The organism is Polaribacter sp. IC066 (genome assembly GCF_007997085.1).
Classification (GTDB): Bacteria; Bacteroidota; Bacteroidia; order Flavobacteriales; family Flavobacteriaceae; genus Polaribacter.
The window spans coordinates 1-51506 of record NZ_VORR01000032.1 but is presented as its reverse complement, the minus strand read 5'-3'; the positions used below and the strand labels follow the sequence as shown (position 1 = coordinate 51506).

General features: G+C 32.3%; 43 protein-coding genes, 1 tRNA gene and 1 pseudogene. 36 read left to right on the top strand and 9 right to left on the bottom strand.

Annotated features, from left to right (window positions below):
* Positions 1-74: 74 nt before the first annotated feature.
* A complete protein-coding gene (locus ES044_RS11775; protein WP_147187176.1) occupies positions 75-629 on the bottom strand; it encodes a hypothetical protein in 555 nt (184 codons plus the stop codon).
* A 429-nt stretch (positions 630-1058) separates the two neighbouring features.
* Here ES044_RS11775 and hflK point away from each other — a divergent pair, with 429 nt between their 5' ends.
* From hflK to nhaA, 18 genes and pseudogenes are all read left to right on the top strand, one after another.
* Positions 1059-2039: an FtsH protease activity modulator HflK gene (hflK, locus tag ES044_RS11770; protein WP_147119148.1), complete on the top strand. Its 981-nt coding sequence runs from the start codon at positions 1059-1061 to the stop codon at positions 2037-2039.
* A complete protein-coding gene (gene hflC, locus ES044_RS11765) occupies positions 2039-2974 on the top strand; it encodes a protease modulator HflC (RefSeq protein ID WP_018944008.1) in 936 nt (311 codons plus the stop codon). The genes hflK and hflC overlap by 1 nt, the downstream gene beginning before the upstream one ends.
* 952 nt (positions 2975-3926) lie before the next feature.
* Positions 3927-4313 (top strand): DUF302 domain-containing protein, encoded by a 387-nt coding sequence (locus tag ES044_RS11760; protein WP_147119162.1) that lies wholly within the window; start codon positions 3927-3929, stop codon positions 4311-4313.
* Between the two features lie 245 nt (positions 4314-4558).
* Entirely contained in the window at positions 4559-4828 is a 270-nt protein-coding gene (locus ES044_RS11755) for a hypothetical protein (protein WP_147119161.1), read from the top strand.
* A 179-nt stretch (positions 4829-5007) separates the two neighbouring features.
* The gene (locus ES044_RS11750; RefSeq protein WP_147119147.1) at positions 5008-5433 is read left to right on the top strand and encodes a DoxX family membrane protein; all 426 of its coding nucleotides are present in this window, start codon (positions 5008-5010) and stop codon (positions 5431-5433) included.
* Positions 5434-5463: 30 nt separating this feature from the next.
* Complete coding sequence (locus tag ES044_RS11745; protein ID WP_147119146.1) at positions 5464-6447, top strand: NADP-dependent oxidoreductase; 984 nt, start codon at positions 5464-5466, stop codon at positions 6445-6447.
* A 50-nt stretch (positions 6448-6497) separates the two neighbouring features.
* Complete coding sequence (locus ES044_RS11740; RefSeq protein ID WP_147119145.1) at positions 6498-7136, top strand: SDR family oxidoreductase; 639 nt, start codon at positions 6498-6500, stop codon at positions 7134-7136.
* A gap of 33 nt (positions 7137-7169) precedes the next feature.
* Positions 7170-7592 (top strand): organic hydroperoxide resistance protein, encoded by a 423-nt coding sequence (locus ES044_RS11735; RefSeq protein WP_147119160.1) that lies wholly within the window; start codon positions 7170-7172, stop codon positions 7590-7592.
* Positions 7593-7672: 80 nt separating this feature from the next.
* Positions 7673-9619: an aconitate hydratase gene (locus ES044_RS11730; protein WP_147119144.1), complete on the top strand. Its 1947-nt coding sequence runs from the start codon at positions 7673-7675 to the stop codon at positions 9617-9619.
* A 336-nt stretch (positions 9620-9955) separates the two neighbouring features.
* Positions 9956-11695, top strand: a complete 1740-nt coding sequence (locus ES044_RS11725) for a thiamine pyrophosphate-dependent enzyme (RefSeq protein ID WP_147119143.1) — start codon at positions 9956-9958, stop codon at positions 11693-11695.
* Positions 11696-12274: 579 nt separating this feature from the next.
* Positions 12275-13000, top strand: a complete 726-nt coding sequence (locus ES044_RS11720) for a flavodoxin family protein (protein WP_147119142.1) — start codon at positions 12275-12277, stop codon at positions 12998-13000.
* A 111-nt stretch (positions 13001-13111) separates the two neighbouring features.
* Positions 13112-14551: an ergothioneine biosynthesis protein EgtB gene (gene egtB, locus ES044_RS11715; RefSeq protein ID WP_147119141.1), complete on the top strand. Its 1440-nt coding sequence runs from the start codon at positions 13112-13114 to the stop codon at positions 14549-14551.
* Complete coding sequence (locus ES044_RS11710) at positions 14548-15495, top strand: L-histidine N(alpha)-methyltransferase (protein WP_147119140.1); 948 nt, start codon at positions 14548-14550, stop codon at positions 15493-15495. Before egtB ends, ES044_RS11710 begins: the two co-directional genes overlap by 4 nt.
* A gap of 765 nt (positions 15496-16260) precedes the next feature.
* Positions 16261-16929, top strand: coding sequence for an FAD-binding oxidoreductase (locus ES044_RS11705; RefSeq protein ID WP_147119139.1), 669 nt, complete (start codon positions 16261-16263; stop codon positions 16927-16929).
* Between the two features lie 217 nt (positions 16930-17146).
* Complete coding sequence (locus ES044_RS11700) at positions 17147-17518, top strand: arsenate reductase family protein (protein ID WP_147119138.1); 372 nt, start codon at positions 17147-17149, stop codon at positions 17516-17518.
* A 293-nt stretch (positions 17519-17811) separates the two neighbouring features.
* Positions 17812-18324, top strand: coding sequence for a dihydrofolate reductase (locus tag ES044_RS11695; RefSeq protein ID WP_147119137.1), 513 nt, complete (start codon positions 17812-17814; stop codon positions 18322-18324).
* A 113-nt stretch (positions 18325-18437) separates the two neighbouring features.
* Positions 18438-18536 (top strand): annotated as a pseudogene (locus ES044_RS19515) (hypothetical protein); the annotation flags it as partial.
* A gap of 240 nt (positions 18537-18776) precedes the next feature.
* On the top strand, positions 18777-20549 hold the full coding sequence (gene nhaA / locus ES044_RS11690; protein ID WP_147119136.1) for a Na+/H+ antiporter NhaA: 1773 nt from the start codon (positions 18777-18779) through the stop codon (positions 20547-20549).
* Positions 20550-21527: 978 nt separating this feature from the next.
* Here nhaA and ES044_RS11685 read toward each other — a convergent pair.
* The 3 genes from ES044_RS11685 to ES044_RS11675 form a co-directional block, all read right to left on the bottom strand.
* Positions 21528-22013, bottom strand: coding sequence for a hypothetical protein (locus ES044_RS11685; protein WP_189663260.1), 486 nt, complete (start codon positions 22011-22013; stop codon positions 21528-21530).
* A gap of 88 nt (positions 22014-22101) precedes the next feature.
* Positions 22102-23172, bottom strand: a complete 1071-nt coding sequence (locus tag ES044_RS11680) for a response regulator (RefSeq protein WP_147119134.1) — start codon at positions 23170-23172, stop codon at positions 22102-22104.
* An 8-nt stretch (positions 23173-23180) separates the two neighbouring features.
* Positions 23181-25691, bottom strand: a complete 2511-nt coding sequence (locus tag ES044_RS11675) for a PAS domain S-box protein (protein ID WP_147119133.1) — start codon at positions 25689-25691, stop codon at positions 23181-23183.
* A gap of 475 nt (positions 25692-26166) precedes the next feature.
* Here ES044_RS11675 and ES044_RS11670 point away from each other — a divergent pair, with 475 nt between their 5' ends.
* The 6 genes from ES044_RS11670 (at position 26167) to trhA (ending at position 29657) form a co-directional block, all read left to right on the top strand.
* Positions 26167-26382: a hypothetical protein gene (locus ES044_RS11670; RefSeq protein ID WP_147119132.1), complete on the top strand. Its 216-nt coding sequence runs from the start codon at positions 26167-26169 to the stop codon at positions 26380-26382.
* A 361-nt stretch (positions 26383-26743) separates the two neighbouring features.
* Positions 26744-27058, top strand: coding sequence for an HPF/RaiA family ribosome-associated protein (locus ES044_RS11665; RefSeq protein WP_147119131.1), 315 nt, complete (start codon positions 26744-26746; stop codon positions 27056-27058).
* A 22-nt stretch (positions 27059-27080) separates the two neighbouring features.
* Complete coding sequence (locus ES044_RS11660) at positions 27081-27455, top strand: hypothetical protein (RefSeq protein WP_147119130.1); 375 nt, start codon at positions 27081-27083, stop codon at positions 27453-27455.
* Positions 27456-27553: 98 nt separating this feature from the next.
* Positions 27554-27799 carry a lipopolysaccharide assembly protein LapA domain-containing protein gene (locus ES044_RS11655; RefSeq protein ID WP_223813554.1) on the top strand — a complete coding sequence of 82 codons (246 nt, stop codon included), beginning with the start codon at positions 27554-27556 and terminating at the stop codon, positions 27797-27799.
* A 174-nt stretch (positions 27800-27973) separates the two neighbouring features.
* Entirely contained in the window at positions 27974-28780 is an 807-nt protein-coding gene (locus tag ES044_RS11650; RefSeq protein ID WP_147119128.1) for a formate/nitrite transporter family protein, read from the top strand.
* Between the two features lie 229 nt (positions 28781-29009).
* The gene (gene trhA / locus ES044_RS11645; RefSeq protein WP_147119127.1) at positions 29010-29657 is read left to right on the top strand and encodes a PAQR family membrane homeostasis protein TrhA; all 648 of its coding nucleotides are present in this window, start codon (positions 29010-29012) and stop codon (positions 29655-29657) included.
* 193 nt (positions 29658-29850) lie between these two features.
* Here the strand turns inward: trhA and ES044_RS11640 are convergent, their stop codons facing one another.
* Complete coding sequence (locus ES044_RS11640; protein ID WP_147119126.1) at positions 29851-30606, bottom strand: patatin-like phospholipase family protein; 756 nt, start codon at positions 30604-30606, stop codon at positions 29851-29853.
* Between the two features lie 455 nt (positions 30607-31061).
* On the opposite strand from ES044_RS11640, the gene ES044_RS11635 reads away from it, so the two are divergent.
* The 4 genes from ES044_RS11635 (at position 31062) to ES044_RS11620 (ending at position 34291) form a co-directional block, all read left to right on the top strand.
* Entirely contained in the window at positions 31062-31907 is an 846-nt protein-coding gene (locus ES044_RS11635; RefSeq protein WP_147119125.1) for a universal stress protein, read from the top strand.
* 25 nt (positions 31908-31932) lie between these two features.
* Positions 31933-32781, top strand: a complete 849-nt coding sequence (locus tag ES044_RS11630) for a universal stress protein (RefSeq protein ID WP_147119124.1) — start codon at positions 31933-31935, stop codon at positions 32779-32781.
* A gap of 67 nt (positions 32782-32848) precedes the next feature.
* The gene (locus ES044_RS11625) at positions 32849-33700 is read left to right on the top strand and encodes a universal stress protein (RefSeq protein WP_147119123.1); all 852 of its coding nucleotides are present in this window, start codon (positions 32849-32851) and stop codon (positions 33698-33700) included.
* Positions 33701-33892: 192 nt separating this feature from the next.
* A complete protein-coding gene (locus ES044_RS11620; RefSeq protein WP_147187174.1) occupies positions 33893-34291 on the top strand; it encodes a hypothetical protein in 399 nt (132 codons plus the stop codon).
* 813 nt (positions 34292-35104) lie between these two features.
* Here the strand turns inward: ES044_RS11620 and ES044_RS11615 are convergent.
* Positions 35105-35178: transfer RNA gene (locus ES044_RS11615), tRNA-Asn, on the bottom strand.
* A 186-nt stretch (positions 35179-35364) separates the two neighbouring features.
* On the opposite strand from ES044_RS11615, the gene ES044_RS11610 reads away from it, so the two are divergent.
* The 7 genes from ES044_RS11610 to ES044_RS11580 all read left to right on the top strand — a co-directional run bounded on the left by ES044_RS11610 (position 35365) and on the right by ES044_RS11580 (position 46221).
* Positions 35365-38097: a 2-oxoglutarate dehydrogenase E1 component gene (locus ES044_RS11610; RefSeq protein WP_147119121.1), complete on the top strand. Its 2733-nt coding sequence runs from the start codon at positions 35365-35367 to the stop codon at positions 38095-38097.
* Between the two features lie 218 nt (positions 38098-38315).
* Entirely contained in the window at positions 38316-39542 is a 1227-nt protein-coding gene (odhB, locus tag ES044_RS11605) for a 2-oxoglutarate dehydrogenase complex dihydrolipoyllysine-residue succinyltransferase (protein ID WP_147119120.1), read from the top strand.
* 249 nt (positions 39543-39791) lie between these two features.
* Complete coding sequence (locus ES044_RS11600) at positions 39792-40370, top strand: Crp/Fnr family transcriptional regulator (protein ID WP_147119119.1); 579 nt, start codon at positions 39792-39794, stop codon at positions 40368-40370.
* Between the two features lie 79 nt (positions 40371-40449).
* Positions 40450-41256, top strand: a complete 807-nt coding sequence (locus tag ES044_RS11595) for an SDR family oxidoreductase (protein ID WP_147119118.1) — start codon at positions 40450-40452, stop codon at positions 41254-41256.
* Between the two features lie 11 nt (positions 41257-41267).
* On the top strand, positions 41268-42644 hold the full coding sequence (locus ES044_RS11590; RefSeq protein WP_147119117.1) for an aldehyde dehydrogenase: 1377 nt from the start codon (positions 41268-41270) through the stop codon (positions 42642-42644).
* 20 nt (positions 42645-42664) lie between these two features.
* Positions 42665-43525 (top strand): alpha/beta hydrolase, encoded by an 861-nt coding sequence (locus tag ES044_RS11585; protein ID WP_223269174.1) that lies wholly within the window; start codon positions 42665-42667, stop codon positions 43523-43525.
* A gap of 290 nt (positions 43526-43815) precedes the next feature.
* Positions 43816-46221 carry a helix-turn-helix domain-containing protein gene (locus ES044_RS11580; protein WP_147119116.1) on the top strand — a complete coding sequence of 802 codons (2406 nt, stop codon included), beginning with the start codon at positions 43816-43818 and terminating at the stop codon, positions 46219-46221.
* Positions 46222-46440: 219 nt separating this feature from the next.
* Here the strand turns inward: ES044_RS11580 and ES044_RS11575 are convergent, their stop codons facing one another.
* From ES044_RS11575 to ES044_RS11565, 3 genes are read right to left on the bottom strand one after another with little or no spacing between them, the layout of a single operon-like run.
* On the bottom strand, positions 46441-47106 hold the full coding sequence (locus ES044_RS11575; RefSeq protein WP_147119115.1) for an alpha/beta hydrolase: 666 nt from the start codon (positions 47104-47106) through the stop codon (positions 46441-46443).
* A gap of 13 nt (positions 47107-47119) precedes the next feature.
* Complete coding sequence (gene recJ, locus ES044_RS11570) at positions 47120-48805, bottom strand: single-stranded-DNA-specific exonuclease RecJ (protein ID WP_147119114.1); 1686 nt, start codon at positions 48803-48805, stop codon at positions 47120-47122.
* Between the two features lie 59 nt (positions 48806-48864).
* A complete protein-coding gene (locus ES044_RS11565) occupies positions 48865-49296 on the bottom strand; it encodes an OsmC family protein (RefSeq protein WP_147119113.1) in 432 nt (143 codons plus the stop codon).
* Between the two features lie 82 nt (positions 49297-49378).
* Here ES044_RS11565 and ES044_RS11560 point away from each other — a divergent pair, with 82 nt between their 5' ends.
* Positions 49379-51409, top strand: coding sequence for a lectin-like protein (locus ES044_RS11560; RefSeq protein ID WP_189663259.1), 2031 nt, complete (start codon positions 49379-49381; stop codon positions 51407-51409).
* The last annotated feature ends 97 nt before the right edge of the window (positions 51410-51506 follow it).

The following is a 51506-nucleotide window of genomic DNA, read 5'->3' as shown; positions in this document are numbered from 1 at the left end:
GCACAATATTTTGCTAGAATTAGAGGATATATTACAACGCTCAAAAAAAATAAACAAAAAGTACTAGAAAATATTCAGCTTGCTTTTAGCAAAAATCCGTTCCTACCGGAAATGGCTGAATAGTTACCTTGATTGTAAGATTGATGCTCTATTTTCTTAAGCATCAGTAAATTTCCGGCTTCGTCTGCATTATAAATTTTATGCATTTTATCCTGTTCAGAATCAGACAAATCATCTTTTTTTTGAAAGGTGAGGGCATCAAGCTCTTTTTCAATAATAATTTTCTCTAATAGTTGGTCTGTTTTTTTATAAAGCCATATACAGAATTCTTTTTCGTCATATAAATTTTCAATATGATCGTAGGTTTCAATAAATAACTGATCTATAATATCATTGGGATCGTATTTGTTATTTGGTAGGGAACCTTTCTGAATAGAAGTTATGATTTTTTTAATGGTGTATTTCCTTATATTAGGTATAACCTCTGCGAGTAAATTATAAAAGAGAGCGTCATTGTCTTCTTTTTTCAGCTTCACAAGTTTTTTGAGCTTCGTAAGATTTGGTGATTTTTGTATTGCAGCGCCGTGAAGGTCTTTAGAAGTTGTATACTGAATTGCTTGGTTTTGCATTTTTACTTTTTTGGTTTTGATTATAGTCGTAAAGATGCAATTAGGTGAGGCCTCATAAAATGACGAGGGTCAGTACATAAAAATGAAATCACTGATGTACGTTATTTGAAAAATAAGAAGACATTATCAAAGAAAATAAGATGCAAACTGACCCAGGTCAGCTTCTGACTGCAAAAGTTAGCCTATTATTGGGGTAGTATTATTTTAAAGATTTTCATTAAGAAATAGCTTATAAATGTATCGGCTTTGTGCTCATAAAAACGAAAGAATGAAAAAATATCAGTCGGGAAAAGCAGTTTTGAAAAACATATCGAATGATATGAAATTAGAAGAAAATGAAATTAGAAAATATTTAAAGTAGAATCTACCATCAAATTTATGATTTGGTTAAAGATTTTACATGTATTAATGATAGTAAGATAAAAATAAATGGATAAACAAAAATTAAATTTACCTGTTCAAGTAACAAAAATATTGAAGTATTGGAAACTTCTTGTTGCTTTGCTCTTTTTAGTGCTCATTTTGTGGTCATCAATTTTTCAGATTAGCACTGAAGAAGTTGGTGTAATTACTCGATTTGGGAAGTATGTGCGACAAGTAGAACCTGGATTAAATTTTAAAATACCTGTAGCAGAAGATGTTTATAAAGTTCCGGTAGAAAGACAACAAAAACTAGAGTTTGGTTTCCGGACATCACAAGCCGGAGTAAATACTCGATATAATAGACAATCATCAAATACAAAAGATGAATCACTAATGCTTACTGGAGATCTTAACCTCGCAGAGGTGCAATGGGTTGTGCAATACAGGGTAGACAACGCTTACAATAACTTGTTCGAAGTTAGAAATCCTCAAAACACGCTGCGTACACTTTCTGAAGCTGCAATGCGACAGATTGTTGGTGACCGAACTGTAAATGAAGTACTGACGGTTGGGCGTACAGAAATAGGAAGTAAGTCTCAAGAACTTATTCAGCAAATATGCAGAGAGTATTTATTGGGTATCAAAATAGAACAAGTGGTACTGCAAGATGTGAATCCGCCAGAACCCGTAAAAGCAGCTTTTAATGCTGTAAATGAAGCGCAGCAAGAAAAGGAAACGCTTATTAACCAAGCAAAATCAGAATACAATAAAGTAATACCTAAAGCAAGAGGTCAAGCAGAAGAAACCATTCAGCAAGCCGAGGGATATGCATCCGAGCGTGTAAATAACGCAGACGGAGAAGCTGCTAGATTTACAGCGTTGTATAATGAATTTGTGAAGGCGCCCGAGGTAACAAAAAGAAGGGTTTATTTAGAAACAATGTCAAGCGTGATGCCTAAAATAGGTAATGTGGTCATCACAGATGATAAAGGCAACAATGTATTACCATTGTTACAAATGGAGATGAACAAAAAAAATATAAAATAATGAAAACTAAATCAATTTTAATTACAGCAATAGTCATTATTGCTTTGATAGGCTTAAATAGTAGTGTTTTTACTGTACAAGAAAAAGATCAGGTAATCATCACACAGTTCGGAAAGCCAGTTGGTGAAGCTATTACTACTCCTGGGATACATTACAAGGTACCTTTAATACAAGATGCTAATTATTTCGAAAAGCGTGTTATGGAGTGGAATGGTGATCCAAACCAAGTGCCAACCAAAGATAAAAAGTTCATTTTTGTAGATACGTATGCAAGATGGCAAATTACAGATCCACTTCAATTTTTTAAACGACTAACAAACGAACGGGGTGCACAATCACGTATCGATGATATTCTAGATGGAGACACAAGAGATTTTATAGCAAATAATGACATTGAAGAGGCGGTGCGATCCAGTAACAGAGTTCCTGAATCATCGGATACTGGTATTATTGGCGATTCTCTGGAAAAAATTAATGTAGGTCGAGATAAGATTCAGCAAATGATACTAGAATCAGCAAATGAACAAACAGCAGATTTAGGAATAGAGATATTAGATTTTCGTTTTAAACGGATTAATTATGTGCAAGAGGTGCAAGATCAGGTGTATGAGCGAATGAAAAGTGAGCGTTTTAGAATTGCTGATAAATTCAGATCAGAAGGTCAGGGAGAGGCTTCACGTATTAACGGTGAAAAGGAACGAGAGTTAAAAAATATACAATCTATAGCTTTTAGAGATGCTGAAATGATTAAAGGTGAGGCAGATGCCACTGCAGCCTCAATTTATGCAGAAGCCTATAATAGATCTAATCAATCGAGAAAATTGTATGGATTCCTAAAATCTATGGAGACGTTTGAAAAAACCTTTGACGAAAAAACATCCATCTTCATTTCAACAGATAGTGAGTTGTATAAATACTTGAAAAGTATGGATTAATGTTTTGTGAAAAAATAGATAAAAAATCATTGGTGTCAGATTAAAAATGTTTTTAGTTTGATAAACCCTCTTAAAATAAGGGATTCTGCGAATTTTTTAAATGACACCTTGCTTTTTTAAAAATAATTTCATCAACATAAAATAGACAATTTTATTTTAATTTGTAGCTGTTTGTTAGGTGGTTAGTGTCAAGTCTTGGTTCCCTTCCGGAAGTCAGGTTGGTTCTGAAAGCGTAGCAATATTGAGTCTTTTAACGGACAAGAGTGATAAAAAATGACATTTTTTTTGTGAGAAAATCAAATTATACGAATTAAAAAGCAGGAACCAATGAAGCAAGAAAAAGATAGTTTTAAATTTATAAAGAAAGAAAAGAACAAAACACGAGACTATTTTTTCCAAAAAAATAAAATAACAAAAATTGGATTCTATATTCTTGTAATTCTAATAGTTGCTTTATTCATAGAATTCGTTATTGTCAATACCGATTTATTTTAGCATCGTAAATTCTGATAGCAAAAATCTAGAAATGAAGCTAAATGCTATTTTTGAATTTAAGACCATTTTAAGAAGAGCTTTATTTTCCAAATATCGAATTTCTAAATACTGGTGGAATTAAATATGTCAATCGAATTTTAAAGAATGTTCTTATTAAAATTGATTCTCACGGTTTTAAGATGTTTTTGATGCATTAGATATTTAGAAATAACAAATAAAATTTCAAATTAACTAAATAAAAACAATTCGTTAAGCGGTTAAAACGATACAATTGTGATGATGATTTTGTGGTGATTATTAATACCGGTTACACTAGTATTGGGCATACTTCTATACAGTATCTCGAGAAGAGAGAAAATTCTATTGATATTCTGGACAACGGATGCTCCAAGGCGAAATCTCTAAAGAAGAATATGAAGAACAAAAACGAACATTGAACGCTAAAAGTCTAAAAAAAATGAACTATTATTTTAATAAAACAGTAAAAGGCACTTTTGAAGAGGTAATTGAAAAAGTTACAGAAGCATTGAAGGAAGAAGGTTTTGGCATTCTCACGGAAATAGATATAAAGGAAACTCTCAAGAAAAAACTTGATGTAGATTTCAAGAAGTACAAAGTTCTTGGAGCCTGTAACCCACCTTTTGCCTATAAAGCTCTGCAAGCAGAAGATAAAATTGGAACGATGTTGCCTTGCAATGTTATTGTACAAGAAATTGAAGAAGGAGTTATAGAGGTAGCAGCAATAAATCCAATCGTCTCTATGCAAGCTGTAAAAAATGAAAAATTAAATAATATTGCCAAAGAGATAACTTCAATGTTGAAAAATGTAATTGAAAAATTATAAGGCTTTTTAAAAAATAGATTAGCGACAAAATATAAAATAAACTTAAATCAAATAGTACTGAAAGACTAGTAATTATTTTATCCGCAATTAGCTTTTAAGCTTAAATAGCTGCAAACAAGAAACAAGTAATTAAGTATAAATGGAAAGCTGTGGAACCCGCATAGCGGTTTTTAATGCCATTACCCAAAGTGATGATTAGATGACTAGATTTATGCAGAATATACAAGGAAATAAAGGTACGATGAATACCAATCATAGCTATTCTTAAGAACCTAAATGCTGAAAATAAAATTGCTAATAATACACTCATTTTTACGAACAAGACCGAAAGCGATATAATTTTAAAAAAAGAATTTGATAAGATACTTGGCAAAAATTTTATCAATACGCTCACTAATAAAAAAAAAGACGGTTATGACAATCGCAGGATTGATAGTACTTTCTTAAAAAAAATAATAGATTTTAACCAGCACTTTTATGTATGTGAATCGCCAGTATTTATAGCAGCTATTTAAATAGCAATTAATAGTTTAGGTGCTAAACCTGATGCTGTAGTGTTTGAAAAATAGTCTGTGAGATTCGTTAAAACTCGTTTAACGCTTTGCTTGTTCTTATTCAGTAGTTTGAGAATTATAGAAAAAACTACTTGGATTAAAATTTTAGACGATATAAAAGCATCCAATATTAATAAAACATGATAAAAAATATAAAAACGACAACAACGCAAAACATATTCCGCATTTTACTTGCGCTATTTATGCTCTATGCAGGGTTTAGTCACCTTACTTTTAACAGAGTTGATTTTCAGTCGCAAGTTCCAGACTGGATGCCACTTAGTAAAGACCTAGTGGTAATTTTATCTGGTATTGTTGAAATCTCGCTGGGACTAGGATTAGCTCTTTGGAAAAACCAACGGGTGAAATTTGGTTGGATGCTAGCGCTCTTTTTTATTTTGGTCTTTCCAGGAAATATTGCCCAATATATGAACGGAAAAGATGCTTTTGGCGCATTAAATACCGATAGCGCAAGGTTAATCAGACTTTTCTTTCAACCAGTTCTGATAATTTGGGCTCTCTGGTCATCAGCCGCTTGGCAAACATGGAGAGATTCCAAAAAATAATAATAATAATAATAATAAAATATAATTGATATGAAAGCACTACAAATAGTAAAATACGGTAAAATTAAAGACAGTTTATCCATTAATGAGGTCGAAAAACCTTCTTTAAAACCAAATGATATTTTAGTTGAAGTTAAAGCCGTTTCATTAAATCCCATTGATTACAAAATAGTGGAAGGCAAACTGAAAGATATGATTTCTTTAAACCTACCAATTACAATAGGTTTTGATGTAAGTGGTGTGGTGATTGAAAAAGGTGCATCTGTAAACAATTTCGAAATTGGAGATGAAATATATTCCAGAGTGCCACAAGAACAAATGGGTACTATTGCAGAACTTGTAAGTGTAAATAGTGACCTAGTTGCTAAAAAACCCAAAAATAGTTCTTTCGAAGAAGCAGCCGGATTGCCATTAACAGGACTTACAGCAATACAAGCCTTGGAGAGCGTCGGCATTAAAGAGAACGATAGAATTCTTATTCACGCTGGGTCTGGAGGTGTAGGTAGCTTTGCAATTCAGTATGCCAAAGCTAAAGGAGCTATCGTATACACTACTACCAGTAGCAAAAATGTAGACTGGGTAAAAGCTTTGGGTGCTGACAGAGTAATCGATTATAAAACGGAAGACTATAAAGAAGTTGCAAAAAATTTGGATATTGTTTTTGACACTTTAGGTGATGAATACACTTTTGATGCTTTTGAAATTATTAAAGAGGGCGGAAAAGTAACTACGATAGCAGGGCTTCCTGACGAAGAAACAGCAAAACAAATGGGTATGAAAGAGTATAAATTACCCGAAAAATTATCAAAACTGATCGAAAAAAAGGCTGCTATTTATAAACTAACCTGGATGCAGCCTGATGCTGAGCAGTTAAATAGTATTAGCAAAATGGTTGAAAATGGGGATATCAAGCCTATAGTCGATTTGATTTATTCTTTTGAGGATAGCATTGATGCCTATTTATATTTAGCTACAGAAAGAGCAAAAGGTAAGGTGATTATAAGTATGTCTTAACCTATTAATAAGAAATAGAACAAATTATTAATTTTTATTAAAAAGAAATTATGAATAATGAAAAACAAAATATATTAATAGCCGGTGCAAATGGCACTACGGGAAGAATTATTGTTCAATTACTAAAAGATTCAGATATCTATCGGCCTATTGCAATGGTGAGAAAGCAGGAGCAAAAAGACCGCTTTGAACAGGATGATGTAACAGCAATAATAGCCGATTTAGAAAAGGATTTAAATCATGCTGTAAAAAATGCGGATAAAGTAATTTTTGCAGCAGGATCTAAAGGGAAAAAGGTTATCGAAGTAGATCAAGAAGGAGCCAAACAACTAATAAATGCCGCTAAAGATGCTAAAGTAAGAAAGTTTGTTATGTTAAGTTCAATGGGAGCAGATAATCCTTCTGTAAGCAAGGAACTTGAGGGGTATTTAAAAGCAAAACAAAATGCAGACGAGTACCTAAAAGCGAGTGGCTTGCACTATACAATTGTCAGACCTGGTTCACTAACGGATTTAGAAGGTACGGGTAAAATTCAGCTAAAGGAAAAATTAGAAAACTTTGGCAAGATTTCAAGAGCAGATGTTGCTCAAACTTTAGTTAAAGTATTGGAAGATGATGTAAGGAAAAATCAAGTGTTTGAAATTATAACTGGTGAGACAGTCATTCAAAACGCAGTTACTCCTCATTAAATAAAAACAAAAAGCACTTTAATTATGACAAAAATGAAAGCAATATATACAGCAGAAGTAACAGCCAAAGGTGGCCGAAATGGCCATGTAAAAAGTAATAATGATATTTTGGACTTGCAAGTAAGAACGCCTAAAGCATTGGGGGGTGCAAATGACGATTATGCAAATCCTGAAATGCTTTTTGCAGCAGGATATTCAGCTTGTTTTGATAGTGCCTTAAATTTAGTTATTAAAAAAGGTAAGGTAAAGACAGGAGAAACAACCGTAAATGCAAAAATAAGCATCGGCCAAATTGAAAACGGTGGTTTTGGTTTAGCGGCAGCGTTGGCAGTAAATATTCCAGAGGTAAGTTTAGAACAAGCACAGGAACTGGCAGAACAAGCACATCAGGTATGTCCATACTCTAATGCTACACGTGGTAACATTGCAGTAAAAATATCAGTAACCAATAATTAACAAATAAAATGTAGTAAAGCACTCTTAAACAAGCGGTTTCATAGGCTTCGTAGGACATGCAATAATTAAAATATTTAAGTATGAAAATTCAAAACCTCAGTCAAAAATTAATCAGTGCTCATCTTATTTCAGGTAAGATAAGTCCCGGAAGCGAAATCGCATTAAAAATAGATCAAGTATTGTTGCAAGATGCTACTGGCACTTTAGTAATGCTGGAATTGGAAGCGTTTAATTTAAAAAAGAGCAAAGCAAAAATCGCAGTGCAGTATGTAGACCACAATCTACTTCAAACGGATTATAAGAACATGGATGATCATATCTTTCTGCAGTCGGCCGCTGCTCGTTTTGGATTTTGGTTTAGTAAGTCTGGAAACGGAATTAGTCATGTTGTGCATATGGAACGTTTTGGAAAACCAGGGGAAACGCTGTTGGGCTCCGATAGTCATACACCTGCTGGAGGTGGTATTGGAATGCTCGCTATGGGTACGGGTGGCTTGGATGTAGCACTAGCATCGGCAGGTGAGCCTTATTACATTAAAATGCCAAAAATTATGGGTATCAAGCTCACCGGAAAGCTGCCCGACTGGATAAGTGCGAAAGATATTGTTTTAGAAATGCTTCGACGGTATGATGTGACTGGAGGAAGAGGCTATATTTTAGAATATTATGGAGAGGGTTTAAAATGTTTGAGTGCCTGGGATCGTCATGTGATAACAAATATGGGTACTGAATTAGGTGCGACCACTTCTGTTTTTCCTTCGGATGAAATTACTCGTGAATTTCTTCGAAGCGAAGAAAGAGAAGAGGATTGGGTTCAACTAGAAGCCGATGAAGGAGCAACCTACGATCATTACGAAGAAATAAATTTATCTGAATTAGAGCCTTTAATTGCGCTTCCTAGCAGCCCAGGAAATGTAGTTCCGGTAAGGGAGGTTAGCGGGTTAAAAGTATCTCAAGTCGTTATTGGCTCTTCTGCGAACCCTGGATTAAGGGATTTTTGGATTGTATCACAAATTGTAAAAGGAAATGTGATGTCTCCTCATATTTCATTTGATGTCAATCCAACTTCTCGCCAGGTTTTAGAAAATTTAATGGAAATGAAGGCTTTAGGACCACTGATTGCTTCGGGAGGAAGGCTACATCAATCTGGTTGCATGGGATGCATCGGTATGGGGCAGGCACCAGCTACTAGTACCATTAGTCTTCGAACAATGCCTCGTAATTTTCCGGGACGTTCAGGCACACTTGAAGATCAGGTGTATCTATGCAGTCCAGAAACTGCCGCCGCTGCCGCACTAATGGGAGAAATTACGGATCCGAGAGAACTCGAAACACTAAAGAATATTTCATATCCAAAATGGGAAGAACCTACCCATATGAAGATAAATAAGAAGATGTTAATTGCTCCTAACGGAGAATCTACTGAATTAATTAAAGGCCCGAACATTAAAACACTTCCCGATTTTGAAGCCCTTCCCGATGAAATGGAAATTCCTGTTTTGTTGAAAATGGATGATAATATTTCAACCGATGGAATACTAAAAGCAGGTGCTGATGTGCTGCCTTTACGTTCAAATATTCCGGAGATAAGCAAGTATGCTTATTACGCCATTGATCAAAGCTTTTATAATCGTGCTATTAAAAATCAAAAAAACTATAAAGGCTTTTGTGTGATAGCAGGTGAAAATTATGCGCAGGGTTCAAGCAGAGAACATGCTGCCCTGGCTCCCAAGTATTTGGGTCAAAAATTTACAATCGCTAAATCTTATGCTCGTATTGGCTGGCAGAATTTAATCAATTTTGGTATTATTCCTTTTGAGTTTAAAAACACGGCTGATTGGGACAAGTTGGAGCAAGGGGATGTTTTACGAATAGAAAACATTAGGGAAACCATCAAAAATAAGGATTCAATAACGGCCACTGTTGTTGGAAAAGGAACTGAAATCCAGTTAGCATTCAATATTAGTAATAGACAAATTGAAATTGTTCTAAAAGGTGGTATTATTAATTATATAAAGCAAAGATAATTATCAACTTTGTTGTTCTTACACTAAATTAGTGTCAAACTAGTCCTACATAGTTCAGGGTTAATGTTGGTTTTTTGCATGCGAAAAACCTTATAATATAAACTTTACTATGTAGAATATTCATTTGGAATTGTTTTGAAATCTGTAAGAATTACTACGAATTGACATATTTTACTTGAGCTTACGCATAGCAAAATAGCAGCTAGAAGGTCTAAATACAATAGCGACTTTCGATTCTCCTAAATTATTTTTTCATGTAAATTGTTCATTATAGAGGGGTATTAATTCATGCAAACCAAGAGTTAGTTCGTGGTTTTGCCGTCAAATAAAAAAATCATGTCTAAAAACGTATCAGATTATTTAGTAGAAATGCTCGTAAAAGCAGGTGTAAAACGTATTTATGCAATTACTGGCGATAGTTTAAACCCAGTGAATGACGCTGTGCGAAGGGATGGTAGATTACAATGGATTCATGTAAGGCACGAAGAGGCTGGTGCTTATGCTGCTTCCATGGAAGCGGAGTTAAATGGTATTGGTTGTTGTATGGGGAGCAGTGGACCAGGACACGTGCATCTAGTTAATGGATTATACGACGCCAATAGAGCTGGAAATCCAGTAATAGCAATTGCGTCTACCATACATACAGAAAAAATGGGGCTTGATAATTTTCAGGAAACACGACCTGAGTATTTATTTCAAGACTGTTCTAAATACGTGTTTTTGGCCAATACGCCCAAACAAGCAATGAATGGGTTACAAACGGCGATACAACATGCCATCAGTCAAAAAGGTGTCGCTGTTTTAGGTTTACCAGGAGATGTGGCGAGTGCAGACATTGAAGACGTGTATTCGGCTGCTAAAAATTTTTATACGGAACCTAGAGTAATACCTAGCGAGGCAGATCTTAAAGAACTAGCCAACGTTATCAATTCTCATGAAAAAGTAATGCTTTATGCTGGCCACGGATGTCGCAATGCGGTAGATGAAGTTATGCAATTGGCAGCAAAACTAGAATCACCATTGGGATACAGCTTTAGAGGTAAAATATTTTTTGAACGGAAAGACAATCCATTTGCCGTTGGCTTAAATGGTTTGTTGGGCAATAAATCGGGTTTTGAAGCGATGCACAAGGCTGATGTTTTGGTGATGCTGGGAACAGATTTTCCGTATAGCGAATTCTTACCCGAAAAATGCAAAATCATTCAAATTGATATCAAACCCGAAAGATTAGGACGCAGAGGTAAAGTGGATTATGGCTATTGTGGCGATATTAAATCTACCATCTATGAACTTTTACCAATGATAGAGAAGAAGTCTAAAACAAATTTTCTTGACCAGATGCGTAGCATGCATCAGGAGGTTGAAGAAAAGTATGATAGCTACGTCAAGGAAAAAGGAAAAGAGAAGCATATTCATCCAGAATATGTGGCTTACTTAATCGATGAAATCGCAAATGATGACGCCATTTTTACCGTAGATACTGGCATGAGTGCCGTTTGGGCTGCACGCTATTTAAAGGCTGGGAAAAATCGTTACCTCACAGGTTCATTCAATTATGGCTCAATGGCGAATGCTATGCCAATGGCAATGGGAGCAGGTCTTTCACACCCTAATAGACAGGTAATTGCTTTTTGCGGAGATGGCGGCATCACGATGCTCTTGGGCGATTTAATGACTATTAGCCAATATCAAATACCTGTCAAAATCGTCATATTCAACAACAGAAGCTTGGGTATGGTAAAGTTGGAAATGAGAGTTGAAGGGTATATCGATTGGCAAACCGATATGGTAAACCCAGATTTTGTAAAACTGGCAGAATCCATGAATATTGCTGCATGGGAAGCGAAAGAACCCAAAGACGTAGCACAAGCATTGCGCAATGGTTTTAATCATGACGGCCCTTCAATTATCAATATTTTTACCGATCCAGAAGCTTTAGCAATGCCTCCAACTATCAAGCTAGAACAGGTAATAGGAATGACCAATTCGATGGCCAAGCTAATGATGAATGGTAAAACCGCTGAAGTCATTGACATCGCTAAATCAGATTTAAAATATCTAAAAGAGCTTTTTTAAAGAATCATTTAAAGAATTAATAAATTTATGAAAGAAGGCATCAAGTTCACAGCCATAACATTTTTCATCGCTGCCGTATTGGTTGTTAGTATAATATGGCCGTTGCCCAGTTGTATTATATTTGCAACCATACTCTTGGTGATCGGTTTTTATGATATAATTCAAAAAAAGCAAAGCATTCTCAAGAACTTTCCTGTAATTGGTCAAATGCGTTATTTAATGGAAATGATATGGTTTAAAATCCATCTATTAATGGCAAGCCCATAGATCGAAATCATATATACCAGAGGGCAAAAGAGCAAAGACAAACCCATTCTTTTGGTACCGAACTTGATGTACATAATCAAAATTATAAATGGATAAAGCATAGCATCTATACATCTAAAAAATTGGAAATACCTCCGCTAGTTATCATTGGCGGCTCTGTGTACAAACAACCGTATCGTGGCAGTCTATGTAGCCCTAGAATTTTTATAAGCGAAATAAATAATGGAATGGCGGTAACAAGCAAAAATAAGGTATGAACCAATCCACACGTTGAAAATCTGTGACCTTTATAACTAATAAATTAAAATAAATATGGAAAATTTAGATTTTAGTCTTTTAAGTGCTATTTACGTGAACTGTACTTTAAAAAAATCACCAGAAAATAGTCATACAGGATCTTTAATAGAAGTTTCTAAAGCAATAATGATTAAAGAAAAAGTTAGGATTGATGAAATTAGGCTTATTGATCATGAAGTAGCTACTGGGGTATACCCAGATATGACTGAACATGGCTGGGAGATAGACGAATGGCCTTCTTTATTTAAGAGAATTATAGAAGCAGATATACTGATTATAGGAACACCTATTTGGCTTGGAGAAAAGTCTTCTGTAGCTCAAAAATTAATCGAAAGACTATACGCTATGAGTGCTAAAATGAATGATAAGGGGCAGTATATTTTTTATGGTAAAGTAGGTGGGTGTATAATAACTGGAAATGAAGATGGAGTGAAACATTGTGCAATGGGTTTATTATATGCGCTTCAACACGTAGGTTATTCTGTTCCTCCTCAAGCAGATTGCGGATGGCTAGGTCAAGTTGGTCCAGGGCCTAGTTATGGCGACAAGGAATGGAGTGGTAAAAAGTTACAAACTCCTGCTGGTTTTGAAAGCGATTTTACCAATAGAAATTCAACATTTATGACCTATAATTTACTTCACTTGGCAGCCATATTAAAGGCAAACAATGGTTATCCTAGTTATGGAAATTCACGTAAAGAATGGGATGATGGAGAGCGTTGGAAATTCGAAAAACCCTAATGTATAAGAATGCTAGATAAGTAATTTTTAAGATACATTAATAAATTTTGAAACAAGGTACAAGGCAGTAGGGTGATACTTACTATATGACAGCAATTTTAAAGATCAACTATGAAACAAGCTATTTGGAATGACACGGTAATCGCAGAAAGTGATGAAACCATCTTAATAGAAGGAAACCATTACTTTCCTGCGAGCTGTATAAAAAAGGATTTTTTTAAATCGAATGATACGCAAAGTAAGTGCCCATGGAAAGGAATTGCCTCTTATTACGATATTCTAGTAAAGGGTAAAACAAATAAGGGTGGAGCTTGGTACTATCCTAATGCATCTGACATGGCTAAAAATATCAAAGGTTATGTCGCTTTTTGGAACGAAATCGAAATAAAAAATAAACTTCAAATTTCTCTTCTTATGAAATACCAAACTACTAGGGCAAATTCTGAGGCTATTTGTGCTGCATTAGAAATTGAAGACTATGTTCCGCAATTGGTAGAATTTGCAAGCCCACCGAAGTGGCATTTAGCGCATTCTACTTGGTTTTTCGAAACGATGATTCTTCAAAAGTTTGATCCCAGTTATCAAATTTATCATCCAAATTTCTCTTTTCTATTCAATAGTTATTACGAATCGATAGGTAAAAGAACAATCCGTTCTCAAAGAGGTCATATTACTCGCCCAACAGTAAAAGAAGTGTACGCTTACCGGAAACACGTGAACGAAGCGATGTCTGTGTTGCTTAATGAAGTAGTAACCGAAGAAATAAAGCACTTGGTAGTTTTGGGAATTAATCACGAACAACAGCATCAAGAATTACTTTGGACAGATTTAAAGTTCATGCTGGGCCATAACCCGATTTTTCCAGTCTATGAGGCTAGCTATGATGATTTAAAAAGCAACAACCAATCTAAAGATTTTGTGAAGGTATTAGCAGGAAATTATAAGGTGGGATTTGAAGGGGAGGATTTTCATTTTGATAATGAAAAAGAACGTCATACTGTGTATTTAAGGGACTATGAAATTGCCGATTTTTTGGTCACCAATAAAGAATATCTAAATTTTATAGCTGACGGAGGTTATCAAAAATTTCAATATTGGCTCGATGAGGGATGGGCATGGCTTCAACAAAATGAAATCATAGCTCCGCTATATTGGATCAAGAAAAATAATGAATGGTATCAATATGCATTATCAGGACTTCAAAAAATAAATCCTGAAAATATACTTACACATGTTTCTTTCTATGAAGCGCAGGCATTCGCTAATTGGAAAAGCATGCGCTTGCCCACTGAATTTGAGTGGGAAGTAGCATCAAAGCAATTGACTTGGGGACAGCGATGGGAATGGACAAATTCCGCTTACCTTCCTTACCCTAATTATAAAACGGCCGAAGGCGCAGTTGGCGAATATAACGGAAAATTTATGATCAACCAGATGGTGCTTCGTGGGGCATCAATAGCTACCGCAAAGGGACATGAACGAAATACTTATCGTAATTTTTTCGCCCCCCAACATCAATGGCAATATTCAGGAATAAGACTAGTAAAATGATAGATACTTTTAAAACAGATGTAAAAAAAGGCTTGAGTGCCTTGCCTAAATTTTTGTCTTCTAAATATTTTTATGACGAAGCAGGAGATGCGTTGTTTGTGAAAATAATGGAAATGCCAGAGTATTATCTTACACGAGCTGAAATGGAAATTTTTACAATTCAAACAAAAGCCTTAATCAAGGCATTTGAGGTAGAAAAAGGCAGCTACTTCGAACTCATTGAATTGGGATCGGGTGATGGAAGCAAGACAAAAAAACTTTTGAAGAAGTTGGTTCAAGAAGATTATCTTTTTGACTACTGCCCTGTCGATATTTCAAAACATGCACTTGATCATTTAAAAATGGACTTAAAAAAGGAAATCCCTGCACTTCGTGTGATTCCAAAACAAGGAGACTATTTGGATATTATGGCTAATTTTAAGCAAAGTAAACACAAAAAGATAATTCTGTTTCTAGGTTCAAATATCGGAAACTTTAGCGATGAACTCGCTATGAAATTTATCCATCAATTAGGATCAAATCTAAAAAAATCAGATATTCTATTACTTGGCGTGGATTTAATAAAATCAGCTGAAATTGTATTACCTGCCTACAATGACAAAAATGGAATTACTGCCGCTTTTAATTTGAATTTATTGAAAAGAATTAATAAAGAGTTGGTAGCCAACTTTGACTTAAACAAATACAAACATACTGCGGAGTATAACGAAGAAGAAGGTGTTTCTAAAAGCTATTTAGTTTCGCTAGAAGAGCAAGAGGTTTACATTAATAGCCTTAAGGAATCCTTTTACTTTAAACCAAATGAAAAGATTCACACCGAAATCTCAAGAAAATATAATGATGATGTGATTAATCAGATTGTTTTAAATACAGACTTTCAGGTCAAGACAAAGATAATTGATGCAAAAGCCTATTTTGCAGATTATATATTAGAACGATTTTGATGGGATTCTGTATTGAAAAGTGGTTTCCGACTTTATAATCCGTATTGTTAAATAAGGCACGTTGTCTTGCAAGATGGTAACTATTAATCTGTGCTTAAATATATAGGAAGAAAAAAATTAAGAAAACCAAAGCAGAGAATGATTTATGTTTCCTCTTTAGGTATAAATCAACTAAAATTGTTGATTCTTATTTCTGCTTGGCAGAATAGCATTCATTAAATCTGTAATCTAGTAATCAATTTAATACAAATTAAAAAACAAAGAATTATGAATGTAAAAATCGAACATGACAGAGAAAATAGTAAGTTTTAAACAACTATAAATATTTAAAATATCTTTTTTAAGATACTTATTTAAAGTTTTTAAAAAAGCTATAAAAAAGAGATGTTTTACAATACAAATTAGTTAAAAATACTGGCAATTAAATAGTTAAGTTAATAACATAATAAGTAAAATAGTATATAAAAAGCAAGAGTTCTTCCATATGTTTCATTGCAAATACCGCTGTATATTAGAGTTTAGTAATCGTTATTACAAAGTTATAATTTGATTCTTTTAAAAAATCATTCATGAATAAAGACAGCCATATAGCACTATTCGTTTTTCTAGATTATACTAAAAAAAATAGTAGCATCAATTTAACAGATAAAATCAAAATTACACGCGGTGAAAACATAACAGCTTTATTTATTTAATAAAGATCTAGAAAAGGCTTCTAATAGAGTAAAGTTAAATTAATAACAATAGAAAAAAAATTTAAAAAGTATGAAAAATCACATTGTAAAAATTATTAGTACTCAAATCGTAACACATGATGTAATGCGTTTTACTGTTGAAAAACCAGAAGGATATACATATACTCCAGGTCAGGCGACTCAAGTTTCCGTAAATACTCTTGCGCTTAAAAATGAAAAGAAACCCTTTACTTTCACCAGTTTAAATAATCAGAAGCATCTTGAGTTTATAATCAAAATTTATAACAGTCATAACGGAGTTACTAAAGAATTGGGGAAATTAAAAGCTGGTGATGAACTTATTATTCATGATGTCTGGGGTGCCATTAAATACAAAGGTAAGGGTGTTTTTATTGCAGGAGGCTCAGGTGTTACGCCATTTATAGCAATTTTTCGGCAGTTATATTCTGAAAATAATATCGCTAAAAACAAACTTATTTTTACAAACAAGACAGAGAGTGATATCATTCTAAAAGAAGAATTTAATGAGATGCTTGGCAAAAGTTTTATAAATATACTCACTGATGAGAACAAAGATGGCTATGAAAACTCTAGGATTGATATGGCTTTCTTAAAGGAAAACATCACAGATTTTACACAAAACTTTTACATTTGCGGACCTCCGGAATTTGTCGTGGATATTTCTGAAGCACTTAAAAGTTTAGGTGCTAAAACCGATGCTGTGGTATTTGAAAAATAATTAGTAAGTCAAATTTAAATATAACAATGTAATACGTTGTTAAAAGACAGGCTGCCATTATTATGTTTATAATTTTCTGAAAAGAAAAAAGGCAATTAACAAAAAATATATTTTGCTAATCTTATAAGGGTAAAGAGCAAAATTATGTACAGAATCCATTAAAAACTATTTGGTGTTTTACACCAAAAGTTATAACATTTAATAAGAAATACAGACTATGATATTAGCGAATACCAATAAAGAGATAACACTGATTTATAATTCTGAAGAACATATAGGACGACAAATTATGGCCTATGCTCACACAGAAAACATACTTATTCATGATATAGATTTAAAACACATGAAATTAACCCCCACGCAATGGGCTGAATTGGCATCTAGATTAAACATTGATGTTCACGAGTTAGTGAATACCGAAAACCCTAATTTTTTTAAAAAATTTGGACAAGTAGATGATTTAACCGGACAAGATTGGTTAAGTCTTTTGGCGCATAATCCTGATATATTAAAGGCACCTATTGTGATGAAAGGTGCTAAAATAAGTATGATGACGAACCCACAAGAAATGCTTTATTTCCTTGAATAAAACAGCGAACATCAGAGACACCTTGTTCGAAAAATACGCCTTACTTTTTTTTATAAAGAAAATTATTTCAAAAAACGTTTAACAGGACTTATTTTGCCATATTCTAGTTTAAGACCATTTTAGGCTGTTCAAAATAATAATATCATTATTTAGTGTATCTAAAAGGCGATATCAAGAAGCTAATTACGTGACTCGAAGTTTTAAAAAAGTACTAAGAATTAAGAAATAAGATGAAAGCGAAATGTATTAAAGCATATAATTTCAACTATTCTTAAGACCAATAAAAAAAACCAATGAATAAAATTATAATGATAGCAGCAGCAGCAGAAAACAACGCCCTAGGAAAAGAAAATGCACTACTTTGGGATCTACCCGACGACTTTAAGCGGTTTAATAAACTGACTACGGGTTATAAAACTATTATGGGACGAAAAACTTTTGAGAGCATGCCCACCCTTTTACCTAACCGTGTACATATTATAATTACAAGGGATAAGAATTATAAAGTCGCTTTTGATGATTGTATTGTTGTGCATTCATTGAAAGATGCAATTGCACTAGTAACCAACGACGCCTCGGCATTTATTATTGGCGGAGGGGAAATATACAAGCAGGGCGAGAAATTTTCGAACGGGATTGAACTTACGCGTGTACACGCCAATTTTGAAAACGCCGACACCTTTTTTCCAGATATTGACCCTAATATTTGGAAATTTGTTTCAGAAGAACATCACTCAGCAGATGATAGGCATGCCTCTGGTTTTACGTATTTAACTTATACGCGGAGGCAGTCACTTTTCGTTTAAATACCGAGCCGTTTAGTTTGGTTTTATATCTCGAATTTGCCAATAAAGCGAATGAAGAAAAACAGAATATGAAAATGATTATTTACGATGGACTTTAACTATTCTTTACTTTTTTAAAAATTACATTTGGAAAAGAAATCTGGAACATTGTAAATGTAATTGTCGGAATTGGACTTATTGCAAGCCTATTAATGCATAGAACAAAAAGCTAACGCTACTCCAAAAATGGCAAAAGAGTATATTTTGCCAATGCTTATAACAGAAAACATCAGAAACCAAACAGAACGCAAGCACTATGCACAACACCGTGTATTAATTATTGCTATATTTAGCTAAACTAAAACTTGTTGTATTTTGCAAACTTAATGAATTTCCGTAGGAAATTTCTCGTTCATAAAATCGCAACATTCAATACACCACAACGATAATTTAGTTCTTTTAAAAAACCATTAATGAATAAAGACACTCAAATAAAATTAGTCGTTTTTATAGACTACACGAAGAAAATTGCTCGCAAAGGGAGTCATATTCTAAAAAATGTTCTCGAGCATTATGATGATAATATTGAGGTGAAATTTAAATATTATTCTAATAACGTAGATAATCCTGAATTTCAACGAACAGCTAAAGCGGCACTTACGGCTAAAAAACATGGTAAGCTTCAAGAAATGAACCAATTACTTTTGGGTCATACAAGTAACTATACCGAAGAAGTTATTTTTAGGATGGCTGAAAGAGTAGGCATCAATGTGCTAAAATTTAAAGAAGATTACAATTCGAAAGCAATTGCTAGCGCATTAAAAAAGAATATACATCTTGCTCAACAGAGTAAAGTAAAGCTAGTTCCAGGAATTACGGTGAACGGTAAGTTATACAACGGAGCCTGGGACGAACAAGCGCTTATAGAATATATTGAATCTGTTAAAAATAGTGCTGTTGGCCATGCATTAGAAAGTTTCGTAAAATGGGGAGCTTCTGCTGCAACGATACTATTGATTGCTGCCATAGCTGCTCTTATTTTTGCTAATATTGGTTTCAGTGAAGAATACGAATTTTTGCGTCACTTTAAATTAGGCTTTGCCGCAGGGGATTCAAAATTATTTTTGCCGCTAGAAACTTGGATTAATGATGGATTGATGGCAATTTTCTTTTTGTTAATTGGATTAGAGATAAAAAGAGAAGTTATTTCAGGAGAATTATCGAACATCAAAAAAGCCACAATGCCGGTAGTTGGCGCTATAGGAGGTATGATCGTTCCAGCATTATTATACCTGCTAATCAATTACAAAGGAGAAGGTGCTCATGGTTGGGGAGTTCCAATGGCTACCGATATTGCTTTTGTTTTAGGATTGATGGCCTTGCTAGGAAGTAAAGTACCATTGGCATTAAAGGCATTTATCACTGCATTGGCCGTTTTTGACGATGTAGGGGCTATTCTTGTTATTGCATTATTTTATGGGCACGGTTTTCACATCAATGCATTTATTGGTGCACTTGTTATTGTTGGAATTATGGGATTCTTTAACTATTCTAAAGTGTATTCTAAAACCATCTATATTGTTTTGGGAATTTTTCTTTGGTTTTTTATTTATCAAAGTGGTTTGCATGCAACCCTTGCGGGTGTAATTACTGCCCTCTTAATTCCCTCTAGACAAAAAGGAAATTTAGTTGGTATTACAACGCAAGCTAACGTAATTTTTAAGCAAGAAATAGTAAATATTAAGAATTCGAAAAATAGTCAAAATAGTATTCGGCACAGTTCTGTACAATCTGTTTCTAAAGCTATCAATAGACTAACTGGACCTGGAAAACAATTAGAGCATTCATTAGAAGGAACGGTAAATTACGTAATACTGCCCTTGTTTGCTTTTTTTAATACAGGAATATTAATAGTAGGAGTCCATTTTGATGTATTTACGTCAATTAATTTAGGTATCGTAATAGGTTTGTGTATTGGAAAACCTCTTGGAATTGTCAGTTTTTGTTGGCTGGCTTCAAAGTTTAATTTAGCTACGTTATCAAGTAAAATTAGTTGGTCTCAATTAATTGGAGCCGCCTGTTTAGCTGGGGTTGGTTTTACAATGTCTATTGTTGTGGCAGGTGCAGCTTTTGATAGCGAAGAACTAAATGGAGCAAAATTGAGTATTCTTGCAGCTTCTGCCTTATCTGCCGTAGTTGGCCTTTTAATCTTAAAACGAGCAATTAAGACTAAAGTTATCAAATAGTTTTCATAAATATCTAAATTAGACTTAAAGGCATATTGTAAAGAAAAAGAGTTTAAATTTACTTGAAGTACTAGTTCATAATACGCTATTACCAATGAAATTAAGGAATTCGAGGAACTTCTATTTTTCTTGAAAAAGCTATTTGTAAAAACGCGCTAGATATAGATTTTTAAGCTAATAAAATTGTCAGAAAAATAATAATATCTTCATAGAACATGAGGGGTATTGCTTTTAGTTTTTAATATGTGTTAAAAAATAAATTATTAGTATCCGATTAAAAATATTTTAGGCTTATAAATCGTTTTAAAATAAAGGAATTTCACTTGTTTTTTAAAATGATACTTTATTTTTTAGAATTAATTTTTAAATAATATGTATCTTTTTTTTTAGCTGATTTTAAGTTAGTTGTCATCAAGTTTTGCTTCTAATAGCAAAGCAGGCTTGTTTCTTTAATCTTACACTAATGAATAAAAATTCATTAGTGTAAGATTAAAAATAATTTTAGTTTGATAACTCCTATTAAAATAAGGGATTTTACGAATTTTTTAAAGGACACCTTGTTTTTTTGAAAATAATTTCATGAAGATAAAGTAGATAATTTTATTTAAAGTTATGTTTGTTTGTCAGATAGTTAGGATCAAGTTTTGGTTTTCTGCCTGCCAGAAGGTTGGTTCTAAAAGCAAAGCGATCTTGAGTCTTTTATCGGACAAGGATGTTTAAAAACAGTGATATTCAGTTGGTGGATTGAATCGGAATACAAATCACTTTTTATACCATTAAAATATTTTAGGTTTTACAACTTCTGGCTTCTAGAGATAGAAGTATTAAGTTTTTGTCGGCTAATTAAATAGATACAAACCTTAAAACAGCAATTCTTTATGATCTTATAATTACTGATGAAGCTTCAGAAAAACGAGTGTAAAAGATTTGTTTGGGTATCAAGGCACTATAAAGCGTAATTTTTTTTATAATGGTTATTCATTTTTTTAATAATGGTTTTATGGTTTCTAATAAATCTCGTTCTACGCGAATAATTAAACAATAATTTCCGTTTTTCAAGTCAGTTAAATGGCCGTTAATAGCTTCTGTTTTAATTTCTAATCCTCTAAATATTCCTAAAAGACCAGAGGGTAAAGAGGCAAGTTCATTTTCGTCAACTTTAGTAAGAAATGTAGGTGTTAAATGACCAGCAATAAATAAGGAACCAATGTCAGGATGAATAAAATAACCAAATTGAAATTGTTGGCCTAAAGATGTACTTAATTGTTGTTTTGTTTGGGTGGTTGTTTTTTCAAGTTCTTTTTTAGTACTGCCTTTATTTTTAGCAAGTTTACCTAATATTGAGAATTGAACGGGTATTTTTTTTCGAACAATATTAATTATCACGGTTTCTATTTCCGATATCTTTGCATAGATCCTTATAACGAATAATTTCTGTTGTATTTTATGTTCTGTAAAAGGCATTGTTCAAATGTTAAGTTAGTTTTAATGTGATGCTAAATTAACCGTAACATTTCTTTTCTTCAATGACTTTGGTCAACAAGGCTAGCTTTTATCCAAACAATGCAATATTTTTTAAACTTTTCTTATCTGTGATACTGATTTCTCTTAAAGGTCCAAAGAGTATTAATTTTTCATCTTTAAAATCGGTTAGCATTCTAATGGCGGTTTCAGTAGCGGTGCCAATAAGACTTGCTAAATCTTCTCTTGAAATGGTAATTCCTTTATTTTTAGAAGTATGAAGTATTTCTTTTTCAGACAAGTCTATCAATACTTTTGCCAATCGTTTTCTAACGGAAGAAAAAGCCATGTGTATGAGTTGTTCTTGAAGCTCAACGAGGTCATTAGAGATCATAGATATAAATTTGTTTGAGATCAATTTATCACCAAATAACAACGATTTAAAATCGGTTTTAGGGATTTCAAAGACTTCTGTTTGCTCAAGAGTGGTTGCTGTATCTCCATAAATACCATTTTTATTGAGTAAAGAGAGTTGACCTACAAATTGGCCAGGCCCAAATAAACCCGTGACTAAAGATTTACCAGATTCGGTTGTTTTATGTGTTTTTATAGCCCCTTTTTGTATAAAGTAAAGAGTATGTGCAGCATCTCCTTCCATAAAAATAACGTCTCCTTTATAAAAGTTTACAGCGTTTCGGTTTTTAGAAAGGCTAACCATTCCTTCACTTATAGATACTTCATTAAAAAATTGATTAATGCCCTCAATATCTCTAGAAAATTCTTTTTTAAGAAAGTTATGTTTTTGAAGTCGAGAGGCAATTGCATCTAACAATTCACTTTCTTCAAAAGGTTTCATAAGATAATCATCAGCCCCTAGGTTCATTCCTTTTCTAACATCGATTCTTTCTGTTTTAGCCGTTAAAAAAATAAAAGGAATACTTGCCGTGGTGGTATCTTTATTTAAGTGTAGTAACACATCATATCCATTTAATTTTGGCATCATAATATCACAGATAATAATAGCCGGTTTTGTAAGTTTTGCTATTTCAATACCTTTCTCACCATCTTCTGCTGTATGAACTTGATAGTTCGCTAGTGTTAAGATTTCTGCGGTATTTTCTCTAACATCTTCATTGTCTTCTATAATAAGTATTTTTATCATATGTGTTATTATTTAGGTTGTTTTGGCCATTTTATTAAAAAAGTAGTGCCTTTATCGGGTGTGCTTTTAAAATCAATCGTACCAGCCATCAGATCTACATATTGTTTTACAATATGAAGCCCCAATCCTGTTCCTTCGATATTCTGTGCATTTTTTGCCCTAAAAAAACGCTCAAATAATTTACCTTGTTCTTGTTCTGGAATACCAATACCTTGGTCTTTAACTTCTAGAGATACAAACAAATCACTCTCTGCAATTTTAATGTTGATATCTGTGTTTTTTGGAGAATATTTAATGGCATTAGAGACTAAATTCATTAAAATATGACGCACTAGTTTTGGATCTAGATTTAGAAAAACCGGCTCGCTTGGCGATGAAAAAAGGATGTTTTTTCCTATTTTTTTTGTTATTGATACTTCTTCGATCAATGTTTTAGAAAGGGCTACAAAATCAAAAAGTTGCATATGTGCAATAACCCTTCCTTCTTCTAATTTACTTAAAGATAAAAAATCGTTTAAAATAACAACCAATTGTTTTACATTTTTCTTTATTTGAGCCACATATTTTTCACGTTTTGGCTCTTGTTCAACTCCATTTTGTTTGCCTATAAGAATTGCCGAGGTTTGTATGGCGCTTAAAGGCGTTCTAAACTCGTGAGATGCCATAGAGATAAATTGTGATTTTAAACCGTTTAATTCTTGCTCTTTTTCTAATGCGTTTTGAGAATCTTGTTCTATTTTTTTTTGTGTTGTAATATTACTATATACAAATAGGGCGCTTGAAATAACCGTATTACTATCAGCTAAAGGAATGGTATTTACAGAGAAGTATAAGTTTTTATACTTTATCTCAAAACCAAGGTGCTCTCCTGCAATCGTTTTTAAAATATCTTGTTTTAGTTTTATTTTCTGTTTTTCAGAAAACATATCGATGTCATCGGCGGTGGTTTCTTTAAAAATCATTTTGTCTAAACCTAATTTTATAATAGCTTCACCTTCTACAAGGAGCATTTTAAAATCAGCATTAAAAACAAGAATAAAACCATTCGGAAAATTTTTAGCTATTGCAGATAATAAAGATTTACTCGCAATTGCACTTTTTTGAGCTGCTAGAGTTTCTTCTATTTGATCTTCAAAACTTAAATTAGACTCCACAAGTTTTTGAACTGTAGTTGTTAATTCACTGGTTCTGCTAGCTACTTTTTCTTTTAATTTTTGAGCGTGTTTTTCTAAATTCTTTTTATTTTCAAGTAACTTAATCACGTTGTGATGCCTCTCTATAGCTATACTCGCTAAATAGCTCATGTCTAAAGCAATTTCTTTTTCTTCTTTTGATGGTTCTCTTGCGTGCTTGTTGTAAACAGAAAAGGTACCTAATGTTTGTTTGGTAGATGACATAATCGGAAACGACCAGTAAGCTTTTAGATCATTTGTTAAGACAACTTCTTTATGATTTTTCCAAAGGATGTTCTCTTTAATATTAGAAACAATACTCTCTTCTCTTAAAAAGTTAGGAGTATCATAGGTAGCTTTTTTTTTGTTAAAAGAACTATTTTCGCTATCCGTTATAAACTCTTTTGGCAAATTAGGTGCTATTAATTTATGAGGTGTTCTGTGCTCTTTGTCTAATACTAAAATAGAGGCCAAACAATCTTTAAATTGAGTTTCAACAATTTTAATAATTTTTTTAGAAATCGTTCTTATAGGTTTGTCTTGTGCAATAAACTCGAGTATTTTTCTTGTTTGATTTTTAAGATCTTCTTGTTTTATTTTATTTGTAACTTCACTTTGTACCCCAATAAAGTGGGTTAAAGTGTTTGCTTCATTAAATAAAGGTGTAATGGTAATATCATTCCAAAAGAGTGTTCCGTCTTTTTTATAATTACGCACTATTGCATTGCATCCTTTTCCGTTAGCAATAGCATTTTTCATAACACCAATTCCTTTTTGATTTCGATCATTATTTTGTAAAAAACTGCAATTTTTATCCAATGCTTCTTTTTGCGTATATCCTGTAATTTTGGTAAAAGCTTCATTACAATAGATAAGAGGGTTGCCTATATTTTGAGCATCCGCAATTACGATGCCGTTGCTAGTAGAAGCGAGTGCATTATTTTTTATGCTAAATAAAGCCTCTTTTGTTTTTTGCACTGTAATATCAACCAAAAAAGCAATTACAACTTGCCTACCTTTTATGATTGTTGGGTTTAAATTTATTTTTAATGGAAATTGCGAGCCATCTTTTTTTAAACCCCAAGACTCTAAATCTTCTTCTATATTGCTTGTTTTAGTGTTTGCTTTATATTCTTCTTTAGGGTCTTGATGTGGTTTTCTGAATTTATTAGGAATAAGATTTTCTATTTTCTGGTTGATGAGTTCTCTGGTTTCATAACCAAATAGTTTCTCACTGGCTAGATTGCATTTAAGAATCGTGTCATTTGCATCGATCACTAAAATACCTTCTATAGAAGATTGAAAGATGCTATTTAAAAGGTCTATATCCTGTAACTCTTTGCTCACTTTTATTTTTTAATTCTAGAACTATAAATGTATTTACAATTTACATCATTTAAAATGATCTAGGTCATTCTGTGTGCATTGTATTTTTAATTATTCATAATTACTGATCTAGGTCATTTCAACAGACTCTTTATAGCAGTAATTTTGAGGTTATTGGTTCAAACTCATTTTAAAGAAATAAAAATAGATGTAAGAAAAAGTATAAATTTTTGCAAGAGCTAGTTTAGAAGACAAAGCTCTCAAATTAAAGTATAAAGTATGCGAGAAAAAATAGGGCTAGGAAATCAAATAATTTTATTTGTATGAAGTATGAATAAAGTTTTTGATTTTTACAGATTCGACAGCCTTTGGTTTGTATTGAATTTATTAGAATCAATGGGCTTTTTTTTTACAAGTATTTTTCGCTATTGACTTAATTTATAGTTTTTTTAAAGTGACCATAAATTGATATAAACCTAATTTTAATAAAAAGTACATGAAAACCAAGATAGAACTAGATGAGCAAATAATCAGTATCACGGCCAAAATTCATAGAGAATACCCCGAATTATCTGAACACATTAGTGAAATACCAATAAAAGATTCTGAATCTGAAGAAGAAATAAAGATTAAAAACCTTGAAGATTATTATAATTCTTTAAAAGAGATCGTGAACAAATATGCTGAAACACACAAAAGTAAATCTCGTTGAAGTAATTTATTTCGAAAACATTAGGGTCCGATTAAAAATCGGTATAAGTTCATAAAGTGCTTTAAAATAAAGGGATTACACCTTGTTTTTAGAATTAATTCTGAAATTAAAAATGTATTCTTTTTTTATATGATTTTAAGTCAGTTATTATCTATTCTTGGTTTCCTGCCGGCAGGTTGGCCCTAAAAGCAAAGCAATTTTGTTTCTTTTATCGGATAACAATGATTTCGAAATTAGAAATAGAACGCCAATCACAAATATTAAAATAGAGAAAACAAATTTTTCGATTTGTGTAGTTATTTTACAAGAATCAAAAAAAATAAAACTTTAAAAAGAGGTTTTAAAACAAGAAAATAGCATAATGAAAATACAATTTAATACAGATAAAACAATTGACGGAACTGAAAAAGATGAATATTATTTTTCTTCTTGGATAGCAGAAAGCCTAGATAATTTTGAAGCTCATATAACAAGAATAGAGGTTCATTTGTCTGATGAAAAAGCAAAAAAAGAAGGACTTACTGTTGTGCGATGTTTGCTAGAAACAAGAATTGAAGGCCGGCAACCGATAGCAGTTTCATGCCAAGCGGATACCATTGAGCTCGCTGTATCAGGCGCTATTGACAAACTTACAGCTTCTTTAGAAACTATTTTTGGACGCATACAAAATCATTAAAAATAATTTAATTTAAATAAAAATGAAAACACAAAAAAACCTAGGTATTTGGATGGATCATTCAATCGCAAATTTGATTGATGTAAACTCTAAAGAACACAGTTACGCTATTACCTCAAAATTTACTTTTGATACCAAAGAAGAAGCATTAAACAGAAGTGAAAAATTAATGCATAACAAGCGCCAACAAATGCATGAGGCTTATTATAAGGAAATTGCAGATGTTATTTTAAAATACAATCATGTTCTTTTATTTGGACCAACAAATGCAAAAATAGAATTGCAGAATTACTTAAAGAGCGATTCACATTTTAAGGATATAAAAATTGATTTAGCAGCAGCAGATAAAATGACAGAGAATCAACAAGATGCTTTTGTGAAAAATCATTTTGAATAAGAACAACTTTAAGTTGCTCTTATCTCTTAAAATAACTAAACGACAGATTAAATAACCAAGAATTGTATTGGTAAAACCTGCTTAAAATGAAACAAACAATGTATATAACACTAACTATTATAACACTAATACTTATTGTTGTATTCACGCTTCAAAACACAAGTGAAGTACGTATTGATTTTTTGTTCTGGAGCATTAGAATATCTTTAGCTTTATTGATTTGTTCACTATTCTCTTTGGGTGTGCTGATTGCAATTTTTATGCTAACACCACTAATTATTGCGCTCAAATCTTCACTAAAAAAAGACGAAAAAACTATTTCCGAACTACAAGAAAATGACTAATTGAATACTCAAAAGAAGTTCGAAAATAAATAATTATTGGCGTACAAATTTTGGTACATAGTAGTTTGTTCTAAAAGACAAGAATTCATTAAAACTAATTTTAAGGTTTGAATATACAGTGTAAACGCTACTTAACGCGTTAAAAATTCCTTCATAAAGAGGTTCATTTTAATTATGAGTAAATCAGATAAGAATAAAGAAAGTGCCGACCAGCCAAAAGGGGTCAATGATATACTAGATGAACAGATTTCTACGGCAGTCTATGAATATAAACGATCTAATAAACGTCTCTTTGTTTCAGCACTTTCTGCAGGATTAGAAATTGGGTTTAGTATCTTTTTAATGGGAATTTTATTTACGTTGTTTCAAGGCAGCGTTTCTAACGAAATTTTACATGTTCTTATCTCAATTGCTTATCCAATAGGTTTTATTTTTGTGATTATAGGCAGGTCAGAATTATTTACAGAACATACTACCTTGGCCATTCTTCCAGTATTGAATAAGACCAGAAGTATTAAGAGTCTTTTTACGCTTTGGGGAATTATTCTTTTTGGTAATTTAATTGGGGGATATATTATTGGAGGTATACTCGTATATTTTGCTCCAGAAATCGGAATTATATCCAACGAAGCCTTTATTCATCTGGCACATAAAGTACTTGATCTTCCGTTACAAATGATTTTTGTAAGTGCTATTATTGCGGGGTGGCTTATGGGGCTTCTTTCTTGGTTGGTGGCCTCATCACAAGAAACAATTAGCCGTATGTTTATGATTATTTTAGTTACTGCCACTATTGGTATTGGTGGTTTGCATCATTCTATTGTAGGATCTATAGAGGTGTTTACAGGGTTGTTAATAGATCCTACAATCAGTATCATAGACTATGTGAGTTTCGAAGTTATTTCTGTTTTAGGCAACGCATTAGGCGGTGTGTTCTTTGTAGGTGTTTTAAAGTATGGGCAGCGAAGGCAACATGCATAATATTGGTTACTTATTTGCGAAAATTTAGCAAATGAATTCTAATTTTTTTAAGACTTTAAGAACGGATTTGTGGCTAGAAATCGTTTTGCCTTTTTTGGTTATTATTTTAACAACACTGCGGATAGTAAGAAAATTATAAACAATACGGTCAACAGAACTAATAATCGAATTATATTTAAGTAATTTTACAAAAACTGTTTCCTATAATAAGCGGTATCAAATTACATGTATGGAGAGCAAAAATTCAAATACACAAATAAAAAAAGAACTTGTAAATAGTATTGTACATGGCTTCGGAATTATTTTTGGTATTGTAAGTATTCCTATTTTAATAGCATTTGCTATAAAAAGTGATAATACTCCGGGTATTATTGGCGCTGCTATATATGGTTTTTGTTTTTTACAACTTTTTACTTTTTCTACACTCTACCATGGGTTTCAAAATGCACACGTAAAGCGTATCCTTGAAATTCTTGATCATATTAGTATTTATTTCTTAATAGCAGGAACGTATACTCCGTTTTTACTGATGTATATGGATAATTCTTTTGGCATCACATTGCTATCGGTTTTATGGGGATTAACAGCGATGGGAATTATTTTTAAGATTTTCTTTTTAGGAAGATGGAAGATTTTTTCAACACTAATTTACATTGCAATGGGCTGTATTATGGTTGTTGGCGGGCGCACTTTTTTTGAAAGCATTCCTGCAAATATACTCACCATGATTTTAATTGGATGCGGATTGTATCTTGTTGGTGTTATTTTTTATTTATGGGATAAATATCCTTACAACCATGCCGTTTGGCATTTTTTTGTGCTTGCTGCTGCTGTTTGTCATTATGTAGCCATTTTATTATCAGTAGGAGCTAACTAACTTAAAAACAAATAGATATTTTTATTTAGTTCTTTAGATAGAGTTTTTTAGGAAACAAGTTAGCATCAAAAAAAAGAAGAAGAAAATTGAAATAAATCAAGTATGTATGCTGAATATTAAACGTGAAAGTTCATAAAGTGCCAAAGGAAAGAATGCAATGAGAATTGCTAGCTAAACGACAAGAATTAAGGTTTTAGTTGTTGTAATTTTCTAACGCTTTTAAAGCTGCTTGATAACCAATCTCAAAAATAGCATCTATATTTTTAAGATTAAACATCCCGAATTTTTCAAGTTCTTTAGGATTTATTAACATATCTACTTCTTTAAATTTATAGGTGTACTGACTAGCAAAACTTATACTATACGCTCTGTTGGCAACTTGGTAAGAATGTTTTAATTGATCTTGGGTAATTTGCTGTAATGAGTTTACATAAACACCAATTGTTTTATCACACTTGTCTTTAATATGTTCAACAGGAAAATTATTTAATACGCCGCCATCAGCATAAGGTACATCGTTTATAATTACGGGTGTAAACAATCCAGGAAATGCAGCAGACGCCAAAATGGGTTTTATAAGTTTGCCACTATTAAAGACTATTTCTTTGCCTTCAATAAGATTGGTAGTCGGAATAAAAAGTTGTTTTTTCAGACTTTTAAAATCATCTTCAGTAAAGAAAGGAAGTAAATCTTTATAAAATTTACTCGTATCTATAAAGCCGGGTTTTTTGTAAGCATACCGTTGATATTCAAATATAGGCACTTCTTTACAGAATTTTAAAATAGTACTCCAAGAATGACCAGCAGCAAATAATGCGCCTACAATAGCACCAGCACTTGTTCCTGCAATATGAGTAATGTTTATATTGTGTTCTTCTAATGCCTTAAATACACCAACGTGGGCAACACCACGCATGCCTCCGCCAGATAAAACTAATCCTGTAGTCATTTTTTATTTTTTATAAAGTTATTATTAATTTTTCACATGAAGTTTGATCAATATCAGCTCATTATTTGGTTTTCTAATCTTTTAGTAACTCAGTCTGTTTTGTGAGTAAAATCTAGGTTTTGGGTCATCAGAAGTAATAAAACCTTGTTTAATACATTTTATACCCAAAAGATATATGTGCAGGTGTTTGTTTAAAATTAGACTTCATCCTTAATTATTTTTGATCCTATAAAATTTCAAGTTTAGTTCTCTAGGCGTATTTATTTGATATTCTACAAAAATAAATAGCATTGTTTACGAGACAAATGACCTATGTCATTTTATATGAATTAATAGAAAGTTAATTTTGTGTTACTCTATACTAGCAACCTTGAGGCAAAAAAAATATAAAGTCTTATCGGTTTTAATGAATGAAGAGCTTAAGATCTACAACGTTAACCAAAAAACAGATACCTATGAAACATATATTATTACCAACAGATTTTTCTGAAAACGCATATAATGCAATCTATTATGCAGTTCAATTATATAAAGATGTGCCATGTAGGTTTTATATTCTTCATACATACAACCCAATAAATATTAGTACTGGCGGTATGTTAGATACGTATGCCACGCCAGATTTACAAAATATAGAAAAGCAAACAGCAGAGCGAAAACTTAAAGAAATTGAAGATAGTTTGTATGACGAATTTAACAATACAAACCATACGTTTATTACCATGGCTTCATTTAATCTCTTAATAGCGGAGATGAAAATAGTTATTAAAGAGAATGACATAGATTTAGTAATTATGGGAACGAAAGGAGCCACTGGTGCCAAAGAAATTTTTATAGGGACCAATACTATGTATGCGATTAAAAAATTAAGATTCCCGGTAATTGCCGTTCCTTCAGGATATACATATGAACAGCCAAGTGATGTTTTACTACCAACAGATTACAAATTTAGTAAATCAAATAAATATATTTCATTGATAAGAGAACTTTGTGAAGTGCATACTGCTAAACTGCACATTTTAAATGTTTATAACCACAGTGCTTTAAAAGAAAAGCAGCAAGAAACAGAGTCTTTTTTAGATGCATTTTTTGCTGATATTGTATGCTTATTTCATCTTGCAGAAGAACAAGAACTAATTAAAGCCATAGAGACTTCAGAAAAGAAGTATAAAATTAACTTTTTGGTAATGATTCATAACAAACATAATTTCTTTGAGAATTTACTTTTTAAACCGATAATAGATCAAATGGTATATCATACCAATGTGCCGTTTTTGGTAATACCTTCTGAAGCGCAATAAATTATTAATCTAACTCCTACTTATTATGAAAACTATTCTTGTACCAACAGATTTTTCAGAAAATGCCTACAGCGCTTTATTTTATGCTGCCAAATTATTTGAAGACGAGCCTTGTTGTTTTATCATCTTAAATTCTTTTGAAGATCAAGTTTTTAAACTTGTAAGTCCTGTATACATTGGTAAGTCAGACGAATTAATGAATAGCCTATTGAAGGCTTCTGAAGTGGAATGTTTAGCCGAAAAGAATAAACTTATTAGTGATTTAGGTACTACAAAACACACCTTTAAGATTATATCCACTTCGCTTTTGTTAACAAGAGCAATTAATGAACTTATTGTAAAAGAAAAGGTAAATTTTGTTGCGATGGGAAGCAAAGGAAAAACAGCTACAGAACATTTATTTATTGGAAGCAATAGTTTTAAAGTAGCAGAAAACATAAAAGGAGCACCTCTTTTAATAATACCAGATAAAATAGCGTACAAAGTACCTAAAAAATTAGGATTTGCTTCGGGATTTAAAAAATCCTATTCTAATAAGCAGTTAGAGCCATTAAAAGAAATTCATAAATTATTTAGCGCAAAAACAAAAGTAATCTATGTGTTTGAAGAAGAAAAGTTGCCCACAACAGAATTAGAAAACCTCCAAGCATTGTTGCAAATTTCAAAAAATGATGATTTTGAACTTCAATGGCTTTCTGAAACAGAAAGCAAAGCAAATACTATTATGGAGTATGTTTATAAAGAAAAGTTAGATATGTTGGCTATTTGTTACTACAAACATAATTTTATTAGCAATTTATTTAGAGAGAATGTAGTAAAAGAAATAACGCATAATATTAGAACGCCCTTATTAATTTTACCGAGTACCGACTAAAAATAATTATACTTTTAAGAAACTCGCGTATCAACTTTTATCAAAAAAAAATAAAAAAATATTTAGAATGAAAAAAAAAATAGTACTACCAACAGACTTTTCAAAAAATGCGCTTAATGCCATAAATTATGCTACTGAATTGTATAAAACAACACCATGTGAATTCTTTATACTACATTCTTATTACCTTCCTGGCAGTAACAAAAGCAATCTTTTAATTCCTGAACCTACAGAAAAAAAGTTAAATGAGGTAAAAGAGAGAGCTGAAAAAAACATGGAAATCTTAAAGAAGCAAGCTCTGTTTAATGAGGATCACAGTAAACATACATTTCATTTTCTAAATGAATTTGGATCTTTTCAAAAAGTACTAAAAAAAACCATAGAGAAAAAAGACGTTGATCTTATACTTATGGGAACGCTCGGAGAAACAGATGATAAAAACACTGTTTTCGGCAGCAATGCTGTAAATACAATGGAAAATATTAGAAATTGTCCGGTAATAGCTATTCCTAACAATATCATTTTTAAAAACTCAAACGAAATTGTTTTTCCTACTAGTTTTAAAATCAATTACAAAGATAATGAGTTGGCAACATTAATAGAGGTTTCAAAGTTAATGAATGCACCAATTCGAATTTTATATGTCAAGAATAATGAAGAATTTAGTAATGAGCAAATACAAAACAAAATTCTGCTCAATCAGATTTTAGAAGCTACAAACTTTACCCATCATCAATTATTCAATATGAATATGCAAGAGGGTGTGCGTTGTTTTGCTCAAAGTAGAGAAAGCGAAATGATTGCTTTTGTGAATAAAAAGCATAATTTTTTTGGTAGTGTTTTTTCTAATCCAATGGTAAAAGATTTAGGTGCTAACACCAATATTCCTCTATTAGCAATGCATAATTCAAAAAAATAATTGGATTAAACGGGTACCATAAAAAACTAATTGTTGCTTTTATCTACTACAATTATACTTGCCTCTTGTTCTTGTAGTAAGATGGTAAAACAATAGAAAAATCCTGAAATAGCCTCTTTTAAGCCAAAAAAGATTCTTGTTATTGGTTTAACTGTAGATAAAGAGCTATTAGCTGTATTTGAAAATAAAGTAGTGAATGCTTTAGAGAGCTTAAAGGTTAGTGCGGCAAAAAGTATCGATTTTTTTGAAGCTGAATTTACAACGAATGAGCAACCTTTGCAACAACTTAACAACATCAAAAAGCAATTGTTTGGTGCTAAATTTGATGCCATCCTTTTTACCAAAGTTATTTGTAAAGAGCGCAGTGTAAATGTGATAGATTCCTATCAAAGCTTTGCTAATAAATTTCAAACTTTCGAAGATTATTTGGGTAATCAACATTTTTATTCCAAAAATGAAGAAGTACGCTATCAAGTATATACAACAGAGACTTCTCTTTTTTGTATTTGTTCAGAAAAAGAAAGAGACGTATTATGGCGGACAGAAATAGAAGTAGCAGCAACAAAAAAGGCGACTAGAAACATAAATTAATACATGCATATACTTTTAAAAGATTTAAGAGCGCATCAATTATTAGGTTCTGTTAAATGAAAATAGTTGTTAATTTTATCGATAGAAGGTTTATTTTTCTGCGGATGTTTATAACTTTTAGGGGTGTAGTATTTGTATGGTTATTGTAGTTTCATGAATGTTATTTTTTTTATGATGTAAAAAGAAAGTGGGCAACAATGATGTTGATTTTGTAAATAAAGTGAGCAAATAAAAAACTTGATAACTGTATGAATATAAGAAGCGTTAAAAAAAAGCAGGACAGGTACAGTTTAAAAGCGTCAATAGTACTGCTAGAAAAATGTTAATTCACCATAAAAATATACTTGGCTATTTTGACAATTGAAGTACAAATACTTCGGCAGCATTTTTTAATATTAAAATTAAAGATTTAATAACCCACTTTACAAGAGTTAGAAATATAGAATTCTTCCTTTTTAAACTTTCTATTATTTGTGCCTAAATTATAAAATTTTATAACTTTTGGATTAGATGTACTTGTTATTTATCACACTTAAATGCAACTAATTAAGAATTCGAAAAACTTTTAAACTCGTTTTTTAGAAAAATGGCGCAGATTTAGCTTTTTATATTCCATAGTATTTGTAAAATTATAAAGAATAAATGCAGCTCTAAAAACATAATTCATTACTTTTTCAGAGAAATTTTAAGGTGTAGGCAAACATCAAAAGTGTTGAATATATAAAATTTTTGGTGTTTTTTGTTTTTTAAGTAGCTGATTTACAGAGTTGTATAAAATAAAAAAGTCTTATCAAAATTGATAAGACTTTTTTGCTCCCCCTCTTGGACTCGAACCAAGGACCCTCTGATTAACAGTCAGATGCTCTAACCAACTGAGCTAAGGAGGAGTTTGCTACACAGTGTCTGTGTTTAGCGAGTGCAAATATATACCTTTTTCGAATATTGCCAAATATTTTATTTAAAAATTTTAATAAAACTTTATCAGCTTATGTTTAAAATAAGCAAGTGCATTATTACTAAAAATTGTATTTTTGCCTTATTCTAATATTTTACAATAAAGTATAAACACTTATATGGATAAATTTTCGTTCTTAAACGCAGCACACTCAGGTTTTATAGCTGATTTATACGACCAATATTTAATACATCCAGATTCAGTAGAACCAAGCTGGAGAAGTTTTTTTCAAGGATATGATCTTGCAAATGAAAATTACTCTTTAAAAGAAGAAGAAGTTTCTGTAGAAATTCCGCAAGAAGTTAAAAAAGAATTTCTTGTTGCAGACTTAATAAATGGATATAGAACTAGAGGTCACTTATTTACAAAAACAAATCCTGTTAGAGAAAGAAGACAATATCAACCATCTTTAGATATTGAAACTTTTGGCTTATCAGAAAAAGATTTAGGTAGTTATTTTTCTGCCGGAGAAATTCTAGGATTAGGAAAAGTAACCTTGTCTCAAATTATAGATCATTTACGTAATATTTATTGCGATTCTATCGGAGTAGAATATATGTACATGCGAAATCCAGAGAAATTAAAATGGTGGCAAACTCGTTTGAATGAAAACGATAACCATCCAAAATATTCTACCGAAGCTAAAAAGTATATTCTAGGCAAATTAAATCAGGCAGTAACTTTTGAAAGTTTTTTACAAACGAAGTATGTTGGTCAAAAACGCTTCTCTTTAGAAGGCGGAGAAACACTAATTCCTGGAATTAGCGTAATGTTAAGAGATGCTGCAGAAATTTACGGCGTTAAAGAATGTGTTTTAGGAATGGCGCACAGAGGGCGTTTAAACACGTTGGTAAACATCTTTAAAAAACCAGTTAGAGATTTATTTAGTGAGTTTGAAGGTAAAGATTTCGAAGATGAAGATATCGATGGTGATGTAAAATATCATTTAGGTTTAACATTGAGTAAAACCTACAGAGATGGTAATGAAATTAAAATGAACTTAGTGCCAAATCCATCACATTTAGAAACTGTTGCCGCTGTTGCAGAAGGGATTACAAGAGCTAAAATAGATAGAAAATATGCTGGCGATTCTAGTAAAATTTTACCAATAGTTATTCACGGAGATGCCGCAATTGCAGGTCAAGGAATTGCATATGAAATAGTGCAAATGGCCAAATTAAATGGCTATAAAACTGGCGGAACTATTCATATTGTTGTAAACAATCAAATTGGTTTTACCACAAATTATTTAGATGCTCGTTCAAGTACCTATTGCACCGATGTTGCAAAAGTAACATTGTCTCCTGTTTTGCACGTAAATGCAGATGATACAGAAGCTGTTTGTCATGCTATGCAAATGGCACTAGAATTCAGAATGAAATTTCAAACAGATATCTTTATTGACTTATTAGGTTATCGTAAATATGGTCATAACGAAGGAGATGAACCTCGTTTTACGCAACCAAAGCTTTACAAAGCAATTTCTAAACATAAAAATCCTAAAGATATTTATGCTGATAAATTACTTGAAGAAAATTCAATTAGTTCATCGTATGTAAAAGAAATTACAGATGAATTTAAAGAAATGCTTGAAAAAGAATTTGACAATTCTAAAAAAGATAAAAACTCTAAAGTAGAGGAGTTTATGGAATCTACTTGGAAAGGTTTTGAGCGTGAAGATCAAGAAGCCATGTTACGATCAGTAGATACAAAGTATCCAGAAGACAGTTTAAATAATATTGCAAAAGTTGTTTCTACAGCTCCTGAAGGATCAAATTTTGTAAAAAAGGCAGAACGTATTTTGCAAGGAAGAGCTAAAATGGCATTTGAAACCTTTCAATTAGATTGGGGAATGGCAGAAAATTTAGCTTATGGTTCTTTAATGGAAGAAGGATTTAATATTCGTATTTCAGGACAAGATGTAGAAAGAGGAACGTTCTCTCATAGACATGCTATTTTGCGTGATGAGGTTACTGAAGAAAGAATTAATTTATTAAACTTAAATCCAAAGTCTAAAGGGCAAATGACAATTTACAACTCGTTGTTGTCTGAGTATGCTGTTTTAGGTTTTGATTACGGATATGCAATGGCAAATCCGAATACATTAACAATTTGGGAAGCGCAGTTTGGAGATTTTTCTAACGGAGCTCAAATAATCTTTGATCAATATATTTCTGCAGCAGAAGATAAATGGAAATCTCAAAACGGAATTGTGGTTTTATTACCTCACGGTTATGAAGGGCAAGGTTCAGAGCATTCATCGGCAAGAATAGAGCGTTATTTACAATTGTGTGCAGAAGATAACATGACGGTTGCAAATTGTACAACGCCTGCTAATTTCTACCATTTATTGCGTCGTCAAATGAAACGCAATTATAGAAAACCATTAATTGTTTTTACACCAAAGAGTTTATTACGTCATTCTAAAGTGGTTAGTTCTATTCAAGATTTAGCACATGGCGAATTTCAAGAAGTAATTGATGATACTTTAAATCCAGAAAATGTAAAGAAATTAGTTTTCTGTATGGGTAAATTCTATTATGATTTATTAGAAGAAAGAGAAAAATTAGAAAGAGAAGACGTTGCTCTGATAAGAATTGAGCAATTATTTCCTTTACACAAAGAAAAAATTCAAGCAATTATCGATAGATATCCAAATATTGAAGAATATATTTGGGCGCAAGAAGAGCCAAGAAATATGGGTGCTTGGAGTTATATGTTGCAACGTTTTGAGTTGAAAAATTTAACTGTGCGTTCTAGAAAATATTATGCAGTACCTGCAGCGGGTTCTAGTACACGTTTTAAGAAAAGACATAGAGCAGTTATAGACAGTGTTTTTAATAACGAGTAAGCGCGTTAAGGATTGAAACGGCATCCTTTTTATGCTTATCGTATGGCTAATTATAGGATACTAAAACAAGTTTAGCATAAAAAGATACAGTGGAAAGCCTGTTAAAACGCCCAAATAATAAAAATCTTTAAGTTTTCGAAAAACTTAAAGAAAAAGTAAGAGTTAAAATAATTAAATAAAGTGCTAAAATAAGTTTAGCATCTATAAAACAAGAAACCATGAGTGTTTTAGAAATGAAAGTTCCTTCTCCAGGAGAATCGATTACAGAAGTAGAAATTGCAGCTTGGTTAGTTGAAGATGGAGATTACGTTGAAAAAGATCAACCAATTGCAGAAGTAGATTCTGACAAAGCAACATTAGAATTGCCTGCTGAAGAAAGCGGAATTATCACTTTAAAAGCAGAAGAAGGAGATGCTGTGGCCGTTGGTGCAGTGGTTTGCTTAATAGACACAAGTGCTGCAAAGCCGGGTGCAGATGCATCTTCTAAAAAAGCAGAAGCGCCAAAAGAAGAAAAGAAAACAGAAAAGAAAGAAGTTGCTAAAGAGGCTCCGAAAGCAGTATCCTATGCATCAGGAACACCTTCGCCGGCAGCTAAAAAAGTATTAGCAGAAAAAGGAATCGAGTCTTCTTCTGTTAAAGGAACCGGTAAAGATGGTAGAATTACTAAAGAAGATGCTGTAAAAGCGGTGCCTTCTATGGGAACGCAGCCAGCAAACGGATCTAGAAATACAGAGCGTAAGAAAATGTCTATGTTGCGCAGAAAAGTTGCAGAACGTTTAGTTGCTGTAAAAAATGAAACGGCTATGTTAACTACTTTTAACGAAGTAAATATGCAGCCAATTTTTGATTTGCGTACAAAATTTAAAGAAAACTTTAAATCGAAGCATGGTGTTGGGTTAGGTTTTATGTCTTTCTTTACATTAGCAGTAGTAAGAGCGTTAAAAATGTATCCTGATGTTAATTCTATGATTGATGGAGATTTTCAAATAAAACAAGATTTTCAAGATATTTCTATTGCAGTTTCTGGTCCTAAAGGATTAATGGTTCCTGTAATTAGAAACGCAGAGAATTTATCTTTTAGAGGTGTTGAATCTGAAGTAAAACGTTTGGCTTTAAGAGCAAGAGACGGGCAAATTACGATTGATGAAATGACCGGCGGAACTTTTACAATTACCAATGGTGGTGTTTTTGGTTCGATGTTGTCTACGCCAATTATCAACCCTCCACAAAGTGGAATTTTAGGAATGCACAACATTGTAAACAGACCTATGGCAGTAAATGGCGGCATTGTAATTCAGCCAATTATGTATGTAGCTTTATCTTATGATCACAGAATTGTTGATGGTAGAGAATCTGTTGGGTTTTTAGTAGCCGTTAAAGAAGCTTTAGAAAATCCTGAAGAATTATTGATGGATGGAAATATAGAGCGGGCACTAGAGATGTAATCTCTTTTTAGAAAAAAGATAAAATAGCGTCAATAAACAAAACTTTTAGTTATTAAAATCCTGAACAATTGTTCAGGATTTTTTAGTTTTTATAGTTTGATTTGTTTCTAAAGGCTTAAAAATATACTTTAGCTATTGAAAATTACAAAATAAGAGAATATAATTGTAGTTAGTATTTAAGTATTTATAATTGTAGTACCGTTTTTAATCCGCATAAATTAGCATCTCAACATCTATTTTATTTTTAAAATGAAGGAGCAAATCAAAAATATACACCAAGTTATTTCTAGTTTTATTGAAATTAGTAATGAAGAATGGGTTAATTATTCTTCTATGTTTAAAACAAAGGAAATTAAGAAAAAAGAGATTATTCTTCAGGAAGGAAATATATGTAAAGATGTTTTTTTTATAAATAAAGGGGTGTTGAGGTTTTATTTTGTGGATAATAATGGAGAGGAAAAAACATTTCATTTTGCTATAGAAAATACTTTTGCTACCGATTATAAAAGTTTTTTAAAGCAAATACCCTCAAACTATTCAATTCAGGCTTTAGAAGATACTCAAGTGGTAACAATGTCACTTGATATGTTATTAAGTGGTTATGAAATATTGAAAAATGGCGAAAAATTGGGCAGGTTACTCGCGGAAGAGTACTTTTTTATGTTCAACGATAAAATTCAAGCCATTTATACTCAAACTCCGTTGGATAGGTATAATAATTTAACCACCAATTTTCCTGAAATATTTCAGCGAGTGCCACAACATTTAATCGCTTCTTATCTAACTATTAGTTCTGTACATTTAAGTCGCTTAAAAAACGCGCATTAAAAGTGATAACATTTGTTATCGTCTAAATTTTACGATTGTGCTATTTTTACGTTTATAATAGTGTTCAAAATTTTCTAGTATGATACAAATGAAGGGTAAAACAGTTTTAATAACAGGAGGCGCATCTGGTATTGGTAAAATTATGGCACGTTTGTTTTTAGAACAAGGCGCAAAAGTGATTATTTGGGATATTAATCAATCAAAAATTACGGAAACTATTTCAGAGTTTTTTAGCAAGGGCATTATTAAGGGATTTATTGTGGATGTTTCTGATATCAGTCAAATAGAAAAAACAGCCAAAAAAGTAAAACAAGAAATAGGTGTTGTTGATGTTCTGATTAATAATGCTGGTATAGTTGCCGGAAAATATTTTCACGAACATACTACATTAGATATCTTAAAAACAATGGAAATTAATGCAAATGCACCCATGTTTATAACAAAGGAATTTTTGAAAGGAATGCTTGATCAAAATGCTGGTCATATTTGCAACATTGCTTCCTCTGGAGGTTTAATTTCGAACCCTAAAATGTCGGTGTATGCAGCAAGTAAATGGTCTTTAATTGGCTGGTCTGATAGTTTACGTATCGAAATGAAACAGCTAAAAAAAGAGGTACACGTTACTACAATTATGCCTTATTACATAAATACCGGAATGTTTGATGGCGTAAAATCGAAAATACCAATTTTGAATCCAGAAGCTGCCGCTTTAACCATTGTTAAGGCGATAGAACAAAAGAAAAGAATGGTCGCCATTCCAGGATATTTGTACAGATTCACAAGATTAGGGCAAGGTTTTATGTCGATTGATGTGTTTGATTGGTTTGCAGGTAAAGTATTGGGTATTTATAAAACGATGGAGCATTTTATAGGTCATAAAAAGTAAGAATCAGTGCAATGATAGAAACATCAGAAGATTTAATTATTACATATATTGCAGATCACCAAGCTTTTTTTTCAACACAAAAAACAAAAGATATTGGTTTTAGAATAGCCCAACTTCATAAGTTAAAAAAAGCAATACTTAACTATCAAGTAAAAATTGAGAATGCTTTGTGGGATGATTTGCATAAATCACCAGAAGAAACCTATTTAACAGAAATTAGTATTGTTCTCAATGAAATTGAGCATCATATAAAGAACTTGAAAAAGTGGTCGGCACCTAAGAAAGTAGCAACACCAATTCATTTGCTGCCCTCATCGAGCAATATAATATACGAACCTTTAGGGATTGCTTTAATTGTTGCACCTTGGAATTATCCTTTCCAGTTGCTTCTCAATTCTTTAGTTGGGGCTATTTCTTCGGGTTGCTGTTGTGTTTTAAAACCATCACCAGATACCCCAAATGTTGCTAGCGTCATGGAAAATATGATTTTAGAAATTTTTGACTCAAATTATATCAGCATTGTTCAAGGTGGGCGAAAAACAAATACGATATTATTTTCACAACGTTTTGATATTATTTTCTTTACAGGAAGCTCTAAAGTTGGTAAAGTTGTGATGAGAGCCGCTGCTGAAAATTTAACACCTATAATTTTAGAATTAGGCGGAAAAAGTCCTTGCATTGTTGATGCTGATGCCAATCTTGAGATTGCTGCAAAGCGTATTGCTTGGGGTAAATTAATTAATGCAGGGCAAACCTGTATCGCACCAGATTATCTTTTTGCACATCAGTCTATTAAAGAGGAACTTTTGAACAAAATTGCCGAGAATATCAAATTAATGTTCGGTTCTGATTTAAAACAAAGTCGTTTTTACCCGCGTATTGTAACCGAGACTGCAACAGAACGATTAAGTGGTTTGCTAAATCAAGGTAGCATACATACTGGCCGAGAAGTGGATGTGAAACAAAAATTTATTGCACCAACAATTATAGATGATGTGAAGCCTGATTTTAAGATTATGCAAGAAGAAATATTTGGTCCTATTTTGCCAGTACTTACTTTTAATGATATCGAGGAACCTATTAATTATATCAACAAGAATGAAAAACCTTTGGCTTTTTATTATTTCGGAAAAAATAAGAAAGCCAAAGAGATTTTAGCAAAAACTACCTCTGGTGGCGCTTGTATAAATGATACATTAATGCATATTAGCAATCATAATTTACCTTTTGGCGGAGTCGGAAATAGCGGCATGGGAAATTATCATGGTAAAGAAAGTTTTTTAGCTTTTAGTCATAAAAGAGCTGTTGTAACAACACCAACTTGGATTGATTTGCCCTTAAAATATCCGCCTTTTAAATATTTTAAATTGATTAAGAAAATTATATAGATGGCTTATAAAACGCATAGATGAATAAGAAAGTAAAATTAACTTTAAGAAAGAATACCTTTAGGATGCTACCATTTTTAATCAGCATCTTTTTATTAGCGAGCTGTGCATCAAAAAAAATAAGTGATATTTCTTATCTTAAAAGTTCAGAAGCTTTAGTATCCTCTTTTCCCGAACTAAATGTGTTTCACCCTAGAAAATCTAAAAATAATCCTGTTGTTATTTTTATTCATGGGGGGTATTGGGCTGAAGGAAATAAAGATATTTATGGATTTTTAGGGCGTAATTTTGCTAAAAAAGAAGTGGTAACTGTGATTCCTAATTATACATTAAGTCCTAATGGCAGTTATGATACGATGGCAAAAGAAGTTGCTGCAGCTATAAAATGGACGCACGATAATATTAAAAAATACAACGGAAACCCTGATCAAATATTTTTAATGGGGCATTCTGCAGGAGGTCATTTAATTGCTTTAGTAGGCACAAATTCCAAATATTTAGAAAATGTCGATCTAATTAAGGGGATCATTTTGAATGATGCGGCAGCGTTAGATATGTATTCGTATTTAAAAAAGTATCCGCCTACTAAAAGGTATCACTATGATGTAACTTGGACAGATAATCCAGAGAACTGGAAAGATGCGTCGCCTATTTATTCATTGACAGAGAAAGCACCACCGTTTTTAATGTTTGTTGGTGCGAAGACCTACCCTTCAATTATTTCTCAAAATAAAGATTTTGTGAAAAAGCTGAATGCATATCAGCCAAATGTAAAGATAAATTTTTTAGCTAAAAAACACATACCGATGATGAGTCAGTTTTTTTGGCCTTGGAACAAGAATTATAAAGAAATTATCGAATTTATAGATACAAATAAATAGGATTTACCTTGAGTTGTTATTATTGAAAAGGTAGGTGAATTATTGATAGAAAATAAAAGGTTGTGGATACTATTATTTTTGATGAACCCTTTGATAGCTCTAATGTCAAATTGGATATCGAAATATTAGAACTGCTAACTTAAATACTTTTTCTTTTTCTATTCATTTTTTTGTGTAAAATGAAATTTTACCCATTCTTGAAATTTTTCATTAAAGAATATATTACAAATAAAATCAAATCGTTTTAATTTCTTTTAAGACGATTTATTATCTTGCATCAAAAAGTAAAAATGTCAAAAAATCCGGAATTAGAACTTGCTCTAAACTTCATAGAAAAAACGGATAGAAATCTTTTTATCACAGGAAAAGCAGGAACAGGAAAAACAACTTTTTTACATCAAATTAAAAAAGAATCTTTAAAAAGAATGGTTATTGTTGCGCCAACAGGTGTTGCAGCAATTAATGCAAAAGGAGTTACGATTCATTCGTTTTTTCAAATGCCTTTTGGTCCTATTTTACCAAATCAAATCCAAAATAATCAACAACAACGCAGATTTTCTAAAACAAAAATTGATATTATAAAATCGTTAGATTTAGTAATTATTGATGAAATTTCTATGGTGCGGGCAGATTTACTAGACGGCATAGATCAAGTAATGAGGCGCTATAAAAACCGAAATAAAGTTTTTGGTGGTGCACAAGTTTTAATGATTGGAGATTTACAACAATTAGCACCCGTTGTAAAACCAAATGAATGGAGTTTATTACAACAACATTACGATACCGTTTACTTTTTTAGCTCTAAAGCGTATCTAGAAGCGAATGTGGTTTCTATAGAATTGAAACATATTTATCGTCAGAAAAACGAGAATTTCATTAAAATTTTAAATGAAATTAGAACTAACACTTTGTCTGATGAATCCGCTAAAATTTTAAATAAAAACTACAACCCAACTTTTTCGCCAACGGAAGAAGAGGGGTATATTACACTTACAACTCATAATAGAAGAGCCACTTTAATCAATGATTCTGAACTCAATAAATTAAAGAGTAAAAGTCATTTTTTTAAGGCAGAGGTTTCAGGAAAATTCAATGAAAACGCTTTTCCGAATGATGAAAAGCTAGAATTAAAGTTAGGGTCACAAGTGATGTTTATTAAAAATGATTCATCATTAGATAAAAGATATTATAACGGAAAAATAGGAATTGTAACCGCTATTTCTAGAGAAACGGTTACCGTACAATGTGGTAATGAAGTTGATAAAATTGTAACAGAAAAAGAAAAGTGGGATAATGTAAATTATTCTATCAACGAGCAAACAAAAGAGATTAATGAAGATGTTATAGGCTCTTTTACTCAAATTCCGTTGCGATTAGCGTGGGCAATTACTATTCATAAAAGTCAGGGTTTAACGTTTGAGAGAGCAATTATAGATGCAGAAGCTTCTTTTGCCCACGGTCAAACTTATGTGGCTTTGAGTAGATGTACTTCTTTAGAAGGTTTGGTTTTGAAAACGCAAATTACGAGCAGTGCAATTATCAACGATAAGACAGTCAGTGTTTTTAATGAAAGTGTTGAAGAAAATCACCCAGATGAAGAAATTTTAAACGAATCTGAAAGGAACTTTCAGTTAAATTTAATTTCAGAATTGTTAGATTATCAGCCACTTTTATATCCAACAACGCGTTTAGTAGATATTTTTTATAAAAATAGAACCAGTATAAAAGGAGATGTTATTGATCATCTACAAACTCTAAAAGATGATGGGGTTGCGGCTTTAATGAAAGTTTCTCACGGATTTAAACATCAATTAAATGCACTTTCAGAAGATAAAGTGTTGCCAGAAAACAGTTCTCAAATTCAAGAACGGTTTACAAAAGCGATTGATTACTTTTTAAATCAAACAAAAAATAATATTCAGAAACCTCTAGATGCCATTCAGTTTTCTACAGATAATCAAGCTGTAAAAAAAGACTTTTCTAAACAGTTCGATTCACTTCAGGAAAAGTTAGAAGAAAAATTATTTGCCTTACAAAAAATGACCAATGGTTTTAAAGTACAAGCGTATTTGCAGGTGAGAGCCAAAGCCGTTTTACAAAAAACAGAAGTTACAAAAAAGAAGAAAGTTGCTTCTAAACGCGATCCTATTTTAGCCTTAAGATTAAGAGAGTTAAGAGACGAAATTTCAAAGTCTTTAGGAATTCCCCATTTTCAAATTTTTACACAAGAAACTTTGTATGCAATGTGTGATGAATTGCCTAGAACCGAGGCAGCTTTGTTAAAAATTGTAGGAATGGGAAAAGTTCGGGTTTCTAAACACGGAGAAGAAATTCTTGAGGCGATTGAGCAATATTGTAAGGAAAACGGAATTAATAAATTTAACGAGCAGAAAAAAGAAGATAAAAAATCAACAAAGCAGATTTCTTTTGAGCTGTTTAAATCTGGATTAAACACCAAAGAAATTGCTAAAGAAAGAAGTTTAACCGAAGGCACTGTAGAAAATCATTTGGCAAATTATATTCCGTCTGGAGATATTGATGTTTTAGAATTGATGGAATTAAAACGGTACAAGAAAATTCGTGACCAAATAGAGGCAGCTGGTGAGGTAAAAGGTTTAACCGCGTTAAAAGAAAAAGTAGATGCTAGTTTTTCTTATATGGAGTTGAAAATGGTTTTAATGTCTATGGAGTTATAGCATGTTTTGTCACATCGAGTGAATTTTATTTTTTATTAAATTTGTGTGGAGATATAATTTTAAAGATAAATGTTATTTAGAAGGAGTTTTTTTTAGTGGATTTCAGCATTTTAAAATATTCGAATTATGAATTAGAAGAAGTTTACTTTAATATTGTTCATTCTTCTCTTTTTTAGAAAGCTTTTTGCCAGAATATTTTAATTGGAAGTTTTTTGTCATTTAGAAAGAGCCTTTTTTGGCGGTTGAAGAATCTCTCTTTCTTATTTCGGCATTAATAATAGTACTTATTTCTTGCGCTTTATCAACAATCATAAAGTGCTCACCGTCTTTTATTAGTTTTATATTTTTTGTTGATTTTAATGGAATCAATTTGTCTTTTGTTCCGTGAATTTTAATGACGTTTTTAAGGCTTTCTTCATTTTTCCAGCTTATCAATGCATGAACGGCCCATTTTGCAAATTTTAAATCGGTGTCCTTCAAAATAGCATTTAATAATTCTGTTTGTTCTGTACCAAATAAAAAATTTGCAATCCATCTTGGAGGGTCAAATAGTGTTGTTGGAAATAATTTTACAAGATTGGTTTTTCCAAATACTCCATAAATGAACGGCAGCTCTTTTTTGGTTTCTGCCGATGAAATTAAAATGGTTAAAGCCGGATTTATAAGTTTACTAATTTCAGTGGTGACTAACCCTCCAAAACTAACCCCAATTAAACAAACCTTTTCATTTTGATCAATTTTAGCTGATAATCTTTTTGAATAGTTACTTATAGATTCATTTTTAAGGGGTTTAATCCAATCAATTGGGATCAATTCTGAATCGAGCTTTAAAAATTTAAAAACTCTTTTATCTGCTCCAAGTCCACTAATGCCGTAAATTTTCAAATCTTTTATTTTTTTACTTCAAATCCTTCAACAACAATTGCACCGATTTATGCCCATTCCATTCGTTTTCATCTAAAGAATACACAATGTCAAAATCGTTCTGAACAAAGGCAATTTTATCACCCAAATTAAAACCAATAGCATTGTAATTATTTTTATTATCACCCTGAAAAACATTTAATTTTAAATGAGTTTTGTCTGCTCCCACTTGTTTGCCATAACCATTATCTCGAACACAAGTAGATTTAAAAGTAGGTTTCATATTCATAGGACCAAAAGGCGCCATTTGCTGAAGTATTCTAAAAAATTTGGGTGTAATTTCAGAAAGTTCAATTTCTGCATCAATTGCAATTTCTGGGGTTAATAATTTTTTATCGATGGTTCTTTCAACAACTTCTTCAAACTTATGCTTAAAATTTTCATAATTTTCAGGCAACAATGTTAAACCTGCGGCATATTTATGACCACCAAATTGCTCTATAAATTCAGAGCATTCTTCGAGTGCATTATACACATCAAAACCTTTTACAGAACGTGCAGAGGCTGCTAATTTATCGCCACTTGTGGTAAAAACTAGAGTAGGTCTGTAGTATTTTTCTATCAATCGAGAAGCCACAATACCAATAACGCCTTTGTGCCAATCTTCTTGAAAAACTACCGATGAAAAACGTTCTTCTTCGTCATTATCAATAATCTGAATTAAAGCTTCTTCTGTAATTCTTTTGTCTAAATCTTTTCTATCTGCATTAAAAATTTCAATTGCTGCAGCAAATTCTATGGCAGATTCAAAGTCCATTTCTGTTAAAAGCTGAACTGCATAATTACCGTGTTTTATTCTTCCGGCTGCATTAATTCTGGGCGCAATGATAAAAACCACATCTGTGATGGTAAGTGCTTTTTTTTTAGTGTGATGTATGATTGCTTTAATGCCGTTTCTTGGGTTTTGATTGATAACTTGCAAACCATGATAGGCTAAAATTCTATTTTCACCATTCATAGGTACAATATCTGCTGCAATTGCCGTAGCTACTAAATCTAAATAAGGTACAAAATCTTCAATGGTTTGGTTTCTAGAAACGCCTAAAGCTTGTATGAGTTTAAATCCAACGCCACAGCCACACAACTCATCAAAAGGATAATTACAATCTTCTCTTTTTGCGTTTAAAACAGCAATGGCTTTCGGAATTTCTTTTCCGGGTTTGTGGTGATCACAAATAATAAAATCGATATTTTTTTCTTTGGCATACGCAACTTTGTCAATGGCTTTTATGCCACAATCTAGCGCAATAATTAATGAAAAGTCGTTGTCTTCAGCAAAATCAATTCCCATAAAAGAAATACCATATCCTTCTGCATATCGATCAGGAATATAGGTGGCAATGTTTGGGTGAATCGTTTTTAAATACGAGGCAACTAAAGAAACAGCGGTGGTTCCGTCTACATCATAATCACCATAAATTAAAATATTTTCATTGCTCGCAATTGCGGTTTCAATTCGTGCAACGGCAACATCCATGTCTTTCATTAAAAAAGGATCATGAATATGTTCTAAACTAGGGCGAAAGTAGTTTTTAGCATCTTCAAAGGTTTCAATATTTCTTTGACAAAGTATAGATGCTATCGTGGTATCAACCTTTAGATCTTTTGCTAATTTATGTAATTTTTCTTTTTCGGGTTGTGGTTTTAGCGTCCATCTCATAGCGTTATACTGAGTTTATTTCAGCGATTTTTTTAATTAATTTTTTAGTATTGATGTAGCTATTTTTCTAAAGTATGTAAATGAATTTCAATATCTACTTCAGCAAATTGTCTAAACATTTCCATAACACCACAGTATTTTGTTACCGATAAATTTACTGCTTTTTGAATTTTTTCTGGTTGTAAATCACTATCAGAAAAGTGATAATCTACTTTTACTTTGTTGTAAAATTTAGGATGTTCTTCTGTGAGTTCGGCGGTAACTTCTATCTTAAAATCGGCAACATCAGCGCGCATTTTCTCTAATAATGAAACCACATCTAAACCAGAACAACCTGCTAAAGAAGAAAGCATTAAAGCTTTTGGTGCAAAACCAACAACTTCTCCATTATCTTGAGATTTATCAAACATTGTAAGTTTATAACCACTCGGATTGTCTGTTTCGAATTGTGATTTTTGTGACCAATTAGTGGTAACGATATTTTTAACCATAATTTATAATTTTTTTAAAATTGAAGTCTTAAATTGTGCTTTTAAACAAAAATAAGAAAACACAAAGTAGGAAGTCGTTAAAATGAATAAATCTCTGCAAATTAAATTAAAATTTACAACACTCTTTTTCTTGTTAATGGGGTCTTTATGTTATTCACAGACAGATCTTCCACCATCAATTGCGGCGCAAGGAAGGCAAGCATTTTGCACAGGCAGTCCTATAAACATTGTTACAGATTTTACAATTACAGATAGCGATGATACAGGAATAGCATTTTTTTTTATGCAAATTTCTTCTGGTTATCAGGTTAATTTTGATCGATTAGAATTGACAGGAACTCATTCAAATATTACATCTCTTTGGGATGCCAATGAGGGGAAGCTAACGTTTAGTGCATCAAATAGCGGAACAGAAATCTTATTATCTGATTTAGAAAGAGCGGTAAAAGAGGTTGTTTTTACAACTTCGTCGACAAATATTACTTTAGAAAAAACATTTTCTTTATCTATCGATGATGCGAATTATTTGCCTTCTACAGATCATTTCTATGAGTTTATTGCAAGTAATAATATTACTTGGTCCAATGCTAAATTAGCTGCAGAAAATAGAACTTATTTCGGCAGGCAAGGATATTTAGCTACGTTAACAAGCCGAGAAGAATCAGATTTTGCGGGTAAACAAGCTTCTGGAGCGGGTTGGATTGGCGGCTCTGATGAAGAAACAGAAGGAGAATGGAAATGGGTAACGGGACCAGAAGCAGGAACTGTTTTCTGGAGAGGACAAGTAAATGGGACAACACCAAATTTTGCTTTTTGGAATAATAACGAGCCTAATGATTTTAGGGGCAATAATACTACAGGAGAAGATTATGCGCATATTACAGACCCTTCTATTGGTGTTCGGGGTGCATGGAATGATTTACCAAATGTAGGAGGTACAGATTTATATGCGGCAAAAGGCTACATTGTAGAATATGGTTTTCCAACAGATCCTCCTTTAAACATTGTAGCAACTACAAGTATTTATATTCCTAAAATTACAACAACAAGTGGAGCAACGATTTGCGAACTTGGTTCTGCGACAATTTCGGCACAACCAACTGAAGGTCAGGTTTTATGGTTCGATATGCAAACAGGAGGCACAGAAGTAGCAGCAGGTACCTCTTTTACAACACCCGTTTTAAATGCCGATACCGTTTTTTACGCAGCGGTTTCCGTAAATGGTTGTAAAACGCTAGCTAGAACACCCGTAATGGTAACCGTACTTCAAAGACCAACAATAACCAACACTACGGGCGATTTAATTTGTTCTGGTACAGCAACTTTAAATGCAACTGCTTCGGCAGGAGATGTGTATTGGTATGATTCTTTAACGAGTACAACGCCACTATTTATAGGAAATAATTATGAAACACCTGTATTAAATGCAACTAGAAGTTATTATACAGAGGCCAACATTGCTATTTGTACTTCTTCAACAAGAGCTGAAGTGGTTGCCGTTTTAGATGATATAGTTCCTGAATTTGAGCTACTTCAAGATGTTTTTATTTTGTGTGAGGATATTGGTTCTTTAGATTTAGAAACCATAAATCCACAAGGAAATTATACCTATGTTTGGAAAAAAGAAGGGAACATTATTGTTGGAGATTCGAGCACAAGATCTGTAGATTCTTCTGGAATATATGCGGTAAGTGCAATTTCTGATGCTGGCTGTGTATCCATAGAACAAGTTATTACCGTAATCGCCTCTGAAAAAGCATCTATAACAAAAGAAGATGTAATAATTATGAATGATTCTGACAATAATTCCATTCAAGTTGCCAACCCTAATTTAGGAAATGGTAATTATGAATTTGGGTTAGATGATGAATTCGGAGTTTATAAAGACTTGGGTATTTTCCAAAATTTATCAACAGGAATGCACACTTTATTTATAAGAGATAAAGGCGGTTGTGGTATTGAAAAGTATGTTTTTTCAATTTTAGCATATCCAAAATTTTTTACGCCTAATGGCGATGGTCAGAATGATTTTTGGAATATAGCAGGATTTGATAAAACGTTTTATATAACTTCAGATGTTTTGACTCAAGTTTCGCAGGTCACTACCCCTTGAAAACAAAGAGAAAAAGAATAAAAAAAGTAGCATTTTTATTCCTTTAAGTTTCTAAATTTCAGTACCTTAAAGGTGTAATTCCAATACGCTAAAAATG

Excerpts from the sequence above, each read along its gene's own strand:
- ES044_RS11775 (WP_147187176.1), bottom strand. The coding sequence starts at position 629 with ATGCAAAACCAAGCAATTCAGTATACAACTTCTAAAGACCTTCACGGC.
- hflK (WP_147119148.1), top strand. The coding sequence starts at position 1,059 with ATGGATAAACAAAAATTAAATTTACCTGTTCAAGTAACAAAAATATTG.
- hflC (WP_018944008.1), top strand. The coding sequence starts at position 2,039 with ATGAAAACTAAATCAATTTTAATTACAGCAATAGTCATTATTGCTTTG.
- ES044_RS11760 (WP_147119162.1), top strand. The coding sequence starts at position 3,927 with ATGAACTATTATTTTAATAAAACAGTAAAAGGCACTTTTGAAGAGGTA.
- ES044_RS11750 (WP_147119147.1), top strand. The coding sequence starts at position 5,008 with ATGATAAAAAATATAAAAACGACAACAACGCAAAACATATTCCGCATT.
- ES044_RS11745 (WP_147119146.1), top strand. The coding sequence starts at position 5,464 with ATGAAAGCACTACAAATAGTAAAATACGGTAAAATTAAAGACAGTTTA.
- ES044_RS11740 (WP_147119145.1), top strand. The coding sequence starts at position 6,498 with ATGAATAATGAAAAACAAAATATATTAATAGCCGGTGCAAATGGCACT.
- ES044_RS11735 (WP_147119160.1), top strand. The coding sequence starts at position 7,170 with ATGAAAGCAATATATACAGCAGAAGTAACAGCCAAAGGTGGCCGAAAT.
- ES044_RS11730 (WP_147119144.1), top strand. The coding sequence starts at position 7,673 with ATGAAAATTCAAAACCTCAGTCAAAAATTAATCAGTGCTCATCTTATT.
- ES044_RS11725 (WP_147119143.1), top strand. The coding sequence starts at position 9,956 with ATGTCTAAAAACGTATCAGATTATTTAGTAGAAATGCTCGTAAAAGCA.
- ES044_RS11720 (WP_147119142.1), top strand. The coding sequence starts at position 12,275 with ATGGAAAATTTAGATTTTAGTCTTTTAAGTGCTATTTACGTGAACTGT.
- egtB (WP_147119141.1), top strand. The coding sequence starts at position 13,112 with ATGAAACAAGCTATTTGGAATGACACGGTAATCGCAGAAAGTGATGAA.
- ES044_RS11710 (WP_147119140.1), top strand. The coding sequence starts at position 14,548 with ATGATAGATACTTTTAAAACAGATGTAAAAAAAGGCTTGAGTGCCTTG.
- ES044_RS11705 (WP_147119139.1), top strand. The coding sequence starts at position 16,261 with ATGAAAAATCACATTGTAAAAATTATTAGTACTCAAATCGTAACACAT.
- ES044_RS11700 (WP_147119138.1), top strand. The coding sequence starts at position 17,147 with ATGATATTAGCGAATACCAATAAAGAGATAACACTGATTTATAATTCT.
- ES044_RS11695 (WP_147119137.1), top strand. The coding sequence starts at position 17,812 with ATGAATAAAATTATAATGATAGCAGCAGCAGCAGAAAACAACGCCCTA.
- nhaA (WP_147119136.1), top strand. The coding sequence starts at position 18,777 with ATGAATAAAGACACTCAAATAAAATTAGTCGTTTTTATAGACTACACG.
- ES044_RS11685 (WP_189663260.1), bottom strand. The coding sequence starts at position 22,013 with ATGCCTTTTACAGAACATAAAATACAACAGAAATTATTCGTTATAAGG.
- ES044_RS11680 (WP_147119134.1), bottom strand. The coding sequence starts at position 23,172 with ATGATAAAAATACTTATTATAGAAGACAATGAAGATGTTAGAGAAAAT.
- ES044_RS11670 (WP_147119132.1), top strand. The coding sequence starts at position 26,167 with ATGAAAACCAAGATAGAACTAGATGAGCAAATAATCAGTATCACGGCC.
- ES044_RS11665 (WP_147119131.1), top strand. The coding sequence starts at position 26,744 with ATGAAAATACAATTTAATACAGATAAAACAATTGACGGAACTGAAAAA.
- ES044_RS11660 (WP_147119130.1), top strand. The coding sequence starts at position 27,081 with ATGAAAACACAAAAAAACCTAGGTATTTGGATGGATCATTCAATCGCA.
- ES044_RS11655 (WP_223813554.1), top strand. The coding sequence starts at position 27,554 with ATGTATATAACACTAACTATTATAACACTAATACTTATTGTTGTATTC.
- ES044_RS11650 (WP_147119128.1), top strand. The coding sequence starts at position 27,974 with ATGAGTAAATCAGATAAGAATAAAGAAAGTGCCGACCAGCCAAAAGGG.
- trhA (WP_147119127.1), top strand. The coding sequence starts at position 29,010 with ATGGAGAGCAAAAATTCAAATACACAAATAAAAAAAGAACTTGTAAAT.
- ES044_RS11640 (WP_147119126.1), bottom strand. The coding sequence starts at position 30,606 with ATGACTACAGGATTAGTTTTATCTGGCGGAGGCATGCGTGGTGTTGCC.
- ES044_RS11635 (WP_147119125.1), top strand. The coding sequence starts at position 31,062 with ATGAAACATATATTATTACCAACAGATTTTTCTGAAAACGCATATAAT.
- ES044_RS11630 (WP_147119124.1), top strand. The coding sequence starts at position 31,933 with ATGAAAACTATTCTTGTACCAACAGATTTTTCAGAAAATGCCTACAGC.
- ES044_RS11625 (WP_147119123.1), top strand. The coding sequence starts at position 32,849 with ATGAAAAAAAAAATAGTACTACCAACAGACTTTTCAAAAAATGCGCTT.
- ES044_RS11610 (WP_147119121.1), top strand. The coding sequence starts at position 35,365 with ATGGATAAATTTTCGTTCTTAAACGCAGCACACTCAGGTTTTATAGCT.
- odhB (WP_147119120.1), top strand. The coding sequence starts at position 38,316 with ATGAGTGTTTTAGAAATGAAAGTTCCTTCTCCAGGAGAATCGATTACA.
- ES044_RS11600 (WP_147119119.1), top strand. The coding sequence starts at position 39,792 with ATGAAGGAGCAAATCAAAAATATACACCAAGTTATTTCTAGTTTTATT.
- ES044_RS11595 (WP_147119118.1), top strand. The coding sequence starts at position 40,450 with ATGATACAAATGAAGGGTAAAACAGTTTTAATAACAGGAGGCGCATCT.
- ES044_RS11590 (WP_147119117.1), top strand. The coding sequence starts at position 41,268 with ATGATAGAAACATCAGAAGATTTAATTATTACATATATTGCAGATCAC.
- ES044_RS11585 (WP_223269174.1), top strand. The coding sequence starts at position 42,665 with ATGAATAAGAAAGTAAAATTAACTTTAAGAAAGAATACCTTTAGGATG.
- ES044_RS11580 (WP_147119116.1), top strand. The coding sequence starts at position 43,816 with ATGTCAAAAAATCCGGAATTAGAACTTGCTCTAAACTTCATAGAAAAA.
- recJ (WP_147119114.1), bottom strand. The coding sequence starts at position 48,805 with ATGAGATGGACGCTAAAACCACAACCCGAAAAAGAAAAATTACATAAA.
- ES044_RS11565 (WP_147119113.1), bottom strand. The coding sequence starts at position 49,296 with ATGGTTAAAAATATCGTTACCACTAATTGGTCACAAAAATCACAATTC.
- ES044_RS11560 (WP_189663259.1), top strand. The coding sequence starts at position 49,379 with ATGAATAAATCTCTGCAAATTAAATTAAAATTTACAACACTCTTTTTC.